Origin of the sequence: Methanobacterium sp., assembly GCA_039666455.1 — an archaeon.
Lineage (GTDB): Archaea > Methanobacteriota > Methanobacteria > Methanobacteriales > Methanobacteriaceae > Methanobacterium_D.
Window position 1 is genome coordinate 1 of the sequence record JAVSLW010000015.1, and the last position, 56,449, is coordinate 56,449.

The 56,449-nt window shown below is 36.4% G+C and carries 76 protein-coding genes, 2 tRNA genes and 1 pseudogene (1 of these 79 cut by a window edge); 71 read left to right on the top strand and 8 right to left on the bottom strand.

The window, feature by feature from the left end:
• The 6 genes from PQ963_04885 to argH all read left to right on the top strand — a co-directional run.
• Positions 1-319: DNA-directed RNA polymerase (locus PQ963_04885; protein ID MEN4029001.1), on the top strand; the 319-nt coding region annotated here is incomplete at its 5' end.
• On the top strand, positions 319-501 hold the full coding sequence (spt4, locus tag PQ963_04890) for a transcription elongation factor subunit Spt4 (protein MEN4029002.1): 183 nt from the start codon (positions 319-321) through the stop codon (positions 499-501). The genes PQ963_04885 and spt4, both read left to right, overlap by 1 nt.
• Before the next feature lie 24 nt (positions 502-525).
• Positions 526-1,020 (top strand): GTP-dependent dephospho-CoA kinase family protein, encoded by a 495-nt coding sequence (locus PQ963_04895; protein MEN4029003.1) that lies wholly within the window; start codon positions 526-528, stop codon positions 1,018-1,020.
• 3 nt (positions 1,021-1,023) lie between these two features.
• Positions 1,024-1,320: a 30S ribosomal protein S24e gene (locus PQ963_04900; protein MEN4029004.1), complete on the top strand. Its 297-nt coding sequence runs from the start codon at positions 1,024-1,026 to the stop codon at positions 1,318-1,320.
• Positions 1,320-1,475 (top strand): 30S ribosomal protein S27ae, encoded by a 156-nt coding sequence (locus PQ963_04905; GenBank protein MEN4029005.1) that lies wholly within the window; start codon positions 1,320-1,322, stop codon positions 1,473-1,475. Before PQ963_04900 ends, PQ963_04905 begins: the two co-directional genes overlap by 1 nt.
• Before the next feature lie 25 nt (positions 1,476-1,500).
• Entirely contained in the window at positions 1,501-2,913 is a 1,413-nt protein-coding gene (gene argH / locus PQ963_04910) for an argininosuccinate lyase (protein MEN4029006.1), read from the top strand.
• Between the two features lie 245 nt (positions 2,914-3,158).
• On the opposite strand, the gene PQ963_04915 is transcribed toward argH, so the two are convergent.
• Both PQ963_04915 and PQ963_04920 read right to left on the bottom strand, forming a co-directional pair.
• Positions 3,159-4,178, bottom strand: a complete 1,020-nt coding sequence (locus PQ963_04915; protein ID MEN4029007.1) for an ATPase — start codon at positions 4,176-4,178, stop codon at positions 3,159-3,161.
• Between the two features lie 33 nt (positions 4,179-4,211).
• On the bottom strand, positions 4,212-4,667 hold the full coding sequence (locus PQ963_04920) for a YbhB/YbcL family Raf kinase inhibitor-like protein (protein ID MEN4029008.1): 456 nt from the start codon (positions 4,665-4,667) through the stop codon (positions 4,212-4,214).
• Between the two features lie 452 nt (positions 4,668-5,119).
• On the opposite strand from PQ963_04920, the gene PQ963_04925 reads away from it, so the two are divergent.
• The gene (locus PQ963_04925; GenBank protein ID MEN4029009.1) at positions 5,120-5,335 is read left to right on the top strand and encodes a histone family protein; all 216 of its coding nucleotides are present in this window, start codon (positions 5,120-5,122) and stop codon (positions 5,333-5,335) included.
• 301 nt (positions 5,336-5,636) lie between these two features.
• Positions 5,637-7,412, top strand: coding sequence for a ribosome biogenesis/translation initiation ATPase RLI (locus PQ963_04930; GenBank protein MEN4029010.1), 1,776 nt, complete (start codon positions 5,637-5,639; stop codon positions 7,410-7,412).
• Positions 7,413-7,415: 3 nt separating this feature from the next.
• Here PQ963_04930 and PQ963_04935 read toward each other — a convergent pair whose 3' ends face one another.
• Positions 7,416-8,579, bottom strand: coding sequence for a pyridoxal phosphate-dependent aminotransferase (locus PQ963_04935; protein ID MEN4029011.1), 1,164 nt, complete (start codon positions 8,577-8,579; stop codon positions 7,416-7,418).
• A 189-nt stretch (positions 8,580-8,768) separates the two neighbouring features.
• On the bottom strand, positions 8,769-9,464 hold the full coding sequence (gene radB / locus PQ963_04940; GenBank protein MEN4029012.1) for a DNA repair and recombination protein RadB: 696 nt from the start codon (positions 9,462-9,464) through the stop codon (positions 8,769-8,771).
• A 249-nt stretch (positions 9,465-9,713) separates the two neighbouring features.
• Here radB and PQ963_04945 point away from each other — a divergent pair, with 249 nt between their 5' ends.
• Both PQ963_04945 and PQ963_04950 read left to right on the top strand, forming a co-directional pair.
• On the top strand, positions 9,714-11,267 hold the full coding sequence (locus PQ963_04945; protein MEN4029013.1) for a radical SAM protein: 1,554 nt from the start codon (positions 9,714-9,716) through the stop codon (positions 11,265-11,267).
• Positions 11,260-12,696 (top strand): radical SAM protein, encoded by a 1,437-nt coding sequence (locus PQ963_04950; GenBank protein ID MEN4029014.1) that lies wholly within the window; start codon positions 11,260-11,262, stop codon positions 12,694-12,696. The genes PQ963_04945 and PQ963_04950 overlap by 8 nt, the downstream gene beginning before the upstream one ends.
• A 14-nt stretch (positions 12,697-12,710) precedes the next feature.
• On the opposite strand, the gene PQ963_04955 is transcribed toward PQ963_04950, so the two are convergent.
• On the bottom strand, positions 12,711-13,310 hold the full coding sequence (locus PQ963_04955) for an L-threonylcarbamoyladenylate synthase (protein ID MEN4029015.1): 600 nt from the start codon (positions 13,308-13,310) through the stop codon (positions 12,711-12,713).
• A gap of 142 nt (positions 13,311-13,452) precedes the next feature.
• Between PQ963_04955 and pgsA the strand changes: the two genes are divergently transcribed.
• The 9 genes from pgsA (at position 13,453) to PQ963_05000 (ending at position 22,112) form a co-directional block, all read left to right on the top strand.
• Positions 13,453-14,022 carry an archaetidylinositol phosphate synthase gene (pgsA, locus tag PQ963_04960; protein MEN4029016.1) on the top strand — a complete coding sequence of 190 codons (570 nt, stop codon included), beginning with the start codon at positions 13,453-13,455 and terminating at the stop codon, positions 14,020-14,022.
• A gap of 72 nt (positions 14,023-14,094) precedes the next feature.
• Positions 14,095-14,340 (top strand): DUF357 domain-containing protein, encoded by a 246-nt coding sequence (locus PQ963_04965; protein MEN4029017.1) that lies wholly within the window; start codon positions 14,095-14,097, stop codon positions 14,338-14,340.
• 10 nt (positions 14,341-14,350) lie between these two features.
• Positions 14,351-15,007 (top strand): TIGR00153 family protein, encoded by a 657-nt coding sequence (locus PQ963_04970; protein MEN4029018.1) that lies wholly within the window; start codon positions 14,351-14,353, stop codon positions 15,005-15,007.
• A gap of 16 nt (positions 15,008-15,023) precedes the next feature.
• Positions 15,024-15,698: a DUF434 domain-containing protein gene (locus tag PQ963_04975; GenBank protein ID MEN4029019.1), complete on the top strand. Its 675-nt coding sequence runs from the start codon at positions 15,024-15,026 to the stop codon at positions 15,696-15,698.
• 107 nt (positions 15,699-15,805) lie between these two features.
• Positions 15,806-16,150, top strand: a complete 345-nt coding sequence (locus PQ963_04980; GenBank protein MEN4029020.1) for a hypothetical protein — start codon at positions 15,806-15,808, stop codon at positions 16,148-16,150.
• 307 nt (positions 16,151-16,457) lie between these two features.
• Positions 16,458-16,991, top strand: coding sequence for a TIGR00288 family NYN domain-containing protein (locus PQ963_04985; protein MEN4029021.1), 534 nt, complete (start codon positions 16,458-16,460; stop codon positions 16,989-16,991).
• Positions 16,981-18,150 (top strand): TIGR03576 family pyridoxal phosphate-dependent enzyme, encoded by a 1,170-nt coding sequence (locus PQ963_04990; protein ID MEN4029022.1) that lies wholly within the window; start codon positions 16,981-16,983, stop codon positions 18,148-18,150. Before PQ963_04985 ends, PQ963_04990 begins: the two co-directional genes overlap by 11 nt.
• A gap of 85 nt (positions 18,151-18,235) precedes the next feature.
• Positions 18,236-19,279, top strand: coding sequence for an RNA 3'-terminal phosphate cyclase (gene rtcA, locus PQ963_04995; protein ID MEN4029023.1), 1,044 nt, complete (start codon positions 18,236-18,238; stop codon positions 19,277-19,279).
• 295 nt (positions 19,280-19,574) lie between these two features.
• Positions 19,575-22,112 (top strand): MEDS domain-containing protein, encoded by a 2,538-nt coding sequence (locus tag PQ963_05000; protein ID MEN4029024.1) that lies wholly within the window; start codon positions 19,575-19,577, stop codon positions 22,110-22,112.
• 379 nt (positions 22,113-22,491) lie between these two features.
• On the opposite strand, the gene PQ963_05005 is transcribed toward PQ963_05000, so the two are convergent.
• The 3 genes from PQ963_05005 to PQ963_05015 form a co-directional block, all read right to left on the bottom strand.
• Positions 22,492-24,477: an alkaline phosphatase gene (locus PQ963_05005; protein ID MEN4029025.1), complete on the bottom strand. Its 1,986-nt coding sequence runs from the start codon at positions 24,475-24,477 to the stop codon at positions 22,492-22,494.
• Between the two features lie 363 nt (positions 24,478-24,840).
• Entirely contained in the window at positions 24,841-25,827 is a 987-nt protein-coding gene (locus tag PQ963_05010) for a biotin--[acetyl-CoA-carboxylase] ligase (protein ID MEN4029026.1), read from the bottom strand.
• A 10-nt stretch (positions 25,828-25,837) separates the two neighbouring features.
• A complete protein-coding gene (locus PQ963_05015; GenBank protein MEN4029027.1) occupies positions 25,838-27,328 on the bottom strand; it encodes an acetyl-CoA carboxylase biotin carboxylase subunit in 1,491 nt (496 codons plus the stop codon).
• A 172-nt stretch (positions 27,329-27,500) separates the two neighbouring features.
• Between PQ963_05015 and PQ963_05020 the strand changes: the two genes are divergently transcribed.
• The 52 genes and pseudogenes from PQ963_05020 to PQ963_05275 form a co-directional block, all read left to right on the top strand.
• Complete coding sequence (locus PQ963_05020) at positions 27,501-28,148, top strand: METTL5 family protein (GenBank protein ID MEN4029028.1); 648 nt, start codon at positions 27,501-27,503, stop codon at positions 28,146-28,148.
• Positions 28,149-28,360: 212 nt separating this feature from the next.
• A complete protein-coding gene (locus tag PQ963_05025; protein MEN4029029.1) occupies positions 28,361-29,170 on the top strand; it encodes a putative RNA uridine N3 methyltransferase in 810 nt (269 codons plus the stop codon).
• Positions 29,171-29,266: 96 nt separating this feature from the next.
• Entirely contained in the window at positions 29,267-30,277 is a 1,011-nt protein-coding gene (gene rpl3p / locus PQ963_05030; protein ID MEN4029030.1) for a 50S ribosomal protein L3, read from the top strand.
• Positions 30,278-30,323: 46 nt separating this feature from the next.
• The gene (gene rpl4p, locus PQ963_05035) at positions 30,324-31,106 is read left to right on the top strand and encodes a 50S ribosomal protein L4 (GenBank protein MEN4029031.1); all 783 of its coding nucleotides are present in this window, start codon (positions 30,324-30,326) and stop codon (positions 31,104-31,106) included.
• A 17-nt stretch (positions 31,107-31,123) separates the two neighbouring features.
• On the top strand, positions 31,124-31,384 hold the full coding sequence (locus tag PQ963_05040) for a 50S ribosomal protein L23 (GenBank protein MEN4029032.1): 261 nt from the start codon (positions 31,124-31,126) through the stop codon (positions 31,382-31,384).
• A 61-nt stretch (positions 31,385-31,445) separates the two neighbouring features.
• The gene (locus PQ963_05045) at positions 31,446-32,171 is read left to right on the top strand and encodes a 50S ribosomal protein L2 (protein MEN4029033.1); all 726 of its coding nucleotides are present in this window, start codon (positions 31,446-31,448) and stop codon (positions 32,169-32,171) included.
• Positions 32,172-32,224: 53 nt separating this feature from the next.
• Positions 32,225-32,635: a 30S ribosomal protein S19 gene (rpsS, locus tag PQ963_05050; GenBank protein MEN4029034.1), complete on the top strand. Its 411-nt coding sequence runs from the start codon at positions 32,225-32,227 to the stop codon at positions 32,633-32,635.
• A 12-nt stretch (positions 32,636-32,647) separates the two neighbouring features.
• Positions 32,648-33,103: a 50S ribosomal protein L22 gene (rplV, locus tag PQ963_05055; GenBank protein MEN4029035.1), complete on the top strand. Its 456-nt coding sequence runs from the start codon at positions 32,648-32,650 to the stop codon at positions 33,101-33,103.
• A 5-nt stretch (positions 33,104-33,108) separates the two neighbouring features.
• A complete protein-coding gene (locus tag PQ963_05060; protein MEN4029036.1) occupies positions 33,109-33,960 on the top strand; it encodes a 30S ribosomal protein S3 in 852 nt (283 codons plus the stop codon).
• A 31-nt stretch (positions 33,961-33,991) separates the two neighbouring features.
• Positions 33,992-34,198 (top strand): 50S ribosomal protein L29, encoded by a 207-nt coding sequence (gene rpmC, locus PQ963_05065; GenBank protein ID MEN4029037.1) that lies wholly within the window; start codon positions 33,992-33,994, stop codon positions 34,196-34,198.
• Positions 34,199-34,203: 5 nt separating this feature from the next.
• Entirely contained in the window at positions 34,204-34,509 is a 306-nt protein-coding gene (gene yciH, locus PQ963_05070) for a stress response translation initiation inhibitor YciH (protein MEN4029038.1), read from the top strand.
• A gap of 75 nt (positions 34,510-34,584) precedes the next feature.
• Positions 34,585-34,869 carry a ribonuclease P protein component 1 gene (locus PQ963_05075; GenBank protein ID MEN4029039.1) on the top strand — a complete coding sequence of 95 codons (285 nt, stop codon included), beginning with the start codon at positions 34,585-34,587 and terminating at the stop codon, positions 34,867-34,869.
• Between the two features lie 4 nt (positions 34,870-34,873).
• Entirely contained in the window at positions 34,874-35,194 is a 321-nt protein-coding gene (locus PQ963_05080) for a 30S ribosomal protein S17 (GenBank protein ID MEN4029040.1), read from the top strand.
• Between the two features lies 1 nt (position 35,195).
• Entirely contained in the window at positions 35,196-35,594 is a 399-nt protein-coding gene (locus PQ963_05085; protein MEN4029041.1) for a 50S ribosomal protein L14, read from the top strand.
• Between the two features lie 12 nt (positions 35,595-35,606).
• Positions 35,607-35,957 carry a 50S ribosomal protein L24 gene (gene rplX / locus PQ963_05090; GenBank protein ID MEN4029042.1) on the top strand — a complete coding sequence of 117 codons (351 nt, stop codon included), beginning with the start codon at positions 35,607-35,609 and terminating at the stop codon, positions 35,955-35,957.
• Position 35,958: 1 nt separating this feature from the next.
• Positions 35,959-36,684: a 30S ribosomal protein S4e gene (locus PQ963_05095; protein MEN4029043.1), complete on the top strand. Its 726-nt coding sequence runs from the start codon at positions 35,959-35,961 to the stop codon at positions 36,682-36,684.
• On the top strand, positions 36,685-37,191 hold the full coding sequence (locus tag PQ963_05100) for a 50S ribosomal protein L5 (protein ID MEN4029044.1): 507 nt from the start codon (positions 36,685-36,687) through the stop codon (positions 37,189-37,191).
• A gap of 14 nt (positions 37,192-37,205) precedes the next feature.
• Positions 37,206-37,349, top strand: coding sequence for a 30S ribosomal protein S14 (locus PQ963_05105; GenBank protein MEN4029045.1), 144 nt, complete (start codon positions 37,206-37,208; stop codon positions 37,347-37,349).
• Positions 37,350-37,367: 18 nt separating this feature from the next.
• A complete protein-coding gene (locus tag PQ963_05110; GenBank protein ID MEN4029046.1) occupies positions 37,368-37,751 on the top strand; it encodes a 30S ribosomal protein S8 in 384 nt (127 codons plus the stop codon).
• A gap of 9 nt (positions 37,752-37,760) precedes the next feature.
• Positions 37,761-38,294 carry a 50S ribosomal protein L6 gene (locus tag PQ963_05115; GenBank protein MEN4029047.1) on the top strand — a complete coding sequence of 178 codons (534 nt, stop codon included), beginning with the start codon at positions 37,761-37,763 and terminating at the stop codon, positions 38,292-38,294.
• Positions 38,295-38,306: 12 nt separating this feature from the next.
• Positions 38,307-38,642: a 50S ribosomal protein L32e gene (locus tag PQ963_05120; protein MEN4029048.1), complete on the top strand. Its 336-nt coding sequence runs from the start codon at positions 38,307-38,309 to the stop codon at positions 38,640-38,642.
• 135 nt (positions 38,643-38,777) lie between these two features.
• On the top strand, positions 38,778-39,224 hold the full coding sequence (locus PQ963_05125; protein MEN4029049.1) for a 50S ribosomal protein L19e: 447 nt from the start codon (positions 38,778-38,780) through the stop codon (positions 39,222-39,224).
• A gap of 16 nt (positions 39,225-39,240) precedes the next feature.
• Entirely contained in the window at positions 39,241-39,807 is a 567-nt protein-coding gene (locus PQ963_05130) for a 50S ribosomal protein L18 (GenBank protein ID MEN4029050.1), read from the top strand.
• An 18-nt stretch (positions 39,808-39,825) separates the two neighbouring features.
• Complete coding sequence (rpsE, locus tag PQ963_05135) at positions 39,826-40,464, top strand: 30S ribosomal protein S5 (protein MEN4029051.1); 639 nt, start codon at positions 39,826-39,828, stop codon at positions 40,462-40,464.
• A 12-nt stretch (positions 40,465-40,476) separates the two neighbouring features.
• Positions 40,477-40,935 (top strand): 50S ribosomal protein L30, encoded by a 459-nt coding sequence (locus PQ963_05140; protein ID MEN4029052.1) that lies wholly within the window; start codon positions 40,477-40,479, stop codon positions 40,933-40,935.
• A gap of 15 nt (positions 40,936-40,950) precedes the next feature.
• On the top strand, positions 40,951-41,388 hold the full coding sequence (locus tag PQ963_05145; GenBank protein ID MEN4029053.1) for an uL15 family ribosomal protein: 438 nt from the start codon (positions 40,951-40,953) through the stop codon (positions 41,386-41,388).
• A 19-nt stretch (positions 41,389-41,407) separates the two neighbouring features.
• Positions 41,408-42,754 carry a preprotein translocase subunit SecY gene (secY, locus tag PQ963_05150; protein MEN4029054.1) on the top strand — a complete coding sequence of 449 codons (1,347 nt, stop codon included), beginning with the start codon at positions 41,408-41,410 and terminating at the stop codon, positions 42,752-42,754.
• A gap of 12 nt (positions 42,755-42,766) precedes the next feature.
• Positions 42,767-43,324 (top strand): adenylate kinase, encoded by a 558-nt coding sequence (locus tag PQ963_05155; protein MEN4029055.1) that lies wholly within the window; start codon positions 42,767-42,769, stop codon positions 43,322-43,324.
• 24 nt (positions 43,325-43,348) lie between these two features.
• The gene (locus PQ963_05160) at positions 43,349-43,918 is read left to right on the top strand and encodes an EMC3/TMCO1 family protein (protein ID MEN4029056.1); all 570 of its coding nucleotides are present in this window, start codon (positions 43,349-43,351) and stop codon (positions 43,916-43,918) included.
• Between the two features lie 73 nt (positions 43,919-43,991).
• The gene (locus tag PQ963_05165) at positions 43,992-44,258 is read left to right on the top strand and encodes a 50S ribosomal protein L34e (GenBank protein ID MEN4029057.1); all 267 of its coding nucleotides are present in this window, start codon (positions 43,992-43,994) and stop codon (positions 44,256-44,258) included.
• Positions 44,258-44,779 carry an AAA family ATPase gene (locus PQ963_05170; GenBank protein ID MEN4029058.1) on the top strand — a complete coding sequence of 174 codons (522 nt, stop codon included), beginning with the start codon at positions 44,258-44,260 and terminating at the stop codon, positions 44,777-44,779. Before PQ963_05165 ends, PQ963_05170 begins: the two co-directional genes overlap by 1 nt.
• Positions 44,776-44,991, top strand: coding sequence for a 50S ribosomal protein L14e (locus PQ963_05175; protein ID MEN4029059.1), 216 nt, complete (start codon positions 44,776-44,778; stop codon positions 44,989-44,991). The genes PQ963_05170 and PQ963_05175 overlap by 4 nt, the downstream gene beginning before the upstream one ends.
• Before the next feature lie 23 nt (positions 44,992-45,014).
• Positions 45,015-45,971: an RNA-guided pseudouridylation complex pseudouridine synthase subunit Cbf5 gene (locus PQ963_05180; protein MEN4029060.1), complete on the top strand. Its 957-nt coding sequence runs from the start codon at positions 45,015-45,017 to the stop codon at positions 45,969-45,971.
• Between the two features lie 154 nt (positions 45,972-46,125).
• Positions 46,126-46,210: transfer RNA gene (locus PQ963_05185), tRNA-Ser, on the top strand.
• A gap of 285 nt (positions 46,211-46,495) precedes the next feature.
• Positions 46,496-46,948: a 30S ribosomal protein S13 gene (locus tag PQ963_05190; GenBank protein ID MEN4029061.1), complete on the top strand. Its 453-nt coding sequence runs from the start codon at positions 46,496-46,498 to the stop codon at positions 46,946-46,948.
• A gap of 17 nt (positions 46,949-46,965) precedes the next feature.
• Entirely contained in the window at positions 46,966-47,487 is a 522-nt protein-coding gene (locus PQ963_05195; GenBank protein MEN4029062.1) for a 30S ribosomal protein S4, read from the top strand.
• Positions 47,488-47,500: 13 nt separating this feature from the next.
• Positions 47,501-47,893 carry a 30S ribosomal protein S11 gene (locus PQ963_05200; GenBank protein ID MEN4029063.1) on the top strand — a complete coding sequence of 131 codons (393 nt, stop codon included), beginning with the start codon at positions 47,501-47,503 and terminating at the stop codon, positions 47,891-47,893.
• A gap of 1 nt (position 47,894) precedes the next feature.
• Positions 47,895-48,695, top strand: coding sequence for a DNA-directed RNA polymerase subunit D (locus tag PQ963_05205; GenBank protein ID MEN4029064.1), 801 nt, complete (start codon positions 47,895-47,897; stop codon positions 48,693-48,695).
• On the top strand, positions 48,695-49,054 hold the full coding sequence (locus tag PQ963_05210) for a 50S ribosomal protein L18e (GenBank protein ID MEN4029065.1): 360 nt from the start codon (positions 48,695-48,697) through the stop codon (positions 49,052-49,054). The genes PQ963_05205 and PQ963_05210 overlap by 1 nt, the downstream gene beginning before the upstream one ends.
• A 16-nt stretch (positions 49,055-49,070) precedes the next feature.
• On the top strand, positions 49,071-49,499 hold the full coding sequence (locus PQ963_05215) for a 50S ribosomal protein L13 (GenBank protein ID MEN4029066.1): 429 nt from the start codon (positions 49,071-49,073) through the stop codon (positions 49,497-49,499).
• 5 nt (positions 49,500-49,504) lie between these two features.
• Positions 49,505-49,906, top strand: coding sequence for a 30S ribosomal protein S9 (locus PQ963_05220; GenBank protein MEN4029067.1), 402 nt, complete (start codon positions 49,505-49,507; stop codon positions 49,904-49,906).
• A 1-nt stretch (position 49,907) separates the two neighbouring features.
• Positions 49,908-50,075 (top strand): DNA-directed RNA polymerase subunit N, encoded by a 168-nt coding sequence (locus PQ963_05225; protein ID MEN4029068.1) that lies wholly within the window; start codon positions 49,908-49,910, stop codon positions 50,073-50,075.
• Positions 50,075-50,206 (top strand) — tRNA-Pro (locus PQ963_05230). The genes PQ963_05225 and PQ963_05230 overlap by 1 nt, the downstream gene beginning before the upstream one ends.
• 31 nt (positions 50,207-50,237) lie before the next feature.
• The gene (locus PQ963_05235; protein MEN4029069.1) at positions 50,238-50,411 is read left to right on the top strand and encodes a DNA-directed RNA polymerase subunit K; all 174 of its coding nucleotides are present in this window, start codon (positions 50,238-50,240) and stop codon (positions 50,409-50,411) included.
• A gap of 24 nt (positions 50,412-50,435) precedes the next feature.
• Positions 50,436-51,686 carry a phosphopyruvate hydratase gene (gene eno, locus PQ963_05240; GenBank protein ID MEN4029070.1) on the top strand — a complete coding sequence of 417 codons (1,251 nt, stop codon included), beginning with the start codon at positions 50,436-50,438 and terminating at the stop codon, positions 51,684-51,686.
• Positions 51,674-51,772: pseudogene (locus tag PQ963_05245) on the top strand (ferredoxin). The gene eno and the pseudogene PQ963_05245 overlap by 13 nt, the downstream one beginning before the upstream one ends.
• A 3-nt stretch (positions 51,773-51,775) precedes the next feature.
• The gene (gene rpsB / locus PQ963_05250; GenBank protein ID MEN4029071.1) at positions 51,776-52,372 is read left to right on the top strand and encodes a 30S ribosomal protein S2; all 597 of its coding nucleotides are present in this window, start codon (positions 51,776-51,778) and stop codon (positions 52,370-52,372) included.
• 11 nt (positions 52,373-52,383) lie between these two features.
• Positions 52,384-53,223 carry an AmmeMemoRadiSam system protein B gene (gene amrB / locus PQ963_05255; protein MEN4029072.1) on the top strand — a complete coding sequence of 280 codons (840 nt, stop codon included), beginning with the start codon at positions 52,384-52,386 and terminating at the stop codon, positions 53,221-53,223.
• Positions 53,224-53,228: 5 nt separating this feature from the next.
• Positions 53,229-54,182: a mevalonate kinase gene (gene mvk / locus PQ963_05260; GenBank protein MEN4029073.1), complete on the top strand. Its 954-nt coding sequence runs from the start codon at positions 53,229-53,231 to the stop codon at positions 54,180-54,182.
• A gap of 4 nt (positions 54,183-54,186) precedes the next feature.
• Positions 54,187-54,990, top strand: a complete 804-nt coding sequence (locus tag PQ963_05265) for an isopentenyl phosphate kinase (GenBank protein MEN4029074.1) — start codon at positions 54,187-54,189, stop codon at positions 54,988-54,990.
• Between the two features lie 67 nt (positions 54,991-55,057).
• Entirely contained in the window at positions 55,058-56,116 is a 1,059-nt protein-coding gene (fni, locus tag PQ963_05270; protein MEN4029075.1) for a type 2 isopentenyl-diphosphate Delta-isomerase, read from the top strand.
• A gap of 87 nt (positions 56,117-56,203) precedes the next feature.
• Positions 56,204-56,449, top strand: partial view of an RNase J family beta-CASP ribonuclease gene (locus PQ963_05275; GenBank protein MEN4029076.1) — the start only. 1,104 nt of this gene lie beyond the right edge of the window; 246 of the gene's 1,350 nt are visible here — the first part of the coding sequence; the start codon lies at positions 56,204-56,206; its stop codon lies beyond the right edge, outside the window.

A 56,449-nucleotide genomic window follows, 5' to 3' on the forward strand; every position in this document is an offset into this window, starting at 1 on the left:
TGAACTTCAAGAAATTGTAGAAGGAGAAGTTATTGAAATTACAGAATTTGGGGCATTTGTTCGAATGGGCCCAATGGACGGTCTGGTTCATGTTTCCCAGGTAACAGATGATTACATAAATTATGACGCAAAAAGAGGAGCTTTACTTGGTAAAGAGTCTAAAAAGACCCTGGAAGAAGGAAATAAAGTCCGTGCAAGAATTGTGGCACTGAGCCTTAAAGGTAAATCCTCCAAAGAAACTAAAATTGGTCTTACCATGAGACAGCCAGGCCTTGGAAGAGAAGAATGGATTGAAGAAGAGAAAAGGAAGAAGAAATAATGGTTACTAAAGCATGTACAAGATGTCACCGGATAATGGAAGATGAAAGATGTGCTGTATGCAAGGTTCCAACTTCAAGAAACTGGAGTGGTTTTTTAATAGTGATCGACCCTGAAAATTCAGGCATTGCAAAGGAGCTTAATATCAGTCTTCCTGGAGAATATGCTTTAAGAGTAAGATGATTAATAAGATTTTCAGGTTAAAATGTGTTATTATTAAAAAAAGAACACCGGATGGAATTTAAAAAACCTTTTGGTAAAATATATCTGACTTTAGATGACATTAATAGATCAGTCCTTGAAAATCATTTTATAATCTCTGTTGGAGATGAAACAACAAATAATCTTTTAAATGCAGGTATAATACCTGAAATCAGTATTATAGATCATATAATTGAAAGAAAACCATCAAAACATAGTATAGAATACAGTACAGTTACATTAAATGCGGTGAATCCTCCGGGAGCAATAACTGATGAATTATGGGTCACTATCCAGAAATCCTTTGATATTGCCCCTAAATCAAATGTTTTAATTGTTGTTGATGGGGAAGAGGATCTTGCAGTTATCCCCTGTGTTTTAATGGCTCCTAAAGGCTCCTTAATATTATATGGACAGCCTGGAGAAGGAGTTGTACTTGTAGAAGTTGATAAAGTAAGAAAAAAGGCAAAAGAAATGCTAAATTATTTTGAGGGAGGTTGAATAATGGAAATTGAAATTAAAGAAAAAATTGAAAATCCACTTTTAAACAGAACTGAAGTACACTTTGACTGTTTATACCATGGAGAACCTACTCCAAAAGTCATGGACGTTAAAAATAAGCTTGTTGCATTACTGGATGCAGACAAAGATCTTCTTGTAGTTAGCAGGCTATTACCTAAATTTGGAGAAGGTAAAGCTGAAGGATATGCTAAAATCTATGACCGGTTTGAAAATTTAAAAGAAATTGAACAGAAACATGTTCTGGACAAAAACACGGAACCTCAAGAGGGTGAAGAATAATGAGAAAATGCGACCTTTATGAAGTTAAGGATAACAAACTCGTAAGAAAAAACCCTGAGTGCGTTAGATGCTCACACGGTGTTTTCATGGCAGACCACGGGGACAGGTATGCCTGTGGAAAGTGCGGATACACACAATGGAAAGGTAAAGAATAATCTTTTAGTTAAACGGTGAAAAACCTTGAATTTAAGATCTGGACGGCTTAAAGGAAAGATGAGCAGAGCCACTGCATCTTTTACTTCTTCTTTAGAATTTGACAAACGTATTTTTGAGGCGGATGTTGAGCTTAACATTGCACATACAACAATGCTTGCAAAACAGGAAATAATCCCCCCAAAAACAGCGAAAAAAATTGTAAATGCTCTAAAAGACCTTAAAGAGGAAGGTATTAAAGCACTTGACCTTGACCTTTCAGTTGAAGACATTCACATGGCTTTGGAAAACTATGTGACTTCTAAAATAGGTGAAGAAGCAGGTTTCATGCACACTGCCAAATCACGAAACGATCAGGTTGCTACAGATCTTAGACTTGTTTTAAAGAAGGAAATAAAAGAGATAAATCAATCTATACTTAACTTTATTGAAGAAATCATTAAAATGGCAGATGAACATAAAGGAACCATTTTTGTAGGTTACACCCATCTGCAGCATGCTCAACCAACCACATTTGCTCACCACCTGCTTGCTTACGCTAATGCCTTAAGAAGAGATTATGAAAGGATCATGGACGCATATAAACGAGTTGATATGAATCCTCTTGGCTCTGCAGCCATGACAACCACGAGTTTCTCTATTGACAGGGAAATGACAACCAAAATGCTTGGCTTCAGTAAAATTATGGAAAATTCTATTGATGCTGTAAGTTCAAGGGATTTTATTGCAGAAACAGTTTTTGCACTTTCCATGCTTGCTTCTACACTCAGTAAAATATGTGAAGAACTTATAATCTGGAGCACATATGAATTTGGAGTCATTGAAATTGCCTATGAATACTCATCAACATCTTCAATCATGCCCCAAAAAAAGAATCCTGACGTTGCAGAAATTGCAAGGGCAAAAAGTGCAGTTCTTACAGGAGAATTAATGACTATTATGACTATTTTAAAGGCATTACCCTATAGCTATAACCGTGATTTACAGGAATTAACTCCACACCTCTGGAATTCTGTAGATAATGCAAAATCAATGCTTGGTGTAATAAGTGGCATGTTATCTACAATAACTGTAAACAGGGAACGCGTAGCTGTGCTTGCAAAATCTAATTTTGCAACTGCAACAGAACTTGCAGATATACTGGTCCGCAAAGACATGCCTTTTAGAACGGCCCATAAGATCGTTGGAAGAATGGTTACACAGGCTCTGGAAAGTGATGTTTCAATTGATGATATTGACTCAAAATTTCTGGATAATGTTGCACGTGAAGTTACTGGAAAAACACTGGGGCTTGATGATGAACTGATAAAGAGGGCCCTTGATCCTTATGAAAATATTAAAGTTCGAACTGTAACTGGGGGTTCTTCTCCACAGGCAGTGGAAAATGCTATAACTAATTTAAGGAACTTTCTGGATGAAGAAAGATACAGGAACTATTAACATTTAATTTTAAAATCAGGGTGTTTTTGGCAAGTTATCATAATATTTATATATGATCTATTACAAAAAATAATATACATGAAAAGCGATTCAACACCCAAGTTAATAGGAATAATTGCGATATTAGTTGGTATTTTGATGATAATTTATCCCCAGCTTGTGGGGTATCTTGTAGGAATTTTCTTAATAGCTTACGGAATACTGGAAGTCATTAAATAGGCTAAAAATGCAGAAAACCATTAAATTTAGATGGTTTTCATTATCATCTCCAGAGCTTCGCCTGGCTCTAATATGCCTGCACGGGTTTCCCTTAAAATGCGCTGCAATGAAAATTTTCTCATGTGGGGATGTTTTCTATGGACCTCATTAAGTAAAGGACATCCATACCCTCCCTTTTTTAAAATTCCGTATTTTGAAGCAGTATTTTTAATTTCACCTTTGCTTACTGAAAGCATTGCCGGTAAATTCAGTTTAAAGATTCCATTTTCTCTGACAATTGATTGGGTCCCGGTAGTTAGAAGATCCCCGTAAATCAAAAAGGGAACACCTATCTCTTTGGTATAATCTAAAACCGCTTTTTTTATTACTTTAGAGCATCTTCCACATGGATGAAATATTCCTGCAAGTGAATCTTTTATAATCTCATCCATATCTACTTGCAGGTAATAATGCTTAACATTAAGTTTGGTTGAAAGATTTTTCACATTTTCCTGGAAATACCGGGGAAGAATTATGCTCCCAGGATTAACTGTAACTGCTATAGGATTAAATCCCAGAATTTTAGCCACTATTAATGAAAAACTACTGTCAATTCCACCGGATAATGCTACAACAGCTTCATTAGTTTTAGATTCTTCTACGGTTTCGAAATTTGTTAAAACAGCTTCAAAATCGTGAATATTTTGAAGCCTCTGACCTAAAAATTTATTTAAAGTATTAAGATGCTTAAAATCACCAAAATCAGGGGATAAAAGCTCTTCTAACTTATTCTGGGTTAATTTTATTTTATACTCTTTAAGTAAAAGATCTGGATAGGCTTCCACGTGTATGGAATTTATATTCAGTTCTTCTTTAAGTTTTCCAGCTACCCAGCCTCCTTTTCCAATAACGGTTGATTTATCCGGCCGATCAAATGTAATAATAAGCATGACACCATTTTCTTCATTAAATATTATATCTTTAATGTGGGGGTTTACATTCTGGTGGCCAATTTCTTCCCTTATTCTGTATATTCTTTTAATTATTTCTTCTTTTTCAAATTTCAAGGCTATTCTCCTTTAAAATAATCTGATCAAAAATTATTTTCGTCTGTATCTCCCCATTAAATGTCCTTCATCCAGGATATTATCCTTTAAAGCTTTTAAAAAGTCTTCTCTTTTTACAGGAGTGCTTAAATTCAATGTCCTTTTAAGTGCATAAATTCTAAAAAAATATCTGTGCTCTCCACCGGGAGGGCATGGTCCTCTGTAACCTGGAAACCCAAAGTTGTTTAGTCCCTGAATCATTCCACTTTCCAGTTTTTCTTTCTTTTCTATGTCTTCTGGAAGTTTTGAGGTGTCTGAGGGTATGTTAAACAGTATCCAGTGGGTGAATATTCCTCCGGGAGCATCTGGATCCTCACATAGAATTGCAAAACTTTGGGTAAGTTCTGGAATATCCCATCGAAGTGGCGGTGAAATATCTGTTCCATCGCAGGTATATTTTTTGGGTATATTGCTTCCATCACTAAAAGCATCACTTTCAATATTTATCAAATTGATCATCTCCTTTTTTAATTTGCAATATATTTAACCAATGATTAATATTTATTCGTAAATATTTAATATATAGGATCAGTGTTATAAGCACTAAAAGTGTACTAACTGTACTATTATCGCTCCTATTTGAATAATGATTAGATTCTACCTCCCTTTCCCTTTTTAATAAATATTTTTAATAAATTATTATTTTAAAAACGTTGTATGTTCTTTTTTTTAAATTCAAAAACCTGGATTTGAAGTTAATTTTCATTTTGAAATTATACATGATTTTAAAAAATGATAAAAAATTATAATTATAATCAGTAATCAGAACTAAAAGTGGCTCATGACAAATATCAAAATATGAATTAAAATGAAGTCACAATCGGGATAAGGATTACCAGAACATGATATAATCGACAAATTTAAATAGTATGGAGTACTAATAATGTATTGAGGTGATATGAATGACTGAATTACCAATTGCTCCAGTTGGAAGAATCATAAAAAATGCAGGTGCACAAAGAATTAGTGACGATGCAAGAGATGAACTTACCAAAGTCCTGGAAGAAATGGGTGAAGAAATAGCTTCTGAAGCTGTTAAACTTGCAAGACATGCTGGAAGAAAGACTGTTAAAGCATCTGACATTGAACTTGCAGTCAAAACCAGAGTACATCTTTGATAGTGCTTGAGTGCCGCAAAAATTCATAGAATTTTTGCAGAATTCATTTTTTATTTTTTAACAAAATTCAATTAAAAACTTATGGATTATTTTTGGAAGTAATACTGTTTTAATGAGATACCTGAATTTTTGCTATTTAGTGTAAGGGAATTCTAAAATAGAAGTTTAAAAATTTGATCAAATTTATATAACATTCCTAAGAAATGATAAATAGAAAAATCTATTTTCTCCTGAAAGATGTAAAATAATACTCATTCAGTAATTCAATTAATTACAGTATTAAACTTATTCTGGTGATAGATTGACAAGAATTGCAATAATAGATCGTGATCGATGCCAGCCCAAAAAATGCAACTATGTCTGCATTGAATACTGTCCAGGGGTTAGAATGGAAGAAGACACCATAACAATAGATCCTGGGACAAAAAAACCAATTATATCTGAAGAATTATGCTCTGGATGTGGTATATGTACCAAAAGATGTTATTTAAATGCTGTAACAATTATAAATCTCCCTGAAGCTCTCAAAGAGCCGATTCACAGATATGGTCAAAACCAGTTTGAATTATTCGGACTTCCAAATATTAAAGAAGGCTCTGTTGTAGGTATTTTAGGTCCAAACGGGATTGGAAAATCAACAATTATTAAGATCCTCTCTGGAGAACTTAAACCAAACCTTGGAAATTATGAAGTGGAAGTTGAATGGGAAGAAATAATTAATTATTTCAAAGGTTCACAACTTCAATCTTACTTTAAAAAACTTTCTGAAGAGGATTTAAAAGTCTCACATAAACCACAAATGGTGGATATGCTATCAAAAGTAGTAAAAGGGAAAGTTGGGAGCCTTTTAGAAAGTATTGATGGGCGAGATAAGCTGGATGAAATATCAAAAGCGCTTGAAATAGATCAGATATTGGATAGGGATATTTCAAAGCTCAGTGGTGGGGAACTCCAAAGAATCGCAATTGCAGCAGCAACCTTAAAAGACGCTGATTTTTATTATTTTGACGAACCAACATCATGGCTGGATGTAAAACAGAGATTAAATGCTGTAAAGGTTATAAGACAACTTGCAGAAGAAGGAAAATCTGTAATGGTTATAGAACACGATTTAGCAGCACTTGATGCTATGTCTGATTATGTGCACATTTTATATGGTCATCCTGGAGCTTATGGTGTTGTAGCGCAAATGAGAGGAGTCAGAGTTGGTATTAACACTTACATTGGAGGATTTTTAAGGGAAGAGAATGTTAGGTTTAGAAAACAGCCGATAGTATTTGAGGTAAGACCTCCAGCTGAAATAGTTGAAGCTGAAGCTCTTGCAGAATATACGGCCCTTAAAAAATCATATGATGGATTTTCAATTGAGGCAGAAGAAGGGGAAGTTCAGCACAATGAAATTATCACTGCATTTGGTCCAAATGGTATTGGAAAAACAACATTTGCCAAAATGCTTGCAGGAGTAGTAAAACCAGATGAAGGGAAAATAGGAAAAAAGGTTTCAATAGCTTATAAACCTCAGTATTTAACTTCTGACTTTGATGGGACAGTTCAGGAGTTTTTAATAACCACTGCTCCTACTTATGGTACTAATCTATTTAAAACTGAAATTGTAAAGCCTTTTACCCTTGATGAAATTATGGAAAAAAATGTTAAAGATTTAAGTGGTGGAGAACTCCAACGGCTTGCTGTTGCAGCTACACTTGCAAAAGATGCAGATATTTACCTTTTTGACGAGCCTACAGCATTTTTAGATGTAGAACAAAGATTACGGGCAGCAAGAGCCATACAAAAGATAATAGAAAATCGTCATGCAGCTTCAATCATAATAGATCACGATATAGTCTTTATAGATTATATATCTAACCGTGCAATGGTCTTCTATGGAGATCCTGGAGTTGAGGGGCATGCAACATCGCCAATGGACCTTCGATCTGCAATGAATAAATTTTTATCTGATGTTGAAATAACCTTTAGAAGAGATAAAGAGACCAAAAGGCCACGTGTTAATAAATTGGGAAGCTATCTTGACCGTGAACAGAAAGAAAAAGGAGAATATTATTATCTGGAGAGTTAGTTTTCAGTATTTAGGCCGCAGCGCTTCCACTGCGTCCTGGAAATTAACTGCAAACTTTCGAACACAGGCTTCAGGTATGGAAAAACTAACTCTCAGGTATCGGTGCCCGAATAATTTGCTGGTGTATGCACCTTCTCTTGCAAAGATTTTTCTCTCCAGAAGATACTCTGCAACCTCAACAGGTTCTACTCCCGCTTTATGAAGGTCAATTACAAGCATATTCCCATCTGATGGATAAACTGGTATAAAAGCCCCTTCTACGTTATCAACGGCCTTTTTAATAATTTTCTGGTTGGATCTTGTGGTATTTCTTATCCTGTCGATCCATTCTGGTTTTGATTTAAGTGCAGCAAGCGCTCCTTTTTGTGCAACGATGTTTGTTCCAAGGTCGTTTATAACAATACTTTTAATGGAATTTAAAATCCCGGGGGTGCTTATCATTGCACCAATACGTAGTCCTGCCATTCCACAGATTTTTGAAAAACTGTAAATGGTTACAGTGTGGTCTGGAGCATATTCGGCAGCAAGATGATGTTTTCTTGCAAAATCTCTGTAAGTTATGTCATGTAGAAGATAAATATCGTTATCAACGGCCAGATCAGCAAATTCTTTTATTTCTTCCAGGGTGTAACAGGATCCAAGCGGATTCAATGGATCTACAAGTGATATTAACCGGGTATTTTTGTCAATGTTCTGTTTTACAAGCTCTGGAGTCAGTTTGTAATCATTATCTTTGCTGTAAATTGGAATTGATTTAACGTGGTCTGCAAATCTACTTGCAAAGTTATCAATAATGAGATATCCTGGATCGCAGGTTATCACATTATCTGTAGGGTCTAATATATCGTTCATACAAAGATATAAGGATTCTGTACCGCCGGCCGTTACCAGAACATCATTAGTTCCATCGTTAAGACCTAAATCCTCAAGTATAAGGTTTTTTAGCTCAGGAAATCCTTCTGGCGGCGGGTATTTGCAGTAGTCCTTATTTTCAATGCTTTCAAGCATGGAGTACATGATGTCATCTTTTTCATGTAAATGGTTGGTATTTTGACCCATCCAGATCATTTCTTCATCATGATAAATGTGATTAAAAAATTCATTTATAGTTTTAAAGCCGTTAGGTAATCTTTTAGCTGCTCTTGCATATTTTTTTGGTGAAATCATCTATCTCACAACACATAAAGTAGTATTTATTTGAATAATTTCAAAAAGGACCTTAAGTATTATTATAACTTTTTTTTAACTATTATTTATAATTATTTAAAAATGTTTTAAACTTTTAACCCCTGATGACTATGTTAAAAGCAAAAGGACTTATCCCATTTATAATATAACTTTGCAATAATTCAGTTATTATTTTAAACCTCTATCAATAATTTCAAATTTGATCTTACTACCTTCTTTTCTACTTTTATGTCTTTTAAGTACTGCAAACCTGTCTCCATTATCACATTTTTCAAGTTCCACAATAATTTTACTCCAGTACTTGAGTATAGTACCTCCAACAGGCTCTATAGTATCTTCTTCATCAAAAAGAGAATATATATGATTTGTAATAATTACTGCAATATCATATTTTCTTGCAAGTCTTGAGAGAAGCCCCATTTGTTTTCCAAGCTCTCGATTTATTTCAGTTTGACTGCCGTCTTTTAATCTGTAAAGTGCAACAGCAGAATCAAGAACAACAAGTTCTATATTATTTGCACCGCTTTTTAAACTGGTTTCTATCTTTTGAAGGGCCTCATTTTGTTCCTTAAAAGTTGTGGGTTCCATAACGATTATGTTTCCTGCCAGTTTTTCAAAATCATCACCAGCTATTTGTCTTACTCTTTCAATGGATAACCCACCTTCCGTATCTATTAAAACTGCTTTTTTCCCATTTTTTGCACACTGCACCAGCATTTTGAGCACAATATTTGTTTTTCCAGATCCTGGAGGGCCGTAAAACTGAGTAATGCACCTTTTTTCAATTCCTCCTCCTATTACAGTATCAATAGAACATCCAATTGGTAATTTACTTCTATTTTTAACATTAGATAATGTTTTCAATATTTATACCTCTTAAGCCATAATCTTTAAAATTCAGTTAAATTAAGTAATTTTTCATTGATAGTCAGTTATTTTTATATGACCATCTTTGATTGTTCTAATAAAAATAATTTTGGTGGATCAATCTTTTTTAAATCAGGCTCTTATTACTTAAAATTCGCAAAATTTAAATATATTATTACATAAAAATATATTTTTAATAATTATTGAGTCTTTTTAGACATTCCTGTTTAATATAATGAGTAAATTTTGGTTGATATAATGGATTTTGATGAATTTAAATCAGAATTAAACGAATCAAATGTAGGGGACATGATAGGAACATTTAAAAAGATAGCAGATAATCCCCTGGCAAAGTATTTACTTCAAAGAACCTTAAATTACTGTCAAAAAGATGAATCAATAAGATTAGAGAATGCTTTAAATTTATATCTTGGAAAAAAAGAACATGCATGCTATAAATGTAGATTAATGTCTAAAATTATAGGTTATCTGGTTAAAAAGGGTGCAACAAGTTTTGGTACATCTGAAATTGAGCTTAAAGAAGTAATGGACGATGATTACTGGATTAAAGGATTAAGTAGTGTACTTAAAGGAATAGCTTTATTTGGTGTTCAAAAACCTTTTGTACCGGGAGCACCGTTTCAAATAGTCTGGAATATTACAAAAGCATGTAATATGCGCTGTATGCACTGTTATGAGGATGCAGGTAAAAAAGGAAAAAGTGAACTTTCTGCCTTAGAGGTTATAAATGGTTTAGATACCATGTCTAAAGCAGGTGTAACATCTATTGCATTTTCTGGAGGCGAACCATCGATTCATCCCCATATTCTTGATTTTATTTCTCACACTGAAAATAGTGGAATGTGTGCTGCTATGGCTACAAATGGTTATACACTTGCAGATAAAGCAAGATCAAAGGAATTTATAGATGCTGGTCTTGAATTCATTCAAATAAGTCTTGACGGGATTAATCCAGGGACTCATGATTCGTTTAGAGGGGTAAATGGAGCATGGGAGATGGCAATTGATTCAGTAAGGAATTTTGTTGATGAAGGAATTTTTGTTGAAGTAGCGACAACAGTCACAAAAAATAATGTTGATGAAATTCCTGAGATGATTGATTTTGTAAGAGATTTAGGTGCTAACTGGTTCATGCTGTATAATTTCATACCAACCGGGAAAGGATATGAAATAATGGACATGGATATTTCTCCTAAGGACAGATCAGATATTCTTGAAACAGCTTATTCTCAAAATGAAGGTAGCAGAATGCAAATTTTATCTACCTCTCCCCAGTATGCTGTGGTGGCTGAATCAATGCTTTCAAAGGATTCTAAAGTGATTCCAACTCATTTTTTTAATCCAGAATATGATAACCCTGCCTTAATGCAGCTTGCTGAATTTATTGGAGGATGTGGTGCCGGCAGATTTTACATGAGTGTAGAACCTAACGGGGATATGTATCCATGTGTATTTTTCCCGCATTATGAAGAGGTTAAATTAGGTAATTTGCTTGAAGATGATTTTGAAGATATATGGGCAGATAATGACGTCCTGCACGCATTAAGAAATAAAGACATCCTTAATGGACATTGTGGAGACTGTGATTCAAGAAATATTTGTGGCGGCTGCAGGGCAAGGGCGTATAATTATTTTGATGATATTTTAGCTCCAGATCCAGGCTGTATAAATAATAAAAAAGAATGGAATGAACTTAAAAATAAAATAGACGATCTTAACACTCGTGAAACCCATTATGGATGCTTGAAATTGAATATGGAGGCAAAAAAACATGAATAACATCGATGTTTTGTTGATCAATCCACTTGATCAGGGCCATGTAAAAACAGGGTTAGGTATTAAAATTCCTCCTTTAAATCTAATGTATCTTGCTGCTGCACTTGAAGAAAATTCAGTGTCTGTTAAAATAATCGATGATGACATGTATCAAATGGGATTTAAGAAAATAGCTGATTTAGCCTCAAAAATTGATCTTCGTGTCATGGGAGTTACCGCCACAACTGCAACAATAAAAAATGCATTAAAATATGTTAAAGCTATTAAACTGGCTTTACCTAACACTTTGACAGTTATAGGTGGGCCTCACCCTACTTTCATGCCATTTGAGACTTTAGAAACTGAAGATACATTAGATGTTGTTGTTATGGGCGAAGGCGAGAAAACTATGGTTGAAATCACCAATAAATATGAAAATAGTGAAAAAAAGGAGTTTAATGAGATTAAAGGGATATATTATAGGGGCAATGACAAAATTAAAGCAACAAAACCAAGACCCTTAATAGAAAACCTTGATGACCTGCCATTTCCAGCAAGGCATCTTATACCATTCAATGAATATAAAACATCTAAAAATCAGGCAGGGGGGATTATTACAAGTAGAGGATGTGTTTTCTCATGCAACTACTGTTCTTCTTCTTTAATTATGGGTAAAAAGTTTAGAAGTCGTAGCCCTGAAAACGTGGTTGATGAAATGGAGGAGCTTGTTTATAAATATGATGTTAGGGAAATAGCATTTCTGGATGACATATTCATGCTCAATAAACGAAGAGCCATGAAAATAGCGGATGAAATTCGAAGTAGAGGTCTTGATTTAAGTTTTGTAACTTCTTCAAGAGTTGATACAGTAAATCATGAGCTTTTGGAATGTCTGAAAAATGCAGGTATGAGTACTCTGTATTGTGGAGTTGAATCAGGCTCACAACGTGTTTTAGACCTTATGGGAAAAGGTATAACTTTAAAACAGGCTGAAGACGCCATTAATACTGCAAAAAAAGTTGATATTGATGTTTTAGGATCTTTTATTTTGGGTTTTCCTGGTGAATCATCCCAAGAAATGGATCAGACAATAGATTTTTCAATTAAACTTGACCCTGATTACAGTCAATTTTCAATATTAACTCCATTTCCTGGAACGCCAATATTTTACGAACTTAAACAAAAAGCACTTCTGGATACAGAAGATTGGAGTAAATACACAGTTTTGGATTCTGTTATAAACTATGAAAAGCTTGGATTAAGCAAGAAATTAGTTGAAAGGAAACTGGCTAAAGCTTACCTGAAATTTTATTTAAGACCAAAATATTTGATTAAACATAAAAATATGTTCAAAATTCTAATCGAAACTTTATTTAGAAGTTTTATTTTACCTAAAATAAGTGATGGAACTCCTGATGTCTGGTATAATTCTTTAAGGAAACAATGTTCCTGAATTTTATTCATTTTTTAAAAAGGAGGCTCTCCTGCTCCTTTTCTCACTATTTTGGGAGGGGAAACCGTCATGTCAATAACTGTAGATGGAATTCCATGCCTGCAGATTCCTGCATCAAGAATTAAATCAATCTGGTCACCTAACTGTTTTAAAACTCCCGCAACAGATTCTGGAACTGGTTTACCTGAAATATTGGCACTTGTTGTTGTTATGGGAAATTCTCTGGAAAGTTCCCTGCAAACCATATTATCTGGAATCCGTATTCCCACGGTCTTGCCTCCAGATGTTAAAATGGAAGGCACGTTCTCTTTTTTATTTAAAATAACGGTAAATGGGCCTGGAAAAATGTCAGAAATCAATCTCTTCAAATCTTTATTTAAATAAGCAATGTTTTCTATATCCTCTATTTTAGAAACACAAACAGATAAGGGTTTGTTTAATGACCGTTTTTTTATTGAAAAAACCTTTTGAACTGCTTCTAAATCAAATATGTTTGCTCCAATGCCATAAACTGTATCTGTAGGATATAAAACAGTTTTTCCTTCTTTAAGAGCATTAACTGCAGCTTTGATTTTATCTTTTGGGGGAGATTCAGAATTTATTTTTAGTTTCATTTTATCATTTTGAGTTTATTTTTAAATTAAGATGTTTGGTTATTTAAATATTGGTCTTGCATAATCTAAAATGATTTCTACATTGCCGGAATCAATATGTATCCACAATATATATCTTGATGGAAGTGCCATATGAATAAACATGCTTAATAAACTTCGGCCTCGCTTTAAAATCTATATTGATCCTGTTGCTCGGAAAATTCGCATTAATCCCAATGTTTTAACAATTATCGGATTTTTTACAGGTATTTTATCTGGTTACATGTTTGCAACGGGAAATTTACTGTACGGCGGTATTTTAATTGGCTTAAGTGGGTTTTTTGATGTTATTGATGGTGCTGTTGCACGAAATCATGGGTCTCATTCACAGTTTGGTTCAGTACTTGATTCAACAACTGACCGGTTGACTGATGCATTTATTATAATGGGAATTATAGTGGGAGGATTTGTAGTACCAGTTACAGGAATTTTAGCCATAATTGCTTCATTTAGCGTAAGCTATGTCCGGGCAAGAATGGAATTTGAAGGTGTAAAGGGCGATATTGGAATAGCTGAAAGGGCAGAAAGACTGGTTATAATAATGACTGGTGTTTTTTTAAGTTATTTTACAGGAATAAACACCATACTGGAATATGCAATCATTCTAATAGTTATTCTGGGATTTTTTACGAGTTTACAGAGAATGTATCATGCATGGAAACAGTTGAAATAATTAATTGATGATTAGTATCTTTAATTCATGGCTTACATTTTAGATAGAAAATAGAAGTTTGGAGGCTGTGTTATGGCCGGCGGTGAAAATACTGTGGAGCGTATTAATAAAGATATTGAACTATTTACGAAAAATATAAAAGAAATAGGGTCTATAGAACTGGATGGTAAAGAAAATGATATAATAGAGATGGCCAGTAGTTATTTTGAAGATACCAGATATTACCTTGAAAAAGAAGACTTTATAACTTCATTTGGATGTATAACATATGCGCACGGACTGCTTGATGCTGTTCGGCTTCTTCATAACCTTATTTAAAGTGATGAAAATGAACAGATTTTTTGGTAAGGAAACCGAAGTTGAAAAATATTCCAGGCTCCATGTCAGACTTGTTTATGAGTGTGCTCACAAACTCAAGGATGCAATGGCACACTTTTACAGTGGTGATTATGATTTAATGGACAGAGAAGTGGAAGAAATAAGTAGATATGAGCATGAAGCAGATGAAATACGGAGAAAAATGGAAGTACAGTTTTATCATGGCGCATTTTTGCCTTTTGACAGGGAAGATCGAATAGTTCTTGCAGAACTTGTAGATTCTGTTGCTGACGCTGCAGAGTCCTCTGCATATGCAATTTCTCTTGGAAGGATTGATTTCCCCTCACAATTCAAGGAAGACTTTACCGAGCTTGTTGATTCATCATGTGAAACGGTTTCGGTATTAAAAGAATCTATAGAGCTTTTAGAAAAAGATTTAAGTGAAGCATTGAATAAAGCACATGAAGTTGAGAAATTTGAAGAAAAAGGAGATGAAATAGAAAGACAAATAATCCGTAAACTCTATGATTCCTACAAGAAGAGCGAAATTGACCTTTTTACACTTATAGAGCTTAAAAATATCACACAAAAAATCGGAAACATTGCCGATCGTTCAGAAAACGCTTCTGATCGTATTCCTATTATCGTGGCCAAAAGAAAAGGCTGAAATTACAGTTATTTTCATGCAAATTAGAAAATATATTCTTAAAGAGGCAGCATATGATCTAAGATTTCTTCTAAACAGGGGTTACAGAAAAAAAGGTGCGTTAAACTTCGTTTCAAATAAATATCTTCTATCTGCGGATGAGAGAAATTATATGGTCCGGTGCGTATTTTCAGACTCAAAATCTATATTTAGAAGGAATAAAATTGTAGATATATCCCAAATTGAAGGCCGATCTATTTTAATAGATGGTTACAACGTATTAATCACTGTGGAAACTATTTTCCAGGAAGATTACAGCTCTATTATTTTATGTGATGATGGCATAATAAGAGATTTAAATGCTGTTTTTGGGAAATATAAGTTTAATCAGAAAACAAAAGATGTTTTAACTGATATTGTTAGTTTAATTAAAAAATATGGTCCTTCAGAAATTAAATTCTTTTTTGACCGGCAGGTTAGTTTCAGTGGTAAGCTTGCAAACCTCACTGAAGAAATAACTGGTTTTCAAGGACTTAAAGGGGAAGCTATCCTTTCAAAAATTGTAGATTTTGAAATTATTAAACTTTCAAGAGCAAAAAAGGGGATTGTGGCAACCAGCGATGGTGCTATAATTGACAAAGTGGATAGGATTGTGGATCTACCATTTCATTTTTTAGAAAAATCAAAAATTAGTGTTAGAAAAAGCTTTTAGCTTAAAAACAGAAATTATATAAACTGGTGTTTTTAGACCATTGATTTTATTAAAAATGAACACAAATAATAATGAAGTAAATATAATTATTATATTCGGGTGATATTATGGAACCAGAAAATGGATTATACACTGAAAAATTAGGAGAAGAGCTTAAAAATAGAATGGCATGGTTTAGAGAGGCTCTTCAAGATGAAACAAAAAAAGATGAGTTACACGAGAGTATACAGGGTTCTGAAATACTTGTAAGGCTTGAAATATTTCTCCCCTCAGATAATCCCCAAGAATTCGTTGATGGGCTTTATTTGTACATTGATAACAGTGGAAAAATTGTAGATGCCGATTATTATTTCCGGGATACCTGTAATGGAGCAGTAACCAGATTAGAGGATGATGATCTTCAAATTGTAAAGGATCTGTTTCAGGATGCATTTTCACTGGAAATAGAATAAAATTTGAAATTAAACTTATTTCCTTCTTTATGAAAAAGCAGGTATGTTTGGCTATTTTAAATTGAAAACATAACCTATAACTTAATATATAATAAAAATGTTTTTAATTTTTTTAAAACCAGCTATTGATATAAATTCTTAAAAATATATAGATTAATATAGAAAAAAGAACAAAAATATATCCCATCTGGGTTTTGTAAATGCTAAAAAAACATTGAAACTCATTAAATAATTTGCTGGAAGTTAACTTAATTTTGATCATATAAAATCCTGTTGATCAATGATTGAACCAGTATGGAGGATTACAATGCGTAGTTTTGAAAAGCTGACTTCTCTTAAGGATTATATTCCATTAAAAAGAAGAGAAACAGCAGGAAAAAACATAGGACTTCTTGTAGATGGTCCTAATATGTTAAGAAAGGAATTCAGCCTTAATCTTGACATTGTAAGGAAAATTATATCTGAATATGGAGATATGAGAGTTGGAAAAGTTTTGTTAAACCAGTATGCTTCAGATAAGCTTATCGAGGCAATTGTAAATCAGGGTTTTACTCCAGTAGTTGTCGCAGGAGATACTGATGTTTACATGGCTGTTGAGGCTATGGAATTGATTTATAATCATAATATTGATGTTATTGCTCTTATGACTCGTGATGCTGACTTTTTACCAATAATAAATAAGGCCAAAGAAAATGGAAAGGAAACAATTGTGATTGGTGCAGAACCTGGATTCAGTGCAGCGCTGCAGAACTCTGCTGACCATGCAATCATACTTAATCCAGAAAATGATAAAGGAAAATCCAAACATGGCACTGATTTGAGGGAAGAAAATGCTTATTAAGTCTTCTGTAGATGAGGTAAAAAAGAGGGAAAATTCACTGCGGATAATAAATTCTATTTTAAAAAAGTGGGGAAGAGAAGATTTTTATGATTTAACCGGTCTTGCTGGAGGATTTAAGCTAAGCAATGAAGATATGGATCTTCTTGAAACTTATGCGGGCCCTGCAATATTTGAAGATCAGCTTCAGGATGCTGGAAAAAAGCACCTGGGAGGAGAAAAGGTACTTGCTTTTAACCGCACTACTTCTGGAATACTTGCAACTATTTTAGCCCTTGTAGGGAAAAATGATGAAGTCATACATTACCTGCCAGAGCTACCATCACATCCTTCAATACCCCGAAGCCTGGAACTTGTAGGTGCATCTTACGTAGAATATGATAACATAGATGATTTTAAACTTCACGAGAACACCTCCCTTGTGATAATAACAGGTTCTACCATGGACCATCAAATAATTAAAGAAGAAGAATTTTCAAAAATTATAATACTTTCAAAATCCAGAGGAATCCCGGTGTTTGTTGATGATGCCTCAGGTGCAAGACTAAGGACAGTGCTTTTTAAACAGCCTCGCGCCATGGACATGGGTGCAGATATTGTAATAACCAGTACTGATAAGCTGATGGATGGACCAAGGGCAGGACTAATGTCTGGAAAGGAAGAATTAATAGATTTAATTAAATCTAAATCACAACAGTTTGGACTTGAAGCCCAGGCATCCACCATTGCTGGAATAATAAAAGCAGTGGATAATTTCAGTGAAGATAGAATGTTAGATGCATTTAAAAAAAAGCATGAAGTATTTAAAGATTTAAAAAAGAATATTCCAAGTATCAGGGAAACTCCAACTGGAATTATGTTATCTGCAGAAGATCTGATGGATGAATTAAGGAAAAAAGGTATAGAAACAGAAGTTACATCCAAAGATGTAGCATGTGTTTTTGCAGTTCTTCTACTTAGAAATTACCATATTTTAACAATACCTGCTGTAGGAATGCCTGGAGCATCTGCAACACTTCGAATAGACCTGGCATCAAAGGATGCCCAGCATGTGGATGCTGACTATATTGTTAAGGCTATGGTTGAAACATTTTCGCATCTTGAAGAAATTGTTAACTATGAGCTTGCATGCAGGACTCTTTTATTTGAAAATGGTCTGTAATTTTATATCGATTGATTTTTAAAAATTAGTGGTTTTTGAAGATGCAAATACGTAAAATTTTAATCAGGTGTTTAAAATTTCATGCTTGAAGAATGATCAACCTTTTCTAAGGTTGATAAAAATAGATGGATCTTATGGGGAAGGTGGAGGTGCCATTTTAAGAAATGCGGTAGCTCTTTCAGCTTTAACCTCAAAATCAATACATATAAATAATATACGTGCAAATAGGCCAAAATCAGGCTTAATGCCTCAGCATCTAAATGCTGTAAATGCAGTTGCACAATTATCCGGAGCTGAATGCAGTAAGCTAAATATAGGCTCTGATGAACTTATTTTTAAGCCAGGAAATATTGAAGGAGGCAAATTTGAAATTGATATAAAAACTGCTGGAAGCATTACCCTTGTTCTTCAAGCATTCATGATCCCGGCAGTATTTGCAGATTCTCCAGTTGAAATCATGATTAAAGGTGGAACTGATGTTAGATGGTCTCCTTCAGTTGATTATTTACAGAATATAACTTTAAAAATACTGAAAAAAATGGGATATACTGCAAAAATGGATATAATGAGTAGGGGCCATTATCCACGTGGCGGTGGCATTGTAGATGTTAAAATTAAACCTGCCCGAAAATTAAATCCTGTAAAACTTATTGATCTAAAGTTTGATAAAGTTAAGGGAATATCTCATGCAGTAAATCTACCAGAACATGTTGCAATCAGGCAGGCAGAAAGTGCAGAAAAAGTGCTTGAAGCCGGAGGAATTGAATCTGAAATTGAAATTGAACATTCTAATAATGCTTCAGGGCCTGGATCTGGAATTGTTCTTTGGAGTGACAATGATATTCCTGTTGGTGGAAGTTTTATTGGTGAGCGAGGCTTAAAAGCAGAAAAAGTTGGAAAAAAAGCTGCAGAAGAAATCCTATACCACATATCCAAAGGTGCAGCTTTAGATAAATACATGGGCGATCAGATTATCCCATATATTGCAATTGCAGGAGATTCAGAGGTTAAAACAGCAGAATTAACTCTTCACACTGTTACAAATATTTATGTTGCAGAATTGCTACTGGAGAAAAAGTTCAGTGTTAAAGGTCAAATTGGAGAAGTAACAACCATTATTATTGATTAAATGGAAAAAACCCCTAATTATTGTTATTTATGGAAATTAAGTTAAAAATACTTCATTTATCGCGCTAAATCAATTATCATTACCAGAAATGGATCAGAAGTTCATGATAAAAGTCAAAAATATTTAGTAATTAACCATATTAATCTTTAAATTCATTTAATCAATATCTAAACTATCAAGAAATTATATTAGTTCCCATCAAATTATTAATAAAAAAAATATGAAATTCAGCTTAATTTCATGTAATCTATTGAATACTCCTTAAAACTATCCACTATGCCAGAAGAGATACAAAATGAAGGAAAGATTGAGAAAATCTGGAATTGACATTAGTGGAGACGTGCCATGGGGGACGCACTTTTGCCAGTTCTTTCAAACTAAAGAAGACCTGATTGATATTCTTATTCCTTACTTTAAAGCAGGGCTTGAAAACAACGAATTCTGCATGTGGATTACAGCAGAACCACTCTTAGAAGACGAGGCAAAAAATGCACTGCAAAAGGCCATTCCAGATATCGATCGTAATTTGAAGCAAGGACAAATTGAAATCATTCCCTACAATGATTGGTACACTAAAGGAGGCAGTTTCGATTCAGATAGAGTTTTGAATGGCTGGATTGATAAATTAAATAACGCTCTTGAGAAAGGTTTTGATGGTTTAAGACTTTCTGGAAACACGTTCTGGCTTGAAAAAGAAGACTGGAACGATTTTATTGATTATGAAGAAGAGATAGATAGTGTTATCAGCAGATATAAGATGATGGCCCTTTGTACATATTCACTGGAAAAATGCACAGCAGCCGAGATTATTGATGTGGTTAATAATCATGAGTTTGCCCTTACAAAGCGTGAAGGAAAATGGGAATTAATTGAAAGTTCTGATAATAAACAGATAAAAGAAGCAGCTATTAGAGCCCAAAAGGATTGGGAGCAGACGTTCAATGCTGTACCTGATTTAATAGTGCTACTCGATGATAATCATAAAGTTATTCGTGCAAATAAATCTATGGCAGAGACTTTAGGCCTAACACCTGAAGAATGTGTTGGTTTAGAGTGCTATCGCGTAGTTCATGGGACAGATGAACCACCCTCTTTTTGCCCGCATAGTAAATTGCTTGAAGACGGATGCGAGCACATTGCAGAGGTTCATGAGGATATTTTAGGTGGTTATTTTATTGTCAGCACATCACCGTTTTATGATACAACAGGGAAACTTACAGGCAGTGTTCATGTTGCGCGTAATATTACTGAGCGTAAATATGCTGAAACAGAGAAAGAAGAGCTTCTTAAAGAATTACAGCAGTTTGCTGAAGAGTTAGAAGCTTCCAATGAAGAATTAATGAAAGCACGTGTTCATCTGGAAGAAAAGGTTAAAGAACGTACAAAGGAAGTTTATAATGAAAGGCAGCGATTATTTGATGTACTGGAAACGTTGCCTTTAATGATTTGTTTGTTGACGCCTGATTATCATGTGGCTTTTGCTAATCATGCTTTTCGTGAAATGTTTGGAGAGTCTCATGGTCGACGTTGCTATGAATATCGTTTTGGTAATAAAGAACCTTGTAAATTTTGCGAATCATTTAAGCCTTTGAAAACTGGTAAACCGCATTATTGGCAGGTTAAAATCCCAGATGGCAGTATACTTGACGTTTATGACTTCCCATTTACAGACATCGATGGTTCACCATTAATCCTTGAAATGGATATCGATGTTACCCAACAAAAGCAAGTTGAAAAAGAGCTTAAATTAGCAAGTTCATATAACCGTAGCTTGATTGATGCTAGTTTAGACCCTCTGGTTACAATTGGCCCTGACGGAAGAATAACCGATGTAAATACAGCCACAGAACAGATTACAGGATATTCTCGAGATGAATTGATTGGTACAGACTTTTTAAACTACTTTACAAACCCCCAAAAGGCTGAATCTGGATATCAAAGAGTGTTCAGGGAAGGTGAAGTTCGAGATTATTCACTTGAAATCAAGCACAAAAACGGACAATTAACTCCAGTTTTATACAATGCTTCAATTTATAAAGGTGAATCTGGAGAAGTTATTGGAGTTTTTGCAGCTGCACGTGATATAACAGAAATAAAACAGGCAGAAAATCAACTAAATAGAACAATAAATGAATTAAAACGTTCAAATAATGAATTGCAGACTTTTGCTTATATTACAAGTCATGACCTGCAGGAGCCGCTGCGCACCATTGCAAGTTTTGCCCAGTTACTGAAAATACGCTATAAAAACAGGCTTGATCCTGATGCTGACGAGTTCATCGACTTTGTAGTGGATGCTGCTAAACATATGAAAAAAATGATTCAGGGTTTACTTGATTATTCAAGAGTAAGCGCTCAAAGATATGAATTAAAACAGGTAAATAGTGAAAAAATCCTGAATACAGTTTTATCTAATCTTCAACCTACAATTGAAAAAAATAAGGCCCAGATTACCCATGATAAACTTCCACTGGTGACTGCTGATGAAACACAGTTCATTCAACTTTTCCAGAATCTCATTGGAAATGCCATCAAATTCAAAAAAGAAGATGTTCCACCAAAAATCCATATATCATGTAAAAAAGATGATGAAGGTAAATATATCTTCAGCGTGTCTGATAATGGTATTGGAATAGAACCTCAGTACCAGAACAGAATATTTGAAATTTTTAAACGCCTTCACACCATAGATGAATACAGAGGTGCTGGTATTGGTCTTGCAATCTCAAAAAGAATTGTAGAGTGTCATGGAGGCCGTATCTGGGTTGAATCAGAATTAGGGAAAGGTTCCATATTTTATTTTGTTCTACCCATTGATTATAGTATTTTTTAATGAAAACAAAAATTATATTTAAATATAAGGGGTTTAGCCTTATCCAAATTTAGTTGGTTGTAGCATGGTTATGAAAGCTTATTTTTTTGTATTTTTAATATCAGTTAGCGGGTTTTTGTAAAAGTGCAGTTTTATTTTTGTTTGTGGATGATTTAATTCAGAATTAAACCGATAAATTTAATACTAAGGAAGTATACGCTTCATATTTGTGATAAAATGAAATATCTGCTGATCTATGACCAAATAGGCTCCAGGTGGATGTTGTTGAGTGAAATACTTAAAATCTATCAAAATTCATAGAATTTTGATGTTGATGGCCTCTCCAAATGGTAAAAAATGGGGGGGGTTAAAATAATTTCGGACATCATAATTCGAAGAATTATGTTAACTCCCATCTATGTCCAGTTCTATGTTCAGTGGTGGTTCCTGGAACTCTAACCCACCTGGATCTCCATCTAAATTTCCATTTACCTCTGGATTTATACCAGGATCTGTACCATCTTTTAACCCATCTCATAACAGGTACGCTAACAGAGTAAGTGTAAGCTACCTGACGGTAAACATTATAGGTTTCACTGTACACTGAGGAGTTAGTTCCCCTGCCATCTTGAGCAAAGAACCTGAGAATGGTAGTTTTGACAAAGTTTAATGGTGCGGTGTATATTGCACTGGCATTTGTTGGTGTGGTTCCATTGGTTGTGTAGAAGATCTTTACAGGACTAAACCCTCCAGTTGATGTTAAGTTAACAGTCACATTGTTATAATAGTTACCTCCACGTGGACTGGCTGTGGCAGTTGGTGGAACAGCAATCTGGTAGGTTTCATTGTACACTGGAGAATATGTTCCTTTATTGTCCTGTGCGATGAATCTGAGAGTAGTAGTTGTATTGAAGAACAATGGCGCTGTATATTGTGTGCTGGTGTTTGCTGGTGTGCTTCCATCAGTTGTGTAGAAGATCTTTACAGGACTAAACCATCCAGTTGATGTTAAATTAACTGTTACGTTGTTGTAGTAGTTACCTCTGGTTAGACTGGCGGCGGCGGTTGGTGGTCCTCTCAAGCTGATGTGCATTATTTCAAAGATATTGGTGTTGTCCATCCTTCCGGAGACTCGTTCAGCCCCAGGACCAGTGGCCATAATCGGCACATCAACAGCGGTGTGATGATTACTGGTCCAGACACCACCGTGCGGATTTGGAAGATTATCCATATCCTTGATTGGAATTGCTCCTGCTGGCGGAAACTCGCCATATGGCCATTCCACGGCCATGCCACCACAATCGTGATCTGAGGTTACAATCACCAGGGTGTTGGGATTCTTTTTTTGAAAGTCCAGAGCAACCCGCACAGCTTCATCGAAAGCTATCGTATCATGTATAGTCCTCACCACGTCATTTGCATGGTTTGAATGGTCAATCCTGGCCCCTTCCACCATGAGGAAAAACCCATTCACGTCCTGGCTGAGGTATTCAATTGCTGCCCTTGTCTTGTTTACCAGGTGCGGTTCATTAGGGGATTTTCCCGCCCTGTCGTATTCATAAGCCATGTGGCTCGGGGCAAAAAGGCCGAGGATCTTTGTTCCATTTCTAAAAAGGGAGGTCATGTTAAGATTCATCAGCTCCTGGGCAGTTTGGATTACTTGATACCCTTGTCTTTGGGCATCATCGAGCAACCCGTCGTCAGCCATTGCTTCTGATTCGTTCAGCCCCTGTGCCATGAGTCTCGCCACTGTCCTGTGGGAGCCATTAACTGTATCATCAGTCCAGTACCTTGAGCCTCCACCCAACAATATATTGGGTTTGGATTCGTAGATATAATCGGTGGCGATATCATTCCAATTGTCCCTGTCTATGGTGCTGGCCCCAAAGGCAGCTGGAGTGGCATGGGTTATCTCGGACGTGGTCACAAGCCCGGTTGATTTTCCAAGGTCACGGGCAGCTATATCAAGGATACTCTTTAGTTCGGTTCCGTTTGGTAGCATAGCAATCACATCATTGTTGGTCTTCTGTCCGGTAGCTATGGCTGTTCCAGCCGCTGCTGAGTCGGTAACCAGACTGTTTAGGGAGTGGGTGGATACATATCCACTGTGCTCCAGTGTATCCATGGTCAGGTTTCCATTCGGCCCGACTTTATAAACCCTGGCGGCAGTTAATGTAGCATGGCTCATACCATCGCCGATGAGCAGGATTACGTTTCGTGGGGTAACATTTGAGCTATTTCCTGCTAATGGATGTATAGACGTTGAATTCACTGTTTGTATTGTCTGTTGGTCTCCTGTACCTCCTGCAAATACAGGACAAGCGCCAACCATTACTACTGTGGCCACTATTATTCCAATTATTCCAATAATGTATTTTGAATTCATATTTTTCACCTCTTTTTAATTTTTTTATGTGATCACATGATTTCTTAGTTCACATATAGCATCATATAGATCACATATAGCATAATATATAACAAATTCTATATAAAATTTATTAAATGGATAAAAGTAGAAATCTTTATTAACCGATCAAAACAAAACCTTTTTTTGATGGAGGATTTAAAAAAATAAATAATATATTAATATCTAAATATAATTAAATAATAATATGATTTGGGGTTATGGAATATCCAGTTATAAAGTCATTACTCCTGAATTTCTCTATCCATCATCCATAAATGTGTGCCAAATGCCAGTAAAAGAGAGTGGATATAAAACAAAATCTATTTTCAATTAGAACTTATGTCAAAATGTTCTTTTTAATTGATTCACATGTCTGCATTCTCCAGAAATGATCTTTCTAAGAGAACCATCCCTGAGCTCTAAAATTAATGCACCTTCTCTATTTACACCTACAGCTTCGCCCTTAACAATTTCAGTACCTTTTCTAATTTCTACGTTTCTTCCAATTGTTTTTGAGTATTTACGCCACTTTTGGAGTATTTTTTGAAAATTTCCATGGTTAAATTCGCTGTACATTTTCTCAAAGTTTTCAAGGAATTTTCTAACGAGCATCATACGGGATATTTCTTTTTCCAGTTCACTTTTAAGGGATGTTGCATCTTTTCTTAATTCAGGAGGTATTAATTCCAGATCAACATTAGCATCTATTCCAATTCCTGCAATAATATAATCGATGGAATCCTTTCCAGTGTTTATCTCGGTTAATATTCCACATACTTTTTTATCTTCTATTAAAATGTCGTTAGGCCATTTAATGCCTACGTCAAGCGGGTATTCTTCTTTAATGGTTTTTGCAGCCGCTACACCTGCTGTAAATGTTAATTGAGGAGCATTTAGGGGTAAAGCATCGGGTCTTAGAATTATAGACATCCATACTCCTCCAAGAGGCGAAATCCATGGCTTTCCACGCCTTCCTCTTCCTTTTTTTTGCATTTCAGCTATTACAACAACACCTTCTGGTGCACCAGCTTCTGCTAATCTCTTTGCAACCTGGTTTGTTGAATCAACTTCCCTGAAATAATGAATTTCTTTTCCAATATAACTCGTATTTAGAGCATCTTTGAGCTTGCGGGGTAATATCAGTGTTAATTCTTCTTTAAGCAGAACTTCATTTTTGGGTGAATATTCAATTGTATATCCTTCATCCAGCAGTGATTTAATGTGTTCATGCACACCTGACTCTGGAATTTCAAGCTGTGAAGAGATTTCATCAATAGGAATATATTTACCCTTTTTCTCATAAAGTGTTTCTAATACTTTATTTTTCATTTTAACACCTTTAATTATCTGGATTTTTTGAAATTAAATTTGTCATGTAACTATTCACAGCCGCAGAAACTGCTGCAACCTTTGGAGAAGGTTTAAATGTTGATCTAAGCCTTGCAGCTCTTTTTGCATCTGCTTTAATTACTTCTGCCATGTGTCCAATGATTTCCTCACGATGCTGGTCCACAAAGTGGGTGTGAAGCTTTCCCTCTCTAAAATGTTTACTGAGCATCATTGATTTGTGGAAAGGTATGGTGGTTTTAACTCCAAGGATAATGTATTCATTTAATGCTCTTCTCATACGGGCTATAGCTTCATCCCTGTTCATCCCATGTGTAATGAGCTTTGATATCATGGAATCATAGAATGGAGGTATGGTATAGTTCATGTAAACTCCACTGTCAACCCTTACCCCAATTCCTCCAGGTGAACGATAACCAGTTATTTTACCAGGATTTGGAGCAAAATCATTCAATGGATCTTCAGCATTTATCCGGCATTCTATAGCATGCCCTCTAACTGTAATGTCTTCCTGCATGCAGCAGATTTCTTCACCAGAAGCTATTTTAAGCTGCTGTTTTACGAGATCTATCCCTGTTACTACTTCTGTTATCGGATGCTCCACCTGAATACGTGTATTCATCTCGAGGAAGTAATAATCTCCATTTGAATACAAAAATTCCACTGTTCCAGCGTTTGTGTATCCTATAGAAGATGCAGCTCTAACTGCAGCCCCTCCCATTTCTTCACGAAGCTCTTCAGTCATAATAGGTGATGGGGATTCTTCAATCAGCTTTTGATGTCTTCGCTGGATGGAACATTCTCTGTCTGCAACGTGGACGGTGTTTCCATGCTCATCTGCAAGGATCTGGAATTCAATGTGCCTGGGCTCTTCAACATATTTTTCAATGTAGATAGTTGAATCTCCAAATGCAGAGGCTGCAACCGACTGCGTGGATTCGATGGCACGCACAAGTTCGTCTTCTTCGTAAACTGTACGCATTCCAATCCCTCCACCACCAGCAGATGCCTTTACAATGACTGGGTATCCTATGGATTCTGCAATATCAACTGCTTCGTCAAGCTCACTTATTCCTTTAGCAGTTCCTGGAACTACAGGTACTCCTGCAGATTGCATTAATTTTTTGGACTCAATTTTACTTCCCATAGCTTCTATAACAGATCCTTTAGGTCCAACCAATTTGATTCCATGTTTTTCACACTCTTCTCCAAGCCGGGCATTTTCGGCCAGGAACCCGTATCCTGGATGGATTGCTTCAGCACCGCACTTCTGTGCAGTATCAATTATTTTTTCAATGTTTAAATAGCTCTCTGATGGGCTTGACTTTCCTATATTATAAGCTTCATCTGCATATTTTGCAAAAAGTGAGTTTTTATCAGCATCTGAATATACGGCAACACTTGAAACCCCCAGTTCTTTACATGCTCTCATGACTCTTATTGCAATTTCACCACGATTAGCAATCAGGATTTTGTTAAACATAACTATCGCCTCTAAAATTTGTAGAAGTTTAAAATGATTTGAATACTGTGAATTGATTTATTCTAATTATAGAATGACTCATTATCATTATATTGATTTTATATTAATTTATCTTTGATCATATTATATTTACAAAAATAAGTGCAATGATCAAAAGATAGGATGCTAATCGATGAGTAAAAAACCAAAAATTACCAAAAAAAGACATATTGAGATGATACTCCAGCAGATACCTCCTTATAAATCTCCAAAAGTTCATCTGGAACAGTATACGACACCTTCAAACATAGCTGCTGATCTTCTGTGGAATGCCCATTTTCTTGGGGATATAAAAGGTAAAAAAGTTGTTGATTTAGGCTGCGGTACTGGTATATTTACGATTGGGGCAGCTATACTTGGGGCAAAGGAGGTTATTGGGGTTGATGCCGATCCAGAGGCAATAGGGATTGCAAGGGTGCAGGCATCAAAAACTGGTGTTGATAATACAACAGAATTCATTTTGGAAGATGTTCAGAATTTTACTCAAAATGCAGATACAGTTATTCAAAATCCTCCGTTTGGGGCACAGAAAGCAAAAAGAAAAGAAGCAGATAGAATTTTTATGAAAAAAGCCATTGAAATCGCTCCAGTTGTATACTCATTCCATATGGCGGAAACAGAGGAATTTGTGGAGAAATTTTTTAATTCATTGGGCGGCCAGGTAACTTATAAATTTTATTATAGTTTCCCTATACTTCGTATTTATCATTTTCATGAAAAGGAGAAAATAAACATTGATGTGGTTGTACTGCGGATTCAAAGGACTAAGAAAATAAAATAAAAAGTTTAAATTACCATATTTTTATATATAAATAAATCCAAATAATAAACCAATATTTAATATACAAAATATTAAATAACAGTAAATCATAAATCATAATAAAAAATTAGGGTTGAATCAGGAGTATATCTTTAGTATTTATATACAACTTCTACTAAATCTAAAAAGGTTGTACACTACATATATAAAAGATAGAAAACAGATAGTGGAAAATGGAACAAAAACATTTATCCATTTTTATACCTGCCTCAATAACTGCTGAGACCAATGATTTAAAAATAAAAACTTACAAGGTAGGTTCAATTGGTAGATCTGCAGCAATATTCAGGGCTGACCAGATTGTTGTTTATAATGATAATTCAGATAGGAAAGAGGTAAAGTTTATTAGTGATGTTCTCACTTATATGAATACCCCTCAATACCTTCGTAAAAAGGTATTTCCAATCTCAAGGGAATTAAGAAACGTGGGAATTCTTCCACCACTTAGAACTCCCCATCATCCTACAGATGAACCAAAAGTAGGTGATTATAGACAGGGATTCACCATAAAAAGGACAAAGAAAGGTACAATAGTTGATATCGGAGCGGATAGGCCTGCACTTTGCCCGGAAAAACTCAGCATAAATAAGGTATTCAGCTTCCGTGTTACGAAGCTATCAAAAAAAGACATATTAATAGAACCAGATAAACCCGACTTTTACTGGGGTTACAAGGTTTTATCTACTTATAAGGATTTGTATGAAAGCATACAGGAAGTTAAACCAGACGTTGTTATTGGTACTTCCAGATGTGCAGAGCCCATCACTTCTATTTTAGATGAAGTAAAACACAGGATAAAAGATGCCAGACATCTGGCTATTTTGTTTGGTGGTCCTTATTCAGGCTTGCATGAACTTATTCAGGGCCGAAAAAATATAATGGATCTTGAAGTCAATACAGTCCCCTCACAGGGAACTAAGACTATAAGAACAGAAGAAGCTGTTTTAATAACTTTATCTGCATTTAATCTACTTTTAGATTAAATAACCTGGAAAAACTGAAAAATTGTAAAGCAACCTTTTAAAAAAGGTTGATCAAAACTTTTGATGGAAAAATTGTAAGTAAGGAGGTAAATTAGAATGACCAGACATCACCAACCACGAAAAGGATCAGTTGCATTTTCTCCTCGAAAGAGGGCATCAAAGCAATCTCCCAGGATTAAATCCTGGCCTCAAGTCGATAAAACGGGGTTACTTGGCTTTGCAGGGTATAAAGTGGGAATGACTCATGTTAAATTGACTGACAACAGGAAAAACTCCCCAACTGAAGGGATGGAGATTTCAACTCCAGTAACCATACTTGAAGTTCCCCCTGTTACTGTAATGGGCATAAGAGCATATACAAAAACCACCAGTGGTCTAAAAACCATGATGGATGTTATGGCCAGTGAATTAAGCAAAGAGCTTTTTAGAAAAATACCACTACCTGAAGAATATGATACTGATTCTAAACTATCTGAATTAAATGAAAATATTGATGATATTTTTGATATCCGCGTTTTAATACACACCAACCCTAAGAATGCCAGCGTTCCTAAAAAGAAACCAGAAATAATAGAGTGCGGTCTTGGGGGTGCTACAGTTTCTGAAAAGCTTGAATACGCTACAAACATTCTTGGAACTGAAATAAATGTAGATGACGTTTTTTCTGATGGAGAACACATTGATTCTGTAGCTATCACCAAAGGAAAAGGATTTCAGGGCCCTGTTAAACGATGGGGGGTTAGAATACAATACGGAAAAGCTGCAAGAAGTAGTAAAGGAAGACATGTTGGTTCATTAGGTCCATGGTCACCAGAGCGAACAATGTGGACAGTTCCACAGGCTGGACAGATGGGATATCACAAAAGAACAGAATACAACAAAAAAATTCTTAAAATAGGGAACGCTTCTGAAGCAGATTCTGTAAATCCTGATGGAGGGTTCGTTAAATACGGTCTTGTTAAAAACAACTTTGTAGTGGTGAAAGGATCACTACCGGGTCCAACAAAAAGGCTTGTAATTTTAAGAAAAGCGATGAGACCTCACAGAAAGCATGACGACGCACCAGAAATATCACACATCTCAACTGCTTCAAAACAGGGAGTTTAAGGCTTAAATTCAATTTTATGTTCGAATAATAAAAGAGGGATATTGGATGAAAAAGATCAAAGTTTATTCACTGGAAGGAGAAGTCATTGATGAAATTAGACTTCCTGAAATTTTCAATGAAGAGTACAGACCAGATATCATTAAAAGAGCAGTAATCTCATCACAAACCGCAAGAATTCAACCATGGGGTACTGATCCTATGGCTGGGAAAAGAACAACTGCTGAATCTTATGGTTCTGGCCGTGGTGCAGCTATGGTGCCTCGTGTTAAAGGGAGCAGACATCCAGCAGGTTCAAAAGCAGCTTTTGTACCTCAAGCTGTAGGTGGTAGAAGAGCACACCCTCCGAGGGCTCAAAGGATTATTCATGAGAAAATTAACAGGAAAGAAAGGAGATTAGCCATCAGATCAGCAATAGCTGCCACTACAAATCCAGAACTCGTAGAAAGCAGAGGGCACAGAGTTGAAAATGTGCCTCAGATTCCATTTGTAGTTGATGATGAACTGGCTAAAGTTAAAAGTACCAGAGAAACAAGGGAAATATTCAAAAATCTTGGAATAATGGATGATATAGTCAGGGCTAAAACAGGTAAGAAAATAAGAGCTGGAAAAGGTAAAATGAGGGGCCGAAAATACAAAGTGCCAAAAGGACCCCTAATAGTTGTGGGAGAAGACAAAGGTATAAGTCTCGGTGCAAGAAACCACCCTGGTGTTGATATTGTTTCAGCTGAAAACCTGAACGCTGAACTTTTAGCTCCAGGGACTCATGCAGGAAGATTAACAATATACACAAAATCTGCCATTTTAAAGTTAGGCGAATTATTCCAGTAAAAAAAGGACGTGTGAATATGGATCCTTATTCAATAATTAAAAGACCACACTTAACAGAAAAAACCATGAATGCAATTGACCAGAAAAACGAGCTGACATTTGTAGTTCAAAGAACAGCAGATAAGTCTCAAATTAGGAATGCATTCGAAGATCTTTACGCTGTTAAAGTGAAAAAGATAAACACTCAGGTCACTTCAAAAGGCTTAAAATTAGCCTACATAAAGCTGGCTGCAGAGCACAGCGCAGAGGATATAGCAGTTAAAATGGGAGTATTCTAATACTCGTATTCAATCTAATTTATCCGCAAAGGCCGAATGGTCATGTATGGAGGAATATTAAATGGGAAAACGTTTAAAATCACAGAGAATGGGAAGGGGAACTCCAACCTATAGGAGCGCATCCCACAGATTCAAAGGAAAGATCGAATACCGATCATATGACAGTATAGAAAAAGAAGGCAGCTTAAAAGGAAAAGTTGCAGATATTATTCATGATCCTGGAAGAAGTGCACCGGTTGTGCTGGTGAAATTTGAAAATGGTGAAAAAAAACTGGTTTTAGCTCCAGAAAGCATCCAGATAAATGATGATATAGAATTTGGATATGGAGCACCGATAAAACCTGGAAATGCATTACCGCTTGCTCGTATTCCTGAAGGTACGCCTGTATATAATCTTGAAAAAAATCCAGGGGATGGCGGAAAATTCGTCAAATCATCTGGAACTTACGCTTCTTTAATAACTCATGATGTAGGAAAAGCAATTGTTGAATTACCGTCTGGAGAACTAAAAGCATTCGATCCTGCCTGCAGGGCAACTGTTGGGGTGGTTGCTGGGGGCGGAAGAAAGGAAAAACCATTCCTTAAAGCAGGAAACAGATTCTACGCCTTAAACGCGAAAGGTAAAAAGAATGTCAGTGTTAGAGGGGTGGCAATGAATGCAGTAGATCACCCACACGGCGGTGGAAACAGACAGCATCCAGGAAGGCCAACCACAGTTTCAAAACACACCCCGCCTGGAAGAAAAGTCGGTTCAATTGCTGCAAGAAGAACAGGAAAGAGAAGGTAATTAAGATATTAAAAAAGGGATAATTAAAAGAGTTTAAATAAGGAGGCGACTAATTGGCTAGAAAAGAATTTATGTATCGCGGTTATACGCTAGGAGAGTTACAACAAATGCCTTTGGATAATGTTATACAGCTATTTCCATCAAGGCAGAGAAGGTCATTAAAAAGAGGTTTTCTCCCAAGACAGAAAAAAGTGCTTGAGAAAATCAGAAAACTTAAAAAGGATGGAAATAAGGGCGGAAGACCAAAAGCAATTAAAACTCACTGTAGAGACATGATTGTACTTCCAGAAATGGTTGGAGTAACCTTTGGAATTTATAATGGAAAAGAATTCACAGAAGTGACCATACAACCTGAAATGATCGGATGTTACTTTGGAGAATTCGCACCTACAAGAAAGCGAGTAGAACACGGAGATCCGGGGATGGGTGCTACAAGGTCATCTATGTTCGTACCTCTTAAATAAGGAGAGAATACAATGGCAAAAATTAACTACGCTTTTACAGATGAGGGAAAAACAGCTAAAGCTCTTGGGAGATCCCTGAAGATCTCTCCAAAACACGCTGTTGAGATATGTAACAGGATAAGAGGAATGAAGGTAGAAAATGCCAGAAATTACCTTGAAGACGTAATTGAAATGAAAAAGGCAGTCCCCTTTAAAAGACATAACAAAAAGGTAGGTCACAGAAGAGGTTTAGGAGGATGGCCAACTGGCAGATACCCGGTAAAAGCAGCATCCCATATCCTTGATGTTCTTAAAAACGCCGAAGCTAACGCTGAATACAAAGGAATTGATAGCGAAAATCTCAAGATAATACACATATCAAGTCACAGAGGATACGTTATAAGGGGATGGACTCCCAGAGCATTTGGAAGAGCAAGTCCATTTAATACACCGACTACCCATATACAGATAGTTCTGGGGGAGGCATAGATTAGATGATTGAAAAAGATTTTGTTACAGAAGGGCTTAAAAGGACAAGGATTGATGAATACCTTGAAAATGAACTTGAAAGAGCAGGTTACGGTGGAATGGAAATTCAATTAACTCCTCTGGGTACTATGATTGTTGTCTATGCAGAACGTCCAGGAATGGTTATAGGGAGAGGTGGAAAAACTGTCCGTAACATCACCCAAACCCTGAAAACAAGCTATGGGTTAGAAAACCCGCAGGTAGAAGTTAAAGAAGTTGACGTTCCTGAACTAAACCCTAAAATAATGGCTCATAAGATTGCGGCAATGCTGCAGCGTGGAATGCATTTTAGAAGAGTGGCATACACTGCACTTAGAAGAATAATGGGTGCCGGAGCACAGGGTGTTGAAGTTACAATATCTGGTAAAATAAGGGGTGCAAGGTCTGCAACCGCTAAATTCAATGATGGGTACATCAAAAAATGTGGTGAACCATCTACAAGATATGTAAAGGAAGGATTTGCAACAGTTCAATTAAAACCTGGAGTTTTAGGAATATATGTTAGAATCATGCCTCCAGGAATGGTTTTACCTGATAAAGTAGATATATTAAAGGTTGCAGTTGAAGAAAGTGAAGCTGATGCAATTTCTAAAACTTTGGAAGTAGAAGAAGTGGAAGAGGTTCAGGATCAAGAAATTGAGGACACAGAAATCACCGAAATAGTCGAGGAAATCGAAGAAGAAGGTGAAGAGGATTCCATCACTGAAAAGTTAGAAGAAACAGCTGAGGAAGTAAAAGAAGCCGAAGAACCTGCCAAAGAGCCAGAAGAGATCACTGAAGAATCCGAAGAAGCTCAAAAAACAGAAAAGCCAGAATAATAGATGCATAAATATAAAAGGATGGAATAACATGGTAATATTAAGGAGCAAAGAAATACGTGAAATGGAAATTACAGACATCCAGAAGAAACTGGATGAACTTAAAGCAGAACATGCTAAAAATATTTCAAAAAGTTCTGCAGCAGGAGTTTACGAAAATCCTGGGCAAATCAAGGAACTTAAAAGAACAATTGCACGTGTCCTTACCATAATGAACGAAAAACAGAGGGAGAAATAAAATAAATGAAAGTCTGTGAGATATGCGGTCTTCCAGAAGAACTTTGCGTCTGTGAGGAAATTGCTCGTGAAATACAGAAAGTCAAAGTATACACAGTTAGAAGACGATTTGGAAAGCTTATGACTATAGTGGAAGGTATAGATGAGCATGATATTGATATAAGGGAACTTACAAAAGAACTAAAGAATAAATGCGCCTGTGGAGGGACAGCTAAAAAAGGTCAGATCGAACTTCAAGGGGATCATAAACGGAAGGTCAAACAGGTTCTGGCCAATATGGGCTTTTCTTCAGATACAATAGAAATAAGATAAAAAGATGCTTCCAGAGATATCGCAGAGTCTAAAATAATAGACTGCATAAGTAAGTAGACAGGACTTTCAAAAGAAATGATAACTCCAAAAAATATATTCCGTCATGAGCTTGTGGGACTTCCAGTTAAGGTTGTAGACAGCACTCATGAAGGATTCATTGGAATAAAGGGAAAAGTTGTAAATGAAACTAAAAACACCCTCCTGATTCAAGAGGGAGATGAAGCCGAAAAGCTGGTTCCCAAAGGAGATGCAACTTTTCATTTTAATTTGCCTGACGGCACTGTAATTGAAATCGAGGGTAAGATTATCATTGCTCGCCCTGAAGATAGGATAAAAAAGAAATTCAGGAAATATTGGTGATAACATGGTAGGTATTGACGTTCCAGAACCTAAAGAAAGATGTGAAGATCCTAACTGTCCTTTTCATGGGACTCTCCGAGTTCGAGGCCAGATATTAGAAGGAATAGTTACAAGCAACAAAGCTGAAAGGACTATCACAGTAGAGAGAAGTTTTTACAAGTTCATACGCAAATACGAAAGATATGAAAAAAGAAAATCAAAAATAAAAGCACATAAGCCCGACTGTATTCGGGTTAACGCCGGTGATGCAGTGAAAATTGCAGAGTGCAGACCTTTAAGTAAAACAAAACAGTTTGTGGTCATAGAAGTTAAAGGAGATAGATAAGATGAAAGCTATCACTTCAAACGTAACAAGAGTTTTACCTATAGGTGCCAGACTCCACTGTATCGACAATACTGGTGCAAGAGAAGTTGAAATTGTGTCTGTTAAAGGATACAAAGGTGTAAGAAGAAGACTTGCAACAGCAGGAGTCGGCGACATGATCATAGTTTCTGTTAAGAAAGGGACTGTAGATATGAGAAAAGAAATCATGACTGCAGTGGTTGTAAGACAGAAAAAAGAATACAGAAGGGCAGACGGCTTAAGGGTTAAGTTTGAAGATAATGCAGCAGTTATAGTAAGTCCAGAAGGTACTCTTAAGGGTTCTGAAATAAGAGGTCCGGTTGCTAAGGAAGCAGCTGAAAGATGGCCCAGTGTTGGAAGTGCTGCAAGCACAATAGTTTAATATGGTGATAAAATGTCAAAACAACCAAGAAAACAGAGAAAACTTCTTCATAACGCACCATTACATGTACGACATAAATTAATGAGCGTTGCTTTAAGTAAGGAGCTCAAAGATCAATACAAAAGAAGATCAATCCCTGTTAAAAAAGGCGATACAGTGCAAGTAATGAGGGGCGATTTTAAAGACCACGAAGGAAAAGTGGAAAGGGTAGACCTTAAAAACTACAGGGTCTTTGTAGAAGGTGCCTCAGTACAAAAACCAGATGGAAATATGGTTTACCATTCCATGCATCCATCCAAGCTTGTTATAGTGGAACTGGATCTGGATGATGAGGAAAGAAACGAAATAATGGAGAGAGGATAATATGGCAAAGATGGGATCAAGAAAACATCTCAAACGATATAAAGCACCAAAACACTGGCCTATCCATCCGAAAGAAAATAAATGGACTGTTAAACCAAATGCAGGTCCTCATGCTATAGAAGAATCAATACCATTGCTGATTGTAGTTCGTGATATTTTAGGAGTTGCTGATAACTCCAGAGAAGCAAAAAGAATTATAAACAACGGAGACATCCTTGTCGATGGTAGAATCAGAAAAGACTACAAATACCCTGTTGGCTTCATGGATGTAATCGAAATACCCAAAACAGAAAGTGTTTACAGAGTCCTTCCCGATGAAAAAGGTAGATTAATACTTCACCCCATACCTGAAGAAAACAGGGAATTCAAACTCTGTAAAATCACAGATAAAACCACAATAAAAGGTGGTAAAACTCAACTTAACCTTCATGACGGTAGATGTCATCTTGATGATGAATACAAAGTGGGAGATGTAATTATTCTTAAAATTCCAGACCAGGAAATCGATGATGTAATAAGCTTTGAAGAAGGTACAATTGGCCTTATAACTGGTGGAAAGCACACCGGTGAAATAGGCAGGATTAAAAAAATTAACATAACCAGATCATCCATGCCCAACACTGCCCAAATGGAAACTGAAGATAAAAAAACATTCCTTACTTTAAAAGACTATGTTTTTGTAATAGGTAAAGAAGAACCAGTAATCACACTTCCTGGAGGTAAATAGATGAATCCGATGGAAGAAGTTAAAATCGCAAAGGCAACAGTTAACATAGGTGTTGGTGAAGGTGGAGAAAGACTTGCAAGGGCTGAAAAGCTGCTTGAAAGTATAACCGGCCAGCAACCTGTGCGTACATATTCTAAAGTAACAAACCCTGAGTTTGGCATAAGAAAAGGGCAGCCTATAGCATGTAAAGTTACATTAAGGGGAGAAAAAGCAGATAAAGCCGTTAAAATGATACTTGATGGTATTGAAAACAGGTTAAAATCAAGACAGTTTGATGCCCAGGGTAATGTCTCATTTGGAATAAATGAACATATAGACATTCCAGGAATGCGTTATGACCCAGATATCGGCATATTTGGAATGAACATTTCCATAACCTTCGAAAAACCAGGTTACAGGATAAAAAAAAGGAAAATAATGCGGAAAAAAATTCCAGTTAAACATACCGTAACTCCAGAAGAAACCATGGAGTATATGAAGGAAAATTTCCAGGTTAAGATAAAATAGGTCAAGGTGATAATTTGACAAGAAAATATGGAAAAGCATCAAGGGAATGCAGGAGATGCGGCGATCACTCTGCGCTCGTTAGAAGATACGGGCTTAATTTATGCAGGCAATGCTTCAGAGAACTTGCACATAAAATAGGATTTAAAAAATACAATTAAGAGGTGTTATCAGTGCTTATGGATCCTCTAGCAAATGCGCTTACCAACATGAGAAACAATGAAATACAGGGAAATAAAAGATGTAAAATTTCACCTGCATCCAAAATGATTGGACGTGTTTTAAGAACAATGCAAAAGGAAGGATACATCGGTGAATTTGAATTCATCGATGATAACAAGGCTGGACAGTTCATAGTGGAACTTGAAGGAAATATTAACAAATGCGGTGTTATAAAGCCAAGACACGCAGTAAAAAAAGATGAATTTGAAAAATTCGAAAAGAGGTATCTGCCATCTAAAAACTTCGGGATCATGATATTAACCACACCAGAGGGAATCATGACACACAAAGAAGCAAAAGATAATGGAATCGGTGGCAGGCTTCTGGCATACATTTATTAAGGTGATAAAATGGTTGAAGCAGCAGTCCTTAGAGAGGAAATACCTATTCCTGAAGGTATAGATGTCAGTATTGATGGCGGAATAACTGTAAAGGGATCAAAGGGAGAGCTCAAAAGGAAATTTAACTATCCAGCTATTACCATAAAAAAGGAAGATAGCAATGTAGTATTGAAGGCTAATTTTCCTAAAAAGAAAGATAAAGCAATGCTTGGAACTATAAAATCTCACATTAATAACATGATTACAGGATTAACAGAGGGATTTACTTACAACATGAAAATAGTTTACGCTCACTTCCCTATGACTGTAAAAGTTAGCGGGGACAAAGTTACCATAGAAAATTTCCTTGGTGAAAGATATCCACGTACAGCAAAGATAGTTGGAAGCGCTAAAGTTCAGGTAAAAGGTGATGAAGTAGTAGTCACTGGCATAAACAAGGAAGATGTTGGTCAAACAATGGCCAACCTGGAACAGGCCACCAAAATAAAGGGAAGAGATCCAAGGGTATTCCAGGACGGAATATACCTTGTAAGCCGGGAATAAGGCGGTGAAAAGATGAAAAAACCAAATTTCAAAAGACAGGAATGGTTTAGATACAAGAAGCTTGGAGAAAAATGGAGGAAGGCAAGAGGAAAAACCAGTAAAACCAGAAGATACGAAAAAGGAAAACCGGCCATGCCTTCAATTGGTTACAGGTCTCCAAAAGCTACAAGAGGGCTTCACCCATCTGGATTTCAGGATGTACTTATTTGCAGTATCATGGAACTTGAAAAACTTGATCCAGCAACACAGGCAGGTAGAATAAGTGCTACAATTGGAAAAAGGAAAAAGGAAGTAATGCTCACAAAAGCAAAAGAATTAGGAATCAAGATCCTAAACAGAGGGATTTAAGTATTCAATGCAGGGTGCTTAAAGTCAAACCTTTAAGATTTGCAACATCTGTTGCGTTAATATCATATAAAAATCCGTCCTGGATTTTTATGTTTTGATCCACCTTTTAGAAAAAGGTGGAAAGGAGGTTTCTCAATGAATCTTACTACTCAAAAAAGATTGGCTGCAGATATACTCAAAGTCGGGGAAAACAGGGTATGGATAGATCCTGAAAAAACAGAGGAAGTATCAAAAGCCATAACTCGAGAAAATGTAAAACAATTAATAAATAGCAGAGCCATAATGGCAAAGCCCCAGAAAGGCATAAGCAGTTACAGGTCAAAGAAAATAGCTGCACAGAAGAAAAAAGGAAGAAGAAAAGGTCATGGTAGTATAAAAGGGGCTAAAGGAGCTAGAAACCCTAAGAAAGAAAAATGGATGACTACCATAAGAGCTTTAAGAACTGATCTTAAATATATGAGAGAAAATAGGGAAATTAACAGAACTACCTACAGAAAGCTCTATAAGATGGCAAAGGGCGGTGCTTTTAGAAGCAAATCTTACATGAAAACCTACGCCAGGGATCATGATCTACTCAGGTAGATAAGGAGGAATTTAATTGGCACACGGATCAAGATACAAGGTAGCATTTAAAAGAAGGAATGAAGGTAAAACAAATTATGGGGCTAGAATTAAACTCATTGAATTAGATAAGGCAAGAATGGTCGTAAGAATTACTAATAATCATGTAATTGCCCAAATTATGAAAGTAGCCCCAGAAGGTGACGATACTATAATTTCAGCACATTCTAATGAACTTAAAAATAGGGGATGGCTTGGATCTACTAAAAACATTTCTGCAGCATATCTTACCGGATTTTTATGTGGTAGGAAAGCAGTAGCTGAAGGTGTAAGTGAAGCTGTTTTAGATATAGGTTTAAAATCACCGACTAAAGGTACTAAAGTCTTTGCTGCACTAAAAGGAGCAGTAGACTCTGGCCTTCACATTCCTCATGGTGAATCAGTTTTGCCTGATGATAGTAGACTAAGAGGGGAACACATAGCACAGTATGCAGAATCATTAAGCGAAGAAGAGCTTAAACAGAAATTTGGAGCGTATCTAAAAAAAGGGTTATCTCCAAAAGATCTTCCAGACCATTTCGAGAAAATCAGACAAAAACTATAAAACTAAGGAGGTATCATGATGAATTTTAACATGGAAGAATGGGAACCTAAAACTAATCTGGGACACATGGTTAAGGAAGGAACTATAACTGACATTGATGAGATATTTGAAAAAGGCCTTCCAATCATGGAACTGGAAATAGTTGATGCCCTGCTCCCGGATTTAGAAGAAGAAGTAATGGATGTAAACCTCGTGCAGAGAATGCATAAGTCAGGTAGAAAAGTCAACTTCAGAGTAATCGTCTCAGTTGGGAACAAAAATGGATATGTAGGGCTTGGACAGGGAAAAGCAAAAGAAGTAGGTCCTGCAATAAGAAAAGCTGTTGACGATGCTAAATATAATATAATTAAAGTTAGAAGGGGTTGCGGTGACTGGGGATGTGTCTGTGGGAGAGAACACACAGTACCATTTAAGGTATCAGGTAAAAGCGGAAGTGTAAGGGCTACCTTAATCCCTGCACCTGGTGGAGTAGGCCTCGCAGTAGGAGATGTGGGAAAAACAATACTCAAACTTGCTGGAATTGATGATGTATGGTCAAATACCATGGGACAGACCCAAACAACCATTAACTTTGCAAGCGCAGTCTTTGATGCCTTAAAGAATTTAAGCAAAGTTAAAGCCAGTAAATCAGACCTCAAAAATCTTGGAGTAGTATAATCAGGTGATAATATGATTGCAGCAATAAGGGTAAGAGGTAGAACAGGGATTAAAAAGGATATCTCTGATACACTGGACATGTTAAGACTTACCAGGATTAATCATGCAGTTTTAATCGAAAAAAATCCAAGTTATAAGGGAATGCTTCAAAAAGCTAAAGATTACATTACATGGGGAGAAGTTGACCAGGAAACAGTTTCAAAGCTTTTATCTAAAAGAGGAAAGATAGCAGGAAACGTAAAACTCACTGAAGATTACTTAAAGGAAAATACTGATTTTTCCTCTGTAGAAGAACTTTCCAGGGCACTGCTGGATTCTGGAGCAAAACTTGAAGACATCGGAGTGAAATTAGTATTCAGACTTCACCCTCCAAGAAAAGGATATGAAGATATCAAAAAAACATTTAAAGAATCTGGAAGCCTGGGTTACAGGGGAGAAAAAATAAGTGATCTGATTAAAAGGATGATCTAATCTGGAGGATTCATAATGATAAGAAGAACACGAAAAATAAGGAAAATGCGAGGGTCAAGAACCGTTGGTGGCGGATGTTCTAAAAAACGAAGAGGGGCTGGACACAGAGGTGGAAGAGGAAATGCAGGTCTCCACAAAAGTAAATGGACATGGACAGTCAAATATGCTCCAGAACACTTTGGAAAATACGGATTTAAAAGACCACAAAGAAGCATTTTAAAATTTAATCCAGTAAACCTTGATTATCTTGACGAAAAATCTGAAGACCTGGTTAAACAGGGATTGGCTCAAAAGAAAGATAATGCAATTGAAATAGATGTAACAGATCTCGGATACAACAAAGTACTGGGAAAAGGTAGATTAAACAGACCTTTAATTATAAAATCACCAGAATTTTCAAGCTCAGCTACCCAGAAAATAGAGGAAGCTGGCGGGGAAGTAATAATTATTTAAGTATTCAAAGAAGGAGTGAATTTTTTTGCTTGAGAAGCTACAACCAATTTTTTCCTTACTTCCACAGGTCAGGTCACCCACTTACAGGATGCCTTTTAAGGAAAAGCTTAAATGGACCGGTATAATTTTAGTACTGTATTTTGTCCTTACTCAGGTTACCCTTTATGGTTTAAGCCCTGCTGCCATTGACCAGTTTGCACAGTTAAGGGCGGTGCTTGCAGGTGAATTTGGTTCAATAATTACACTGGGTATAGGACCAATAGTTACAGCATCAATTATACTCCAGCTTTTAGTCGGAGGAAAGATCATTAAACTGGATCTTTCAAGGCATGAGGATAAGGCAACGTTTCAGGGGACTCAAAAGCTCCTTGCTATTATATTCACTCTATTTCAAGCAGTGGTGCTTGTTTTAACTGGTGCGCTTGCTGCAATACCCGGATATGAATTAATTCTCATTACTCAGATAACCATAGGTGGAATCCTTATTATCTTTCTGGATGAGGTTGTATCTAAATGGGGATTTGGAAGTGGTGTGGGACTTTTCATTGTTGCAAGTGTTGCAAGTGAAATAATTGTAGGGGCATTCAACTTTCTTGAATCTCCAGTCACTCCCGGAGTACCTGCAGGAATAGTTCCAAAATTCATATACCTTTTAACAACAGGAGCTCCTGATTTCACCATCCTCATACCGGTACTTGCAACCATCATCGTTTTCCTGATAGTTGTATATGCAGAAAGTATGCGGGTTGAAATACCTCTTTCTTATGGAGGAGTAAAAGGAGCAAGAGGAAAATATCCATTGAAGTTCATTTATGCAAGTGCCATGCCGGTAATTTTAACCAGTGCACTGCTTTTAAATGTGCAGCTATTCGCCGCATTATTCCAGAAGTTCGGATTCCCAATTCTGGGAACAATTTCACAGGGTCAGGCTATAAGTGGAATTGCATATTATCTTACAACACCAACAAGCCTCAGTATACTTCTTACAGACCCTGTAAAAGTATTAATTTACGCTGTTGTGTTTATAGCAGCAAATGTGTTGTTTGCATGGTTGTGGGTGGAAATCAGTGGAATAGGGCCAAAACAGGTTTCAAAACAGCTTCATCAGATGGGAATGCAAATTCCTGGACAGAGAAGCAGTAGAGGACACTTCGAGAGGATTTTAAAGAGATACATTCCAGCTATTACTATTCTTGGTGGTGCTTTTGTTGGTCTTTTAGCACTTGGGGCAGACTTAACAGGAGCATTAGGTGGAGGTACTGGTGTGCTGCTTACTGTGGGTATAGTGTACAGGTTATATGAAGAAATAGCTAAAGAACAGATGATGGATATGCACCCAATGCTTCGGAAGTTTTTAGGTGATTAGAGGGAGATTAAAATGAAAATGGTTGTAATTACAGGAATTCCAGGATCAGGAAGTACAACAGTATTGAATAAAGTACTTGAAAGCATTGATTATGTCAATGTAAATTATGGGGACGTGATGATTAAAATTGCAAGAGAAGAAAGTATCGTAGAAGATAGGGATTCTTTAAGAAAATTATCTCCCCAGGTACAAAAAGAAATTCAAAAAAAAGCTGCAAAAAGTATAAGAGAGATGGCAGAGGAGAGTAATATAATTGTTGACACTCACTGCACAATTAAAACACCTGCTGGTTTTCTGCCTGGACTTCCAAAATGGGTACTTGAGGAGCTTCAACCAGATATGTTCATACTCATTGAAGCAGATAATGATGAAATCTTGATGAGAAGACTCAACGATAAAACAAGAATCAGAGACATGGAAAAAATCGGTGATATTGAACTTCATCAGGAAATGAACAGAGCAACAGCAATGTCATATGCTGTACTAACAGGTGCTACTGTAAAAATCATTAAAAACCATGATAATAGGCTTGAAGAGCCTGTAGAAGAGATGTTAAATACTTTAAAATAAATTTTAAGCTAAAGAGGAAACAAAATGGTACTTGAAGCATTATGGGGAGTGTTGAATACAGCTTTAAATCCCTTTATACAGTATTTGGGTCCGATTCTTTCTATAGTTATAATAGCTATTGTGATATCACTTGTAACAAGTACAGCTCAAAAGCTCCTTGTAGATCAAGACAGGCTCATTTACCTTCAAAAGGAAATGAAAGAATTTCAGCAGGAGATGATGGAAGCTAGAAAAACAAATGATCCAAAAGCTTTAGATAGGGTTCAAAAGAAGCAAATGGAATTTATAAACCTCCAGAAAGAAATGATGACCATGTCATTTAAACCAATGATAGTTACAATGCTTCCTATACTTATAATATTCTGGTGGATATCACAAAATCCATTGTTGAACAGGGTTGTAGTTGAATTACCTGCAACTGCTTATTATATGCTTTTAATTCCATTGTGGCAAGCGCTTCCATTTTATGGGGGAGCAGTACCTGGAACTCCAGAAATGTCTATTGGATGGCTTGGATGGTACATACTGTGTTCATTTGGGTTTTCAATGCTATTTAGAAAACTGATGGGAATTAAAAGCGGTGGGGGAATGTAACTCCACAATATCTCAATTTCATGGACGTCATTAAGCGCAGAAAATATGTTTTAAAAACTTAGGAGAAATTTACATGCCTGAATTAAGATACAGATCCAGATCATACAGGAGAATATTCAAGAAAACCCCTGGAGGAAAAACTGTTTTAAGATACAAGAAGAAAAAACCGTCAAAGCACATATGTGCTGAATGTGGTAAGTTTCTTCACGGAGTTCCAAGGGGAAGACCATACCAGATAAAAAAACTTTCAAAATCTAAAAAGAGGCCAAACAGGCCATATGGTGGAAATCTCTGCTCTGAATGCACACGAAAAGTGTTTAAACAAGAGGCAAGATTGTAATGATCATAACCATCAGCGGATTAGCTGGTAGTGGTACAACTACAGCTTCCAAAATATTATCTAAAAAAATGGGGATTCCTTATATCTCTGCAGGAGATATATTCCGCCAGATGGCCGCTGAAAAAAACATGGACATACTGGAATTCAGTAAATTCGCTGAGGAAAATGAAGATACTGACATTGAGATCGACAAAAAACAATCTCAAATAGCCAGAGAACATGATGATTTGATCATTGAAGGAAGGCTTTCTGCACATTTTATAGATGCTGACCTTAAATTATGGTTTATGGCTCCATTAGACACACGTACAAACAGAATATGTCAGAGGGAAAATAAACCGTTTGAAATTGTTAAAAAAGAAATAATTGAAAGAAGCAACAGTGAATCAAAGCGATACAGGGAAATTCATAATATTGACATTGAAAATATGGAAGTTTATGACCTTATCATAAATACAGGTAGTTTCCAGGCTGAAAGTGTTGTTAGCATTATATTGAAAGTAGTAGAGGTGATTTCATGAAAGCAATAGAAGTAGGGAGAGTATGTGTTAAAATTTCAGGAAGAGAAGCTGGCGAAAAATGCGCCATAGTTGAAGTTATAGATGATAATTTTGTAGAAGTAGTTGGAACAAACATCAAAAACAGAAGATGCAATATCAAGCACTTAGAACCACTGAACAAAACTGTAGAAGTATCTGATAACCTGGAAGAAGTTAAAAAACAGCTTGAATGATTTATAGAACCTAAGGTTACTTAATGGTAGATTTACTAAAAGCTGAAGATGAAACCAATCCTGATTACGGGAGTTTTCCAGAGGAAAGGCCCATTGAAGTCCACATACATCATGGAGTTATCAACCTGGACAAGCCTTCAGGTCCAACTTCCCATGAAGTTGATTCATGGGTTAAAAGAATATTAGGCGTGGAAAAAACTGGTCATGGGGGGACCTTAGACCCCAAAGTCACTGGAGTTTTACCAGTGGGTATAGATCATGCGACCCGTGTTATTCAAATGCTTTTAGGTGCAGATAAAGAATATATATGTTTGATGAGACTGCATGAAGAAATACATGAGGAAAAAATAAGAGATATACTTCAGGAGTTTCAGGGAAAAATATTCCAGACTCCACCAATTAAATCTGCAGTTAAAAGAGAACTCAGAGTCCGAAAAATATATTACGTTGATATCCTTGAAATAGATGGCCAGGATGTCCTGTTTAAAATAGGGTGTGAAGGAGGGACCTACATAAGGAAGTACTGTCATGATGTGGGTGAAGCACTTGGAATCGGTGCTCACATGGCAGAACTTAGAAGAACCCGTTCAGGACCATTTACTGAGGATAACATGGTTACTCTTCATGATTTAACTGATGCATATCATATCTGGAAGGAAGAAGGGGATGAATCGTTCCTTAGAAACTGCATACTTCCAATGGAAGCAGCAGTTGAACACCTGCCTAAAGTTGTTATTAGAGATTCTGCTGTAGATGCAGTATGCCACGGCGCAGACCTTGCAGCAGGAGGAATAGTAAGTCTTGAAGACGGAATTAAAAAAGGAGATACTGTTGCGGTTATGACCCTCAAAGGTGAACTTGTTGCAGCAGGGGAAAGTTTAAAAACATCCAGGGAAATACTTAAGGCAAATAAAGGTATAATGATAGATATAAACAGAGTTTTTATGGGGCCGGGAACATATCCAAAGATGTGGAAGTAAAAAACTACTCTTTAAAATAACTTTTACTGGATAAACGTTCAACTTAATGCACTGTAATTACCATAAGCTTTTAAGTGTTTAAGAACATAAATTTCATGTCTATCGATCAGGTTGAAGATTCGCTGGCTAACCAAAACAAAAAAAAAAATCCTATGCCGGGATAGCCTAGCCAGGTACGGCGCAAGACTGGAAATCTTGTGGAGCTTTGCTCCTCCTGGGTTCAAATCCCAGTCCCGGCGTTCAAAACTTTCAGTTTTGGTGCCCAAATACGATGTTTGAGGAGATTAACCCTTTAAAAAGGGGGAAAAATGAGATCAAATAATTTTTCTTTAAGAAGCAGGAAATATTTTTGATCCACATATTTACTGTATTCACCCGTCCAAAAAATACTGAATACAGAAATACATGCAATTTAATTGCACAAGTTTAATTAAAATTTACGAAAGATATTTTGCTTACATGAGGTTTAGAAAAACATTACATGTTTTTTGAACCCAAAAATCAGAGATTTTGGAGGTTAAAAAATGGAAGAAGACTTTAAGCACATGATCCGTATTGCCAGAAAGGATATTAATGGTAATAAAACCATTCAAAATGCGCTTGCTGACATAAAAGGTGTTGGAAAAGCATTATCAAGAGCAATAGGAATTAATATGGGTCTTGATTTAAATCAAAAGATTGGATACTTATCTGATGATGAAGTAAACAGAATTGAAGAAGTTGTAAGGGACCTTAAATCACTTAATATTCCTGAATGGATGTTAAACCGGCGTAATGATTATGAAACCGGTGAAACAGGTCATTTAATAGAATCTGATCTTATGATGGCCTTAAGAGAAGATCTAAACAGGATGAAAAAGATCAGAAGTTACAAAGGAAGAAGACATGAAGTTGGACTTCCTGTTAGAGGTCAAAGAACAAAATCTACCTTCAGAAAAGGATCATCTGTCGGTGTTAGAAGAAGGAAAGGAAGGTAAAACTCGGAGGAATTGACATGGGACACCCAAGAAAATCAAGAAAAAAATATGATACACCCCCTCATCCATGGAATGCTGATAGAATAAAAGAAGAAAACAGGCTTCTTCAAAAATACGGTTTAAAAAACAAAAAAGAAGTATGGAAAGCTGAAACAATGGTTAAAATATACAGAAGAGATGCAAGACATCTTTTAGGTATGGTAACTGAACAGACTATTAAAGAAAGAAAGCAGCTTATAGGTCACCTTATAAAACTTGGAATTTTAGGTGAAGATGCAAAACTGGAAGATGTGCTTGATTTAACTGTTGAGGATGTATTAAGAAGAAGATTACAAACCATGGTACACAACAAAGGCCTTGCAACTACTGCAAAAGGATCAAGACAGTTTGTTATACATGGACACATAGCTTTAGATGGTAAAAAGATTGATTCACCAAGTTACCTTGTTAAAAGAGGCGAAGAAGACTTAATTGGATTCTACCAATCTTCATCACTGGAAAAGCAATACAAGGCAAGAACCGAAGGCAATAAGGCCTAAAAAAGGTGATAAAATGGCAGAAAATGAAAGATGGGGCGTAGCTAACATATATTCATCATTTAACAATACAATAATAACCATAACTGACGTGACCGGAGCAGAAACCATTTCTCAATGGTCTGGTGGAAAGGTTGTAAGGGCAGATAGGCAGGAGTCATCCCCATTTGCAGCAATGGAAGCAGCTACAAGGGCTGCAGACGATGCCAAAGAAAAAGGAATTACCGGATTACACATAAAAGTAAGAGCCCCTGGTGGAAACGGGCCAAGAACTCCAGGACCTGGTGCACAGGCTACAATCAGAGCATTGGCACGAGCAGGTATCCGAATTGGAAAAATAGAAGATGTTACTCCAGTTCCTCATGATGGTACTGGAAGACCTGGAGGTAAGCGGGGAAGAAGGGTCTAAAATGGACATACATGTTAAGGAAAAAAACGGCAACCAACTTACATTCATCATCGAGGGTGTAGACGTATCTTTTGTTAATGCAATAAGGAGAATATGTACTGTTGAAGTTCCAACAATGGCCATAGAAACTGTTTCGATATTTAAAAACGACTCAAAATTATTTGATGAAGTATTAGCTCAAAGATTAGGATTAGTACCTCTTGAAACTGATATAGATGCATTTGTACCTGCATCAGAATGTGATTGTGAAAATAATGATTGTACAAGCTGCAGCGTATCCTTAATTTTAAAAGAAAAAGGACCCAAAGTTGTCTACTCCAGAGATTTAAGTTCAACCCACGAAGCAGTGAAATCTGCATATGACACTATTCCTCTTTTAAAATTAAAAGAAGGAGAAGAAGTTGAACTTGAAGCAACAGCAAACCTTGGAACAGGACTTGAACATGCAAAATGGCAACCAACAGTCACATGTGCATATCAGTATTATCCTTTAATAACAGTTGATGAAAACTGTGAAGCATGCATGGAATGCGTTGAAGAATGTCCAAGAGACGTGATCCAGTACAATGAAGAGGAGAAAAAAATCATTATTACTGATATTGAAAAATGTTCCATGTGCAGAACATGCATGAGGATTTGCAAACAGAATACAATACACGTGGATTACTGTGAAGGTAAATACATATTTAAAATTGAAACAGACGGATCATTAGCTCCTGAAGTTGTTTTAGAGAATGCATGCGATATTTTAAATGATAAATCAGAAAGAATCATCGCATTTTGTAAGGGAGGAAGTAAGTAATGAAACTCACCAAAACAAATCCAAAATTCATAGAACTTATAGGAAATCTTAAAGAAAAATCCTACATAGAAAATGTCAAAATATGGAAAGACATCGCAAAAAGACTTGAAAGACCAAAGAGAAGGTATGCAGAAGTCAACATTTCAAAGATAAACAGATACTCATCTTCAGATGAAACCATTTTAGTTCCAGGGAAAATCCTTGGAAGCGGCAAGCTGGATCACAAAGTCAACGTGGTGGCACTGGGCTTTTCTAAAAAAGCAGAAGAAAAAATAGGTGCTGCAGGCGGTAAATGTTTAAACATTACTGAAATCCTTGATGAAAATCCGAAGGGAAGTAAAATAAGGATAATCGAGTAATTGAGAGGCTGTAATCATGATTATAGATGGAGAAGGACTCATCATGGGAAGACTTGCAAGTAAGGTAAGCAAGAAACTTCTTGATGGGGAGGAAATAGTAATATTAAATGCTGAGAAGATTTTAATCTCAGGTAATAAAGATTGGGCATATGCCCGATACAAACAGAGGCTGGATAGAGCAAGTATTTCAAACCCACGGAAAATGGGGCCAAAATATCCCCGAAGACCTGATGACATTTTTAGAAGAACTGTACGAGGAATGATACCTTACAGAAAAACATCCGGAAGAGAAGCATTTAAAGGGCTTAAAGTATTTGTGGGAATACCTAAAGAATATGAAGGTTCTGAAACCTTTAAAGTACAGGAAGCGGAACCTAAAAACATTAAAAAAAGCATGGAACTTGGAAGATTATCTAAATTATTAGGATCAAAGTTTGAGGCATAGGTAAAATGAAAAAAGTAATTCACACAAGCGGTAAAAGAAAAACTGCAATAGCAAGAGGGAGATTTAGAGAAGGAAAAGGAAGAATCAGGATAAACAAACGCCCGGTTGAGCTCTATGATCCGGAACTTGCAAGATTAAAAATTACAGAGCCACTTGTACTTGCTGGAGACATTGTAGAAAATTTAGATATTGATGTCAAAGTTGCAGGAGGCGGAGTAATGGGACAGGCTGAAGCCGCACGTATGGTAATAGCCAAAGGACTTATTCAGTGGACAGGTGATATGGACCTCAAGGAAAAGTTCACCCAGTACGATAGAACCATGCTCGTAGGAGATCCAAGAAGATCAGAACCTAAAAAGTATGGTGGAAGAGGCGCCAGAGCAAGAAGGCAGAAGAGTTACAGATAACATGATTCCTGTAAGATGTATAAGCTGTGGAAAAGTTGTCTCTGCATATTTTGATGAATTCAAGCAGAGAGTTGATGAGAGAGAAAATCCAAAGGAAGTTCTGGACGATTTAGGACTGGATAAATATTGCTGTAGAAGAATGTTGATATCTCATGTTGAGGTCTGGTAGGGGCCGTAGGGTAGCTTGGTCCATCCTCCCAGCCATTGAATGAAATATGTGATATCAAATGTTTTTTCAACTGGATCGGGGATGGTCACACCGGAACGCTGGAGACCCGAGTTCAAATCTCGGCGGCCCCATTATCCTTTAAATGATTACAAGAGGGGTGTTATGTCATCTAAAAAATTAACCAGATTTGAAAAAGCAAGGATTATTGGTGCAAGAGCGCTGCAATTATCTATGGGTGCTAAACCAATGATAGAAGTAAAAGAAGCACTTGATCCAATAGATATTGCTACATCAGAACTAAAAAAAAGTATAATTCCTCTTGATATTAGAAAATAACCATTTTTTTTAAGAGGTGTTTTTGTGGATAGTATTATTGAAGACGTCCGTGTACGAAAAATATTAGATAGCAGGGGAAACCCTACAGTAGAAGTGGATGTTGTAACATGGAACGGTTTTGGAAGAGCAGCTGCACCAAGCGGTGCAAGTACAGGAGTACGTGAAGTTACAGCATTTCCAGAAGGCGGTGTTGATAAAATAATAAGCGAAGTTGAAGATATAATATCATCAGAGCTTATTGGCATGGATGCTGAAGATTTAAATGATATAGACATGGTTTTAAAGGAAATAGACGGTACCGAAAATCTTTCATCTATTGGTGGTAACACTGTCGTTGCAGTTTCCATGGCAGCTGCAAAGGCAGCAGCTGCATCATACAACATGCCACTTTACAGGTTCCTCGGCGGAAGCATGAAAAATGAAATTCCATATCCATTAGGAAACATGATTAACGGAGGAGCACACGCTGGAGAGAACGCTCCTGACATTCAGGAGTTTTTAGTCCTACCAGTAGGAGCTTCCAATATCACTGAAGCAGTCTTTGCTAATTCAAGTGTCCACAAAAAGGTCGGAGAACTCATAAAAACAAAAGACAGCACTTTCACAGGCGGAAAAGGAGATGAAGGTGGATGGGCACCTAATTTAACAAACCTTGAGGCACTGGAAATTCAGGTAAATGCATGTGAAGAAGTAGGCAATGAACTTGGTATTGAAATAAGGCCATGTCTGGATATGGCTGCAAGTGAAATGTGGAACGGCTCTAAATATGTTTATAAAAGAGAAGGCATTGAAAGGGACACTGGTGAACAGATAGATTTTGTTGAAGAAATTATTGATACCTACAGGATGTTCTATGTGGAAGATCCTATTCAGGAAGGTGATTTTGCAAGCTTTGCAGAACTAACAAGGAAAGTGGGCAAGAGATGCCTTATCTGTGGCGATGATCTATTCGTAACAAACGCAAAAATCCTTCAAGAAGGAATTAACATAGGCGCTGCAAATTCAATTATCATAAAACCAAACCAGATAGGAACACTTTCTGACACTTACGAAACTCTAAAACTTGCAAAAGCTAATGGATTCATACCAGTTGTTTCCCATAGATCTGGGGAATCAACAGATGATACAATAGCACACTTATCAGTAGCTTTTTCAAGCCCAATCATCAAAACAGGTGCACTTGGTGGAGAGAGAATTGCAAAGCTAAACGAACTTATCAGAATTGAAGAAGAAATGGTAAATCCAAAAATGGGAGTGATACAATGGTTAAAATAACAATCGACTATGAAAAATGCGAAGGAGCAGACTGTGCTGAATGCGTTGATGTTTGCCCTAATGAGGCAATAGAGGTTGAGGGTGATTAATTGTCAGAACTTTTAATTTCACTTGACAAGTACCTGGCAGCAGGTTTACACATTGGAACCGGGCAGAAAACCAAGGATATGGAACGATACATATACAGAGTAAGGGCAGATGGATTATATGTACTGGATGTTAAAAAAACGAATGACAGGATTCAATCAGCAGCAAATTTCCTTGCAAAATACGATCCTGATGATATACTTGTAGTATCAACAAGACAGTATGGACAGGCACCAGTTAAGAAATTCGGAAGGGTTACTGGAGCAAAAACCATCCCTGGAAGATTCATACCTGGAACATTAACCAACCCTAACTACGCTAAATTCATAGAACCTAAAGTATTGGTAGTTACAGACCCAAGATCTGATTCTCAGGCTATACTTGAAGCAAAACAGATAGGGATACCTGTTGTTGCACTCTGTGACACAGAAAACCTGCTTGGAAACGTGGATATAGTGGTACCTGTAAACAACAAAGGTAGAAAAGCAATAGCACTGGTATACTGGTTACTTGCAAGACAGATCTTAAGGGAAAAGAGAGTACTTAAAGAAGACGAAGATCTGGATATGCTGCCATCAGAGTTTGAATTAAAAATTTAGGCAGTGATTTTATGATAAGAAAACCTGCAGTTGCAGGAATTTTTTACAAATCAAATCCTGATTCTTTAAAAAAACAGATAGAGTGGTGTTTTAAACACCCGCTTGGTCCTGGAAAAATCCCTGAAATGGGAAGTAAAAGGGAAATTAAAGGAGCAATGGCTCCTCATGCAGGTTATGCATACTCTGGACCAGTTGCTGCACATTCCTATAGCAGGATTGTAGAGGATGGTTTTCCAGACACATTTGTTATAGTTGCTCCTAGTCATACAGGACTTGGATCCTCAGTTTCCACCATGATTCAGGGAGAATGGGAAACCCCATTTGGAAATGTTAAGATCGATGAACAGTTTGCAGAAAAATTGGTGAAAGACACATTGATCATTGACGTGGATGAGTCAGCCCATGTTCAAGAACACAGCCTGGAAGTCCATCTGCCCTTTTTACAGTATTTCAGCAAGGATTTCAAAATAGTTCCAGTTAGCATGTGGATGCAGGATATGGAAACTTCAACTGAAATAGGTAAATCCATTAAAAAAACTGCAGAGACACTTGGAAGGGATATGGTGGTCATTGCAAGTTCAGATATGACCCATTACAAGCCGCAGAGTATTGCAAAGAGGGACGATGCTCAGGTAATTGAAGCAATAAAAATAATGGATGAAAAATTAATGATAAAAAGAATTATGGATTTAAATGTTACAATGTGTGGATATGGCCCAGTAACAGCAGCGATGATTGCGTCAAAAGAACTTGGAGCAGAGAATGCAGAAATACTTAAATACGCAACAAGCGGGGATATAACTGGAGACATGAGTGCTGTTGTGGGCTATGCTTCCGCAGTATTCTGGTGAATTCAATGCAAGTAACAGCATCTGCACCAGGTAAGGCAATTCTTTTTGGAGAACACGCTGTAGTTTATGGTAAACCAGCCATTGCAATGGCTCTAAATAAAAGAGCTCAGGTGAAAGTTACAGAGCGCCTGGACAACAAAATACAGGTTAATATTAGAGATTTGGGAATAAAAGGATACATAAATTTAGGAGAAAACACTGTAACTTCAAATTCACCCAAAAAAGGGATTTTAAAGTATGTTTTAAATTCAGTTAAAAGTGTGCATCAAGGATCAGGATTAGATATATGTATTGACGTTAATGTACCCATTGGGGGAGGTTTAGGCTCATCAGCAGCAGTGACAGTGGCGCTAATAGCTGCTGTTTCTAAGTTCAATAACATTGATTTAAAAAAAAAAGAAATAGCCAGACTTGCACACAAAGTTGAATTAGAGGTTCAAAACTATGCAAGTCCATTAGATACAAGCATAAGCACCTACGGCGGACTTATTTATCTAAAGAATGCTAAAAAAATCATTTCTTTAGATATCAATCATAATATTCCGCTTGTAATAGGGTCCACTAATCAAAGAGGGGATACAGGAAAACTTATAGAAGCAGTTAAAATCAGGAAAGAATCCTATCCTGAAATTATAAATCCAGTAATAGATTCCATTGAATCCTTAACCATTGAAGCTAAAGAAGCAATTCTTAATAATGATAAAAAAAGAATTGGAGAACTTATGAACATAAACCACGGCCTTCTGGATGCTCTTGGAGTTAATACACTGGAGCTATCAAATATGGTTTACACTGCAAGAGTTGCAGGAGCATCAGGATCTAAAATTACAGGCGCTGGTGGTGGAGGTAGTATTATATCTTTTTGCCCTGGAACTGAAAGAGCAGTACTAAAAAAAATAGAAAATGCGTTTAAAGCAGATATTTCAAAAGACGGTGTTAAGGCATTTAAAAGAGGTTAGGTAATTGATTATACTGAAACTTGGAGGAAGTGTAATTACCAGAAAGGAGGCTAAGGAGCCTACTATTGATCATGATAATTTAGACAGGATTGCAGAAGAAATTGGAAGTTCATCATTTGATAAACTTATAATCATTCATGGTGCAGGTTCATTCGGGCACCCCTTTGCCAGAAAATATTCTATTGGAAGTTCCATAAAAAATGAAGAGGATTTAAATCGTAAAAAACTTGGATTCTCTATCACACAAAACTGGGTTCGAAAGTTAAACACCATAGTATGTGAAAGTTTAAGGGAAAATGGAGTATTAACAGTATCAATACAGCCATCATCATTTATTATAACCAAAAATAAGCGAATTTATTCATGTGATCTCACTTTAATTAAGAAATATCTGGATCTTGGTTTTGTTCCGGTTATATACGGCGATGTAGTTTTTGATCTGGATGAATCCATTAAAATGTGCGTTCTATCAGGAGATCAAATAATTCAGTACCTTGGAGAAAATTTAAAGCCTCAAAGAGTTATTCTTGGCTCTGATGTAGATGGAGTATATACTAAAAATCCTAAAAAATACCCTGATGCAGAATTAATAGAAACAGTTGCATCCTGTGAAAACCTATCTGCAGAAGGTTCTTTAAATGTGGATGTAACTGGTGGAATGAAGGGGAAACTACAGGAATTACTATATCTATCCGAAATAGGGGTGGAATCCGAGATTTTAAATGCAGGCCGAAGCGGTTTTATAAAAAAGGCTCTTGATGGTCAAAAAGGTATAGGGACCATAGTTAAAAAGAAAATGAGAGTATAATATGACTTCAGAGAGAAAATTGGAGCATTTATTACCCAAAAGTTTTGATCAACCTTTTTCTAAAAGGTTGACTTTAGATAGAAAATTGGAGCATCTATTACTATGTGCTAACTGTGATGTTGAGTACAGAAAAAAGAGCACTGGATTTGAGGATATAGAACTCATCCACAGAGCTCTTCCTGAAGTAAACAAAGAAGAAATTGATACCGGTGTAGAATTATTTGGAAAGAAAATGGATATCCCCTTAATAATATCTGCAATAACTGGAGGTCACCCCAGAGCTTTTAATATTAACAGGGAGCTTGCAAAGGCAGCAGATAAAATGAATATTGGGATGGGTGTTGGAAGTCAGCGTGCGGCAGTAGAAAATCCTGCGCTTATATCCACATATTCAGTGGTAAGGGAAAATGCACCTGATGCACTGGTAATAGGTAATATTGGAGCTCCTCAAATAGAATTTGCAGAGGATGCAGCAAGTATGATAGGGGCTGATGCGCTTGCAATTCATCTTAATACTCTTCAGGAGGCTATTCAACCTGAAGGAGATATAGATGCAAGGGGATACATCCAATCAATACAAAAAGCAGCAGAAATTATTGACATGCCCATAATTGCTAAAGAAACAGGTGCCGGAATTTCAAGAGAAGATGCTCTATCACTTGAAAAAGCAGGAGTCTCAGCTATTGATGTTGCTGGTTCTGGAGGTACAAGCTGGGCAGCAGTTGAAGCATACAGAGCTAAAGACAGCTACATGGGTAACCTTTACTGGGATTGGGGAATACCAACAGCAGTAAGCACAGTTGAAGTCTGTGAAGCAGTAAAAATTCCAGTCATATCCTCTGGGGGCATACGAAGTGGCCTTGAAGCTGCTAAAGCACTATCTTTAGGTGCTGAAGCTGTTGGAATAGCATTACCCTTACTTAAAGATGCATATGTAGGACATTATGCTGTAATTAAAAGAATTGAACAGTTTAAAGAATCCCTTAAAGTGGCCATGTTCCTTGCTGGTGCATCCAACATAAAAGAGCTTAAAAAGACAAATCTTTTAATTAGAGGTAAAACCAGGGAATGGCTCACTGAAAGAGGATGTGATACTAAAAAATACGCTCAAAGAGCACTTATTTAAATAAATCACAGTTAAACAGAAAAGCAATGTAACATCCAATCTCTAAATATTATAAAATGATTTAACGCAAACACAGGAGGTTTTTCAATGAGCGTTGAAGTAATAGCAATAGGCGGGTATGAAGAAGTAGGAAAGAACATGTCCGCGGTTAAAATTGGTGATGACGTGGTCATCTTTGACATGGGGATTCATCTTGATAGAATTCACATTCATGAAGATACAGATATAGCAAGGATGCACAGCCTTGATTTAATCGAAAGAGGAGTTATACCTGATGATACACTAATGAAAGAGGTAGATGGTAAAGTACGGGCTATAGTATTCACTCACGGC

Coding starts and splice junctions, on each gene's coding strand:
- rpl4p (MEN4029031.1), top strand. CDS start 30,324: ATGAAAAAGATCAAAGTTTATTCACTGGAAGGAGAAGTCATTGATGAA.
- PQ963_04975 (MEN4029019.1), top strand. CDS start 15,024: ATGCAAATTAGAAAATATATTCTTAAAGAGGCAGCATATGATCTAAGA.
- PQ963_04985 (MEN4029021.1), top strand. CDS start 16,458: ATGCGTAGTTTTGAAAAGCTGACTTCTCTTAAGGATTATATTCCATTA.
- PQ963_05200 (MEN4029063.1), top strand. CDS start 47,501: ATGGCAGAAAATGAAAGATGGGGCGTAGCTAACATATATTCATCATTT.
- PQ963_05060 (MEN4029036.1), top strand. CDS start 33,109: ATGATTGAAAAAGATTTTGTTACAGAAGGGCTTAAAAGGACAAGGATT.
- amrB (MEN4029072.1), top strand. CDS start 52,384: ATGATAAGAAAACCTGCAGTTGCAGGAATTTTTTACAAATCAAATCCT.
- PQ963_04980 (MEN4029020.1), top strand. CDS start 15,806: ATGGAACCAGAAAATGGATTATACACTGAAAAATTAGGAGAAGAGCTT.
- PQ963_04970 (MEN4029018.1), top strand. CDS start 14,351: ATGAACAGATTTTTTGGTAAGGAAACCGAAGTTGAAAAATATTCCAGG.
- PQ963_05195 (MEN4029062.1), top strand. CDS start 46,966: ATGGGACACCCAAGAAAATCAAGAAAAAAATATGATACACCCCCTCAT.
- mvk (MEN4029073.1), top strand. CDS start 53,229: ATGCAAGTAACAGCATCTGCACCAGGTAAGGCAATTCTTTTTGGAGAA.
- rplX (MEN4029042.1), top strand. CDS start 35,607: ATGTCAAAACAACCAAGAAAACAGAGAAAACTTCTTCATAACGCACCA.
- PQ963_05155 (MEN4029055.1), top strand. CDS start 42,767: ATGAAAATGGTTGTAATTACAGGAATTCCAGGATCAGGAAGTACAACA.
- PQ963_05140 (MEN4029052.1), top strand. CDS start 40,477: ATGATTGCAGCAATAAGGGTAAGAGGTAGAACAGGGATTAAAAAGGAT.
- PQ963_05115 (MEN4029047.1), top strand. CDS start 37,761: ATGGTTGAAGCAGCAGTCCTTAGAGAGGAAATACCTATTCCTGAAGGT.
- PQ963_05100 (MEN4029044.1), top strand. CDS start 36,685: ATGAATCCGATGGAAGAAGTTAAAATCGCAAAGGCAACAGTTAACATA.
- PQ963_05170 (MEN4029058.1), top strand. CDS start 44,258: ATGATCATAACCATCAGCGGATTAGCTGGTAGTGGTACAACTACAGCT.
- PQ963_04990 (MEN4029022.1), top strand. CDS start 16,981: ATGCTTATTAAGTCTTCTGTAGATGAGGTAAAAAAGAGGGAAAATTCA.
- PQ963_05085 (MEN4029041.1), top strand. CDS start 35,196: ATGAAAGCTATCACTTCAAACGTAACAAGAGTTTTACCTATAGGTGCC.
- PQ963_05095 (MEN4029043.1), top strand. CDS start 35,959: ATGGCAAAGATGGGATCAAGAAAACATCTCAAACGATATAAAGCACCA.
- PQ963_05080 (MEN4029040.1), top strand. CDS start 34,874: ATGGTAGGTATTGACGTTCCAGAACCTAAAGAAAGATGTGAAGATCCT.
- PQ963_05210 (MEN4029065.1), top strand. CDS start 48,695: ATGAAACTCACCAAAACAAATCCAAAATTCATAGAACTTATAGGAAAT.
- PQ963_05120 (MEN4029048.1), top strand. CDS start 38,307: ATGAAAAAACCAAATTTCAAAAGACAGGAATGGTTTAGATACAAGAAG.
- rpsE (MEN4029051.1), top strand. CDS start 39,826: ATGAATTTTAACATGGAAGAATGGGAACCTAAAACTAATCTGGGACAC.
- PQ963_05000 (MEN4029024.1), top strand. CDS start 19,575: ATGAAGGAAAGATTGAGAAAATCTGGAATTGACATTAGTGGAGACGTG.
- PQ963_05110 (MEN4029046.1), top strand. CDS start 37,368: ATGGATCCTCTAGCAAATGCGCTTACCAACATGAGAAACAATGAAATA.
- PQ963_05235 (MEN4029069.1), top strand. CDS start 50,238: ATGTCATCTAAAAAATTAACCAGATTTGAAAAAGCAAGGATTATTGGT.
- PQ963_05040 (MEN4029032.1), top strand. CDS start 31,124: ATGGATCCTTATTCAATAATTAAAAGACCACACTTAACAGAAAAAACC.
- PQ963_05020 (MEN4029028.1), top strand. CDS start 27,501: ATGAGTAAAAAACCAAAAATTACCAAAAAAAGACATATTGAGATGATA.
- PQ963_04905 (MEN4029005.1), top strand. CDS start 1,320: ATGAGAAAATGCGACCTTTATGAAGTTAAGGATAACAAACTCGTAAGA.
- PQ963_05005 (MEN4029025.1), bottom strand. CDS start 24,477: ATGAATTCAAAATACATTATTGGAATAATTGGAATAATAGTGGCCACA.
- PQ963_04955 (MEN4029015.1), bottom strand. CDS start 13,310: ATGAAACTAAAAATAAATTCTGAATCTCCCCCAAAAGATAAAATCAAA.
- PQ963_05220 (MEN4029067.1), top strand. CDS start 49,505: ATGAAAAAAGTAATTCACACAAGCGGTAAAAGAAAAACTGCAATAGCA.
- rpmC (MEN4029037.1), top strand. CDS start 33,992: ATGGTAATATTAAGGAGCAAAGAAATACGTGAAATGGAAATTACAGAC.
- PQ963_04950 (MEN4029014.1), top strand. CDS start 11,260: ATGAATAACATCGATGTTTTGTTGATCAATCCACTTGATCAGGGCCAT.
- PQ963_04900 (MEN4029004.1), top strand. CDS start 1,024: ATGGAAATTGAAATTAAAGAAAAAATTGAAAATCCACTTTTAAACAGA.
- PQ963_05010 (MEN4029026.1), bottom strand. CDS start 25,827: ATGAAAAATAAAGTATTAGAAACACTTTATGAGAAAAAGGGTAAATAT.
- PQ963_05025 (MEN4029029.1), top strand. CDS start 28,361: ATGGAACAAAAACATTTATCCATTTTTATACCTGCCTCAATAACTGCT.
- PQ963_04965 (MEN4029017.1), top strand. CDS start 14,095: ATGGCCGGCGGTGAAAATACTGTGGAGCGTATTAATAAAGATATTGAA.
- PQ963_05160 (MEN4029056.1), top strand. CDS start 43,349: ATGGTACTTGAAGCATTATGGGGAGTGTTGAATACAGCTTTAAATCCC.
- PQ963_05215 (MEN4029066.1), top strand. CDS start 49,071: ATGATTATAGATGGAGAAGGACTCATCATGGGAAGACTTGCAAGTAAG.
- PQ963_05190 (MEN4029061.1), top strand. CDS start 46,496: ATGGAAGAAGACTTTAAGCACATGATCCGTATTGCCAGAAAGGATATT.
- PQ963_05225 (MEN4029068.1), top strand. CDS start 49,908: ATGATTCCTGTAAGATGTATAAGCTGTGGAAAAGTTGTCTCTGCATAT.
- PQ963_05015 (MEN4029027.1), bottom strand. CDS start 27,328: ATGTTTAACAAAATCCTGATTGCTAATCGTGGTGAAATTGCAATAAGA.
- yciH (MEN4029038.1), top strand. CDS start 34,204: ATGAAAGTCTGTGAGATATGCGGTCTTCCAGAAGAACTTTGCGTCTGT.
- PQ963_05165 (MEN4029057.1), top strand. CDS start 43,992: ATGCCTGAATTAAGATACAGATCCAGATCATACAGGAGAATATTCAAG.
- PQ963_05180 (MEN4029060.1), top strand. CDS start 45,015: ATGGTAGATTTACTAAAAGCTGAAGATGAAACCAATCCTGATTACGGG.
- PQ963_05125 (MEN4029049.1), top strand. CDS start 38,778: ATGAATCTTACTACTCAAAAAAGATTGGCTGCAGATATACTCAAAGTC.
- pgsA (MEN4029016.1), top strand. CDS start 13,453: ATGCTTAATAAACTTCGGCCTCGCTTTAAAATCTATATTGATCCTGTT.
- rpl3p (MEN4029030.1), top strand. CDS start 29,267: ATGACCAGACATCACCAACCACGAAAAGGATCAGTTGCATTTTCTCCT.
- PQ963_04925 (MEN4029009.1), top strand. CDS start 5,120: ATGACTGAATTACCAATTGCTCCAGTTGGAAGAATCATAAAAAATGCA.
- PQ963_05205 (MEN4029064.1), top strand. CDS start 47,895: ATGGACATACATGTTAAGGAAAAAAACGGCAACCAACTTACATTCATC.
- PQ963_05075 (MEN4029039.1), top strand. CDS start 34,585: ATGATAACTCCAAAAAATATATTCCGTCATGAGCTTGTGGGACTTCCA.
- PQ963_05175 (MEN4029059.1), top strand. CDS start 44,776: ATGAAAGCAATAGAAGTAGGGAGAGTATGTGTTAAAATTTCAGGAAGA.
- PQ963_05145 (MEN4029053.1), top strand. CDS start 40,951: ATGATAAGAAGAACACGAAAAATAAGGAAAATGCGAGGGTCAAGAACC.
- rplV (MEN4029035.1), top strand. CDS start 32,648: ATGGCAAAAATTAACTACGCTTTTACAGATGAGGGAAAAACAGCTAAA.
- PQ963_04935 (MEN4029011.1), bottom strand. CDS start 8,579: ATGATTTCACCAAAAAAATATGCAAGAGCAGCTAAAAGATTACCTAAC.
- PQ963_05045 (MEN4029033.1), top strand. CDS start 31,446: ATGGGAAAACGTTTAAAATCACAGAGAATGGGAAGGGGAACTCCAACC.
- spt4 (MEN4029002.1), top strand. CDS start 319: ATGGTTACTAAAGCATGTACAAGATGTCACCGGATAATGGAAGATGAA.